This window comes from Vibrio sp. N418 (assembly GCF_000222565.1).
In the GTDB taxonomy this organism is placed as follows: domain Bacteria; phylum Pseudomonadota; class Gammaproteobacteria; order Enterobacterales; family Vibrionaceae; genus Vibrio; species Vibrio scophthalmi.
This window is the reverse complement of the sequence record NZ_AFWD01000056.1, coordinates 1-55,548: the sequence shown is the minus strand read 5'-3', so window position 1 is coordinate 55,548 and position 55,548 is coordinate 1. Positions and strand designations below refer to the sequence as shown.

General features: G+C 44.8%; 66 protein-coding genes (1 of these 66 only partly in view). 52 read left to right on the top strand and 14 right to left on the bottom strand.

Features of this window, described 5'->3' with window-relative positions; translation table 11 throughout:
• Positions 1–795: the 5' portion of an ABC transporter ATP-binding protein gene (locus RH86_RS12175; protein WP_009386387.1), read on the bottom strand. It extends 1,125 nt beyond the left edge of the window; the window shows 795 of its 1,920 coding nt (coding positions 1–795); its start codon is at positions 793–795; the stop codon falls past the left edge of the window.
• A gap of 135 nt (positions 796–930) precedes the next feature.
• Here RH86_RS12175 and kefG point away from each other — a divergent pair, with 135 nt between their 5' ends.
• From kefG to motX, 7 genes are all read left to right on the top strand, one after another.
• On the top strand, positions 931–1,539 hold the full coding sequence (kefG, locus tag RH86_RS12170; protein ID WP_009386386.1) for a glutathione-regulated potassium-efflux system ancillary protein KefG: 609 nt from the start codon (positions 931–933) through the stop codon (positions 1,537–1,539).
• Positions 1,523–3,319: a glutathione-regulated potassium-efflux system protein KefB gene (gene kefB / locus RH86_RS12165; RefSeq protein WP_009386385.1), complete on the top strand. Its 1,797-nt coding sequence runs from the start codon at positions 1,523–1,525 to the stop codon at positions 3,317–3,319. The genes kefG and kefB overlap by 17 nt, the downstream gene beginning before the upstream one ends.
• Positions 3,320–3,377: 58 nt before the next feature.
• Positions 3,378–3,572, top strand: coding sequence for a YheV family putative zinc ribbon protein (locus RH86_RS12160; protein WP_009386384.1), 195 nt, complete (start codon positions 3,378–3,380; stop codon positions 3,570–3,572).
• 87 nt (positions 3,573–3,659) lie between these two features.
• A complete protein-coding gene (slyD, locus tag RH86_RS12155) occupies positions 3,660–4,238 on the top strand; it encodes a peptidylprolyl isomerase (RefSeq protein ID WP_005597147.1) in 579 nt (192 codons plus the stop codon).
• Between the two features lie 132 nt (positions 4,239–4,370).
• Positions 4,371–5,312: an isoaspartyl peptidase/L-asparaginase family protein gene (locus tag RH86_RS12150; protein ID WP_009386383.1), complete on the top strand. Its 942-nt coding sequence runs from the start codon at positions 4,371–4,373 to the stop codon at positions 5,310–5,312.
• Positions 5,313–5,449: 137 nt separating this feature from the next.
• Positions 5,450–6,766, top strand: a complete 1,317-nt coding sequence (locus RH86_RS12145) for an adenylosuccinate synthase (RefSeq protein ID WP_005597143.1) — start codon at positions 5,450–5,452, stop codon at positions 6,764–6,766.
• A gap of 335 nt (positions 6,767–7,101) precedes the next feature.
• Positions 7,102–7,737, top strand: a complete 636-nt coding sequence (gene motX, locus RH86_RS12140) for a flagellar protein MotX (protein ID WP_005597141.1) — start codon at positions 7,102–7,104, stop codon at positions 7,735–7,737.
• A 95-nt stretch (positions 7,738–7,832) separates the two neighbouring features.
• Here motX and RH86_RS12135 read toward each other — a convergent pair whose 3' ends face one another.
• Positions 7,833–9,242 carry an amidohydrolase gene (locus RH86_RS12135; protein ID WP_038219653.1) on the bottom strand — a complete coding sequence of 470 codons (1,410 nt, stop codon included), beginning with the start codon at positions 9,240–9,242 and terminating at the stop codon, positions 7,833–7,835.
• A gap of 341 nt (positions 9,243–9,583) precedes the next feature.
• On the opposite strand from RH86_RS12135, the gene rnr reads away from it, so the two are divergent.
• The 30 genes from rnr to rplQ all read left to right on the top strand — a co-directional run bounded on the left by rnr (position 9,584) and on the right by rplQ (position 27,049).
• Positions 9,584–12,052 (top strand): ribonuclease R, encoded by a 2,469-nt coding sequence (gene rnr / locus RH86_RS12130; RefSeq protein ID WP_009386381.1) that lies wholly within the window; start codon positions 9,584–9,586, stop codon positions 12,050–12,052.
• Between the two features lie 24 nt (positions 12,053–12,076).
• Positions 12,077–12,814, top strand: a complete 738-nt coding sequence (rlmB, locus tag RH86_RS12125; protein ID WP_005597135.1) for a 23S rRNA (guanosine(2251)-2'-O)-methyltransferase RlmB — start codon at positions 12,077–12,079, stop codon at positions 12,812–12,814.
• A gap of 588 nt (positions 12,815–13,402) precedes the next feature.
• Positions 13,403–13,714, top strand: coding sequence for a 30S ribosomal protein S10 (gene rpsJ / locus RH86_RS12115; RefSeq protein WP_001181007.1), 312 nt, complete (start codon positions 13,403–13,405; stop codon positions 13,712–13,714).
• 14 nt (positions 13,715–13,728) lie between these two features.
• Positions 13,729–14,358 (top strand): 50S ribosomal protein L3, encoded by a 630-nt coding sequence (rplC, locus tag RH86_RS12110; protein WP_005597133.1) that lies wholly within the window; start codon positions 13,729–13,731, stop codon positions 14,356–14,358.
• A gap of 17 nt (positions 14,359–14,375) precedes the next feature.
• A complete protein-coding gene (rplD, locus tag RH86_RS12105; RefSeq protein WP_005597132.1) occupies positions 14,376–14,978 on the top strand; it encodes a 50S ribosomal protein L4 in 603 nt (200 codons plus the stop codon).
• Positions 14,975–15,277 carry a 50S ribosomal protein L23 gene (gene rplW, locus RH86_RS12100; RefSeq protein WP_005597130.1) on the top strand — a complete coding sequence of 101 codons (303 nt, stop codon included), beginning with the start codon at positions 14,975–14,977 and terminating at the stop codon, positions 15,275–15,277. The genes rplD and rplW overlap by 4 nt, the downstream gene beginning before the upstream one ends.
• A 16-nt stretch (positions 15,278–15,293) precedes the next feature.
• Positions 15,294–16,118 carry a 50S ribosomal protein L2 gene (gene rplB, locus RH86_RS12095; protein ID WP_009386380.1) on the top strand — a complete coding sequence of 275 codons (825 nt, stop codon included), beginning with the start codon at positions 15,294–15,296 and terminating at the stop codon, positions 16,116–16,118.
• Positions 16,119–16,137: 19 nt separating this feature from the next.
• Positions 16,138–16,416, top strand: coding sequence for a 30S ribosomal protein S19 (rpsS, locus tag RH86_RS12090; protein ID WP_005597126.1), 279 nt, complete (start codon positions 16,138–16,140; stop codon positions 16,414–16,416).
• Between the two features lie 10 nt (positions 16,417–16,426).
• Positions 16,427–16,759 carry a 50S ribosomal protein L22 gene (rplV, locus tag RH86_RS12085; protein WP_005597124.1) on the top strand — a complete coding sequence of 111 codons (333 nt, stop codon included), beginning with the start codon at positions 16,427–16,429 and terminating at the stop codon, positions 16,757–16,759.
• A 19-nt stretch (positions 16,760–16,778) separates the two neighbouring features.
• Positions 16,779–17,477 (top strand): 30S ribosomal protein S3, encoded by a 699-nt coding sequence (gene rpsC, locus RH86_RS12080; RefSeq protein WP_005597122.1) that lies wholly within the window; start codon positions 16,779–16,781, stop codon positions 17,475–17,477.
• A gap of 11 nt (positions 17,478–17,488) precedes the next feature.
• Complete coding sequence (gene rplP / locus RH86_RS12075) at positions 17,489–17,899, top strand: 50S ribosomal protein L16 (protein WP_005379577.1); 411 nt, start codon at positions 17,489–17,491, stop codon at positions 17,897–17,899.
• Complete coding sequence (rpmC, locus tag RH86_RS12070) at positions 17,899–18,090, top strand: 50S ribosomal protein L29 (protein WP_005597119.1); 192 nt, start codon at positions 17,899–17,901, stop codon at positions 18,088–18,090. Before rplP ends, rpmC begins: the two co-directional genes overlap by 1 nt.
• Positions 18,090–18,344 carry a 30S ribosomal protein S17 gene (rpsQ, locus tag RH86_RS12065; protein ID WP_005597117.1) on the top strand — a complete coding sequence of 85 codons (255 nt, stop codon included), beginning with the start codon at positions 18,090–18,092 and terminating at the stop codon, positions 18,342–18,344. Before rpmC ends, rpsQ begins: the two co-directional genes overlap by 1 nt.
• Positions 18,345–18,509: 165 nt before the next feature.
• Positions 18,510–18,881: a 50S ribosomal protein L14 gene (rplN, locus tag RH86_RS12060; protein ID WP_004745883.1), complete on the top strand. Its 372-nt coding sequence runs from the start codon at positions 18,510–18,512 to the stop codon at positions 18,879–18,881.
• Between the two features lie 11 nt (positions 18,882–18,892).
• The gene (gene rplX, locus RH86_RS12055) at positions 18,893–19,207 is read left to right on the top strand and encodes a 50S ribosomal protein L24 (RefSeq protein WP_005597114.1); all 315 of its coding nucleotides are present in this window, start codon (positions 18,893–18,895) and stop codon (positions 19,205–19,207) included.
• 14 nt (positions 19,208–19,221) lie between these two features.
• Positions 19,222–19,761, top strand: a complete 540-nt coding sequence (gene rplE, locus RH86_RS12050) for a 50S ribosomal protein L5 (RefSeq protein WP_005597112.1) — start codon at positions 19,222–19,224, stop codon at positions 19,759–19,761.
• Positions 19,762–19,778: 17 nt separating this feature from the next.
• Positions 19,779–20,084 carry a 30S ribosomal protein S14 gene (gene rpsN, locus RH86_RS12045; RefSeq protein WP_005597110.1) on the top strand — a complete coding sequence of 102 codons (306 nt, stop codon included), beginning with the start codon at positions 19,779–19,781 and terminating at the stop codon, positions 20,082–20,084.
• A 29-nt stretch (positions 20,085–20,113) separates the two neighbouring features.
• Positions 20,114–20,506, top strand: coding sequence for a 30S ribosomal protein S8 (rpsH, locus tag RH86_RS12040; RefSeq protein ID WP_005597108.1), 393 nt, complete (start codon positions 20,114–20,116; stop codon positions 20,504–20,506).
• Positions 20,507–20,516: 10 nt separating this feature from the next.
• Positions 20,517–21,050, top strand: a complete 534-nt coding sequence (gene rplF / locus RH86_RS12035; protein ID WP_009386379.1) for a 50S ribosomal protein L6 — start codon at positions 20,517–20,519, stop codon at positions 21,048–21,050.
• Between the two features lie 9 nt (positions 21,051–21,059).
• A complete protein-coding gene (gene rplR, locus RH86_RS12030) occupies positions 21,060–21,413 on the top strand; it encodes a 50S ribosomal protein L18 (protein WP_005597104.1) in 354 nt (117 codons plus the stop codon).
• A gap of 14 nt (positions 21,414–21,427) precedes the next feature.
• On the top strand, positions 21,428–21,931 hold the full coding sequence (rpsE, locus tag RH86_RS12025) for a 30S ribosomal protein S5 (protein ID WP_005597103.1): 504 nt from the start codon (positions 21,428–21,430) through the stop codon (positions 21,929–21,931).
• 7 nt (positions 21,932–21,938) lie between these two features.
• A complete protein-coding gene (gene rpmD / locus RH86_RS12020; protein WP_000201159.1) occupies positions 21,939–22,115 on the top strand; it encodes a 50S ribosomal protein L30 in 177 nt (58 codons plus the stop codon).
• A gap of 6 nt (positions 22,116–22,121) precedes the next feature.
• Positions 22,122–22,556: a 50S ribosomal protein L15 gene (gene rplO, locus RH86_RS12015; protein ID WP_005597101.1), complete on the top strand. Its 435-nt coding sequence runs from the start codon at positions 22,122–22,124 to the stop codon at positions 22,554–22,556.
• A 20-nt stretch (positions 22,557–22,576) separates the two neighbouring features.
• Positions 22,577–23,911, top strand: a complete 1,335-nt coding sequence (gene secY, locus RH86_RS12010) for a preprotein translocase subunit SecY (protein WP_005597099.1) — start codon at positions 22,577–22,579, stop codon at positions 23,909–23,911.
• Between the two features lie 39 nt (positions 23,912–23,950).
• Positions 23,951–24,064: a 50S ribosomal protein L36 gene (rpmJ, locus tag RH86_RS12005; RefSeq protein ID WP_000868186.1), complete on the top strand. Its 114-nt coding sequence runs from the start codon at positions 23,951–23,953 to the stop codon at positions 24,062–24,064.
• A gap of 148 nt (positions 24,065–24,212) precedes the next feature.
• Positions 24,213–24,569 carry a 30S ribosomal protein S13 gene (gene rpsM, locus RH86_RS12000; protein ID WP_005597097.1) on the top strand — a complete coding sequence of 119 codons (357 nt, stop codon included), beginning with the start codon at positions 24,213–24,215 and terminating at the stop codon, positions 24,567–24,569.
• A gap of 18 nt (positions 24,570–24,587) precedes the next feature.
• On the top strand, positions 24,588–24,977 hold the full coding sequence (rpsK, locus tag RH86_RS11995) for a 30S ribosomal protein S11 (protein ID WP_005597095.1): 390 nt from the start codon (positions 24,588–24,590) through the stop codon (positions 24,975–24,977).
• Between the two features lie 27 nt (positions 24,978–25,004).
• Positions 25,005–25,625: a 30S ribosomal protein S4 gene (gene rpsD, locus RH86_RS11990; protein WP_005597093.1), complete on the top strand. Its 621-nt coding sequence runs from the start codon at positions 25,005–25,007 to the stop codon at positions 25,623–25,625.
• 24 nt (positions 25,626–25,649) lie between these two features.
• Positions 25,650–26,642, top strand: a complete 993-nt coding sequence (locus RH86_RS11985; protein ID WP_005597091.1) for a DNA-directed RNA polymerase subunit alpha — start codon at positions 25,650–25,652, stop codon at positions 26,640–26,642.
• Between the two features lie 26 nt (positions 26,643–26,668).
• Positions 26,669–27,049, top strand: coding sequence for a 50S ribosomal protein L17 (gene rplQ, locus RH86_RS11980; RefSeq protein ID WP_005383141.1), 381 nt, complete (start codon positions 26,669–26,671; stop codon positions 27,047–27,049).
• Positions 27,050–27,148: 99 nt separating this feature from the next.
• On the opposite strand, the gene RH86_RS11975 is transcribed toward rplQ, so the two are convergent.
• Both RH86_RS11975 and RH86_RS11970 read right to left on the bottom strand, forming a co-directional pair.
• Positions 27,149–27,634: a DUF2780 domain-containing protein gene (locus RH86_RS11975; protein WP_005597089.1), complete on the bottom strand. Its 486-nt coding sequence runs from the start codon at positions 27,632–27,634 to the stop codon at positions 27,149–27,151.
• Between the two features lie 93 nt (positions 27,635–27,727).
• Positions 27,728–28,348: an FKBP-type peptidyl-prolyl cis-trans isomerase gene (locus tag RH86_RS11970; RefSeq protein ID WP_005597087.1), complete on the bottom strand. Its 621-nt coding sequence runs from the start codon at positions 28,346–28,348 to the stop codon at positions 27,728–27,730.
• 231 nt (positions 28,349–28,579) lie between these two features.
• Here RH86_RS11970 and RH86_RS11965 point away from each other — a divergent pair, with 231 nt between their 5' ends.
• The gene (locus RH86_RS11965) at positions 28,580–29,140 is read left to right on the top strand and encodes a LysM-like peptidoglycan-binding domain-containing protein (protein ID WP_009386378.1); all 561 of its coding nucleotides are present in this window, start codon (positions 28,580–28,582) and stop codon (positions 29,138–29,140) included.
• A gap of 26 nt (positions 29,141–29,166) precedes the next feature.
• On the opposite strand, the gene RH86_RS11960 is transcribed toward RH86_RS11965, so the two are convergent.
• The 4 genes from RH86_RS11960 to cpdB all read right to left on the bottom strand — a co-directional run bounded on the left by RH86_RS11960 (position 29,167) and on the right by cpdB (position 33,265).
• Entirely contained in the window at positions 29,167–30,027 is an 861-nt protein-coding gene (locus RH86_RS11960; RefSeq protein ID WP_009386377.1) for a DMT family transporter, read from the bottom strand.
• Complete coding sequence (locus RH86_RS11955; RefSeq protein ID WP_009386376.1) at positions 30,027–30,497, bottom strand: GNAT family N-acetyltransferase; 471 nt, start codon at positions 30,495–30,497, stop codon at positions 30,027–30,029. Before RH86_RS11955 ends, RH86_RS11960 begins: the two co-directional genes overlap by 1 nt.
• Before the next feature lie 134 nt (positions 30,498–30,631).
• Positions 30,632–31,195 carry a Crp/Fnr family transcriptional regulator gene (locus tag RH86_RS11950; protein WP_009386375.1) on the bottom strand — a complete coding sequence of 188 codons (564 nt, stop codon included), beginning with the start codon at positions 31,193–31,195 and terminating at the stop codon, positions 30,632–30,634.
• A gap of 108 nt (positions 31,196–31,303) precedes the next feature.
• Positions 31,304–33,265 carry a 2',3'-cyclic-nucleotide 2'-phosphodiesterase gene (cpdB, locus tag RH86_RS11945; RefSeq protein WP_009386374.1) on the bottom strand — a complete coding sequence of 654 codons (1,962 nt, stop codon included), beginning with the start codon at positions 33,263–33,265 and terminating at the stop codon, positions 31,304–31,306.
• A 261-nt stretch (positions 33,266–33,526) separates the two neighbouring features.
• On the opposite strand from cpdB, the gene cobA reads away from it, so the two are divergent.
• From cobA to cysC, 5 genes are all read left to right on the top strand, one after another.
• Complete coding sequence (gene cobA / locus RH86_RS11940) at positions 33,527–34,393, top strand: uroporphyrinogen-III C-methyltransferase (RefSeq protein WP_009386373.1); 867 nt, start codon at positions 33,527–33,529, stop codon at positions 34,391–34,393.
• Between the two features lie 47 nt (positions 34,394–34,440).
• Positions 34,441–35,349: a sulfate adenylyltransferase subunit CysD gene (gene cysD / locus RH86_RS11935; protein WP_005597074.1), complete on the top strand. Its 909-nt coding sequence runs from the start codon at positions 34,441–34,443 to the stop codon at positions 35,347–35,349.
• A gap of 20 nt (positions 35,350–35,369) precedes the next feature.
• Entirely contained in the window at positions 35,370–36,797 is a 1,428-nt protein-coding gene (cysN, locus tag RH86_RS11930; protein ID WP_009386372.1) for a sulfate adenylyltransferase subunit CysN, read from the top strand.
• A gap of 174 nt (positions 36,798–36,971) precedes the next feature.
• Positions 36,972–38,696, top strand: a complete 1,725-nt coding sequence (locus tag RH86_RS11925) for an SLC13 family permease (protein WP_009386371.1) — start codon at positions 36,972–36,974, stop codon at positions 38,694–38,696.
• A gap of 11 nt (positions 38,697–38,707) precedes the next feature.
• Positions 38,708–39,325, top strand: a complete 618-nt coding sequence (gene cysC / locus RH86_RS11920; RefSeq protein WP_009386370.1) for an adenylyl-sulfate kinase — start codon at positions 38,708–38,710, stop codon at positions 39,323–39,325.
• A 157-nt stretch (positions 39,326–39,482) separates the two neighbouring features.
• Here cysC and RH86_RS11915 read toward each other — a convergent pair whose 3' ends face one another.
• On the bottom strand, positions 39,483–39,944 hold the full coding sequence (locus tag RH86_RS11915; protein WP_005597067.1) for a chemotaxis protein CheX: 462 nt from the start codon (positions 39,942–39,944) through the stop codon (positions 39,483–39,485).
• 17 nt (positions 39,945–39,961) lie between these two features.
• The gene (gene zur / locus RH86_RS11910) at positions 39,962–40,420 is read right to left on the bottom strand and encodes a zinc uptake transcriptional repressor Zur (protein ID WP_190275912.1); all 459 of its coding nucleotides are present in this window, start codon (positions 40,418–40,420) and stop codon (positions 39,962–39,964) included.
• Between the two features lie 510 nt (positions 40,421–40,930).
• On the opposite strand from zur, the gene RH86_RS11905 reads away from it, so the two are divergent.
• Positions 40,931–41,173, top strand: a complete 243-nt coding sequence (locus RH86_RS11905; protein WP_009386367.1) for a pyocin activator PrtN family protein — start codon at positions 40,931–40,933, stop codon at positions 41,171–41,173.
• 200 nt (positions 41,174–41,373) lie between these two features.
• Here the strand turns inward: RH86_RS11905 and RH86_RS11900 are convergent, their stop codons facing one another.
• Both RH86_RS11900 and RH86_RS11890 read right to left on the bottom strand, forming a co-directional pair.
• Positions 41,374–42,339 (bottom strand): hypothetical protein, encoded by a 966-nt coding sequence (locus RH86_RS11900; protein ID WP_009386366.1) that lies wholly within the window; start codon positions 42,337–42,339, stop codon positions 41,374–41,376.
• Between the two features lie 543 nt (positions 42,340–42,882).
• On the bottom strand, positions 42,883–43,911 hold the full coding sequence (locus tag RH86_RS11890) for an integrase domain-containing protein (RefSeq protein ID WP_038219651.1): 1,029 nt from the start codon (positions 43,909–43,911) through the stop codon (positions 42,883–42,885).
• A gap of 1,026 nt (positions 43,912–44,937) precedes the next feature.
• On the opposite strand from RH86_RS11890, the gene RH86_RS11885 reads away from it, so the two are divergent.
• Entirely contained in the window at positions 44,938–45,969 is a 1,032-nt protein-coding gene (locus tag RH86_RS11885) for a macro domain-containing protein (RefSeq protein WP_009386363.1), read from the top strand.
• Between the two features lie 24 nt (positions 45,970–45,993).
• On the opposite strand, the gene RH86_RS11880 is transcribed toward RH86_RS11885, so the two are convergent.
• Both RH86_RS11880 and RH86_RS11875 read right to left on the bottom strand, forming a co-directional pair.
• Complete coding sequence (locus RH86_RS11880; protein ID WP_009386362.1) at positions 45,994–46,569, bottom strand: DarT ssDNA thymidine ADP-ribosyltransferase family protein; 576 nt, start codon at positions 46,567–46,569, stop codon at positions 45,994–45,996.
• Positions 46,570–46,706: 137 nt separating this feature from the next.
• A complete protein-coding gene (locus tag RH86_RS11875; protein WP_009386361.1) occupies positions 46,707–47,780 on the bottom strand; it encodes a site-specific integrase in 1,074 nt (357 codons plus the stop codon).
• Positions 47,781–48,035: 255 nt separating this feature from the next.
• Between RH86_RS11875 and dusA the strand changes: the two genes are divergently transcribed.
• From dusA to RH86_RS11840, 7 genes are all read left to right on the top strand, one after another.
• A complete protein-coding gene (dusA, locus tag RH86_RS11870; RefSeq protein WP_038219649.1) occupies positions 48,036–49,028 on the top strand; it encodes a tRNA dihydrouridine(20/20a) synthase DusA in 993 nt (330 codons plus the stop codon).
• Between the two features lie 160 nt (positions 49,029–49,188).
• Entirely contained in the window at positions 49,189–49,398 is a 210-nt protein-coding gene (pspG, locus tag RH86_RS11865; protein ID WP_005597063.1) for an envelope stress response protein PspG, read from the top strand.
• Between the two features lie 72 nt (positions 49,399–49,470).
• Complete coding sequence (locus tag RH86_RS11860; protein WP_009386359.1) at positions 49,471–50,133, top strand: TIGR04219 family outer membrane beta-barrel protein; 663 nt, start codon at positions 49,471–49,473, stop codon at positions 50,131–50,133.
• Between the two features lie 150 nt (positions 50,134–50,283).
• On the top strand, positions 50,284–50,511 hold the full coding sequence (locus tag RH86_RS11855) for a hypothetical protein (protein ID WP_009386358.1): 228 nt from the start codon (positions 50,284–50,286) through the stop codon (positions 50,509–50,511).
• 120 nt (positions 50,512–50,631) lie between these two features.
• Entirely contained in the window at positions 50,632–52,482 is a 1,851-nt protein-coding gene (locus tag RH86_RS11850; protein WP_009386357.1) for an assimilatory sulfite reductase (NADPH) flavoprotein subunit, read from the top strand.
• On the top strand, positions 52,482–54,206 hold the full coding sequence (cysI, locus tag RH86_RS11845; protein WP_009386356.1) for an assimilatory sulfite reductase (NADPH) hemoprotein subunit: 1,725 nt from the start codon (positions 52,482–52,484) through the stop codon (positions 54,204–54,206). The genes RH86_RS11850 and cysI overlap by 1 nt, the downstream gene beginning before the upstream one ends.
• A complete protein-coding gene (locus tag RH86_RS11840) occupies positions 54,199–54,975 on the top strand; it encodes a phosphoadenylyl-sulfate reductase (protein ID WP_009386355.1) in 777 nt (258 codons plus the stop codon). The genes cysI and RH86_RS11840 overlap by 8 nt, the downstream gene beginning before the upstream one ends.
• The last annotated feature ends 573 nt before the right edge of the window (positions 54,976–55,548 follow it).

The following is a 55,548-nucleotide window of genomic DNA, read 5'->3' as shown; positions in this document are numbered from 1 at the left end:
GCGATCGATATAGCTTTGCATATGCGCCATCTGCTTTTGCTGCTTCTGGAACATTGCTTGCTGCAAGATCAATTTCTGCGCACGTTGTGATTCAAATGAAGAGTAGTTACCGGTGTACTCATTCAATTGTTGGTTTTCAACGTGAATGATGCGGTTAACAATCGGGTCAAGGAAATCACGGTCATGCGAGATCAACGCGAGAGTACCCGGGTAGTTTTGCAACCAGCGTTCTAACCACATTACCGCATCAAGATCCAAGTGGTTGGTTGGTTCATCGAGCAGTAATAGGTCTGAACGGCAAAGTAGGGCTTGAGCGAGGTTCAAGCGCATACGCCAACCACCGGAGAACTGGGTTAAGTTCCAGCTCATTTGCTCTTGACGGAAGCCCAGACCATCGAGCAGTTCCGAGGCACGAGCGCGAATGCTGTAACCACCAATGGTTTCAATTTTACCGTGCAGTTCCGCCACCAAAGTGCCGTTATCGGCGAGATCGGCGTCCACCAATTGTTGCTCTAGAGAGCGGTACTCGCGATCTCCATCAATGACGTATTCTAGCGCGGTTCGGTCAAGCGCTGGGGTTTCTTGCGCCACCCATGCCAATTCCCAATGCGCCGGTTTGCTAAAGTTACCCGCATCAGTGGATAGCTCATCTTTGATCAGAGCGAATAAGGTTGATTTACCACAACCGTTTTTACCCACCAAACCGATCTTATCGCCGGGGTGAATGGTAGCCGAAGCGTTCTCAAGTAATGGCTTGCCACCACGTAAGAGTTGAATGTCAGAAAAGGTGATCATAGTACTTTGCTTTATCTTTAATCGTTTCGCCACGCATAGTAGGAGGATTAACCGGAAAAGTCGATCGTTGCGTTTTCAGCGTCAACCGCGTATAACAAATTGATAACGAAAATGATAAAGGCAGTTGTTCACGGAATGAATCGATCAGCCACTCCGAAGCCACAAGCAGCGAAAGCAAAAGTATTAGTCATTTACGCTCATCCGGAGTCCTCCACTTCTATCGCTAATCATGTGATGCTAAAAAAAATTGCCTCACTTGAGCACGTTACCGTGCACGATCTTTATGCTCGCTACCCAGACTTTTTTATTGATGTGAATGCCGAGCACGAATTGCTCTTGGCACACGATGTCATTGTCTTCCATCACCCAATGTATCTTTATTCTTGTCCGGCACTGATGAAAGAGTGGCTCGATAGAGTATTGGGCAAAGGTTTTGCCTACGGCAATGAAAGCGCCTTGCAAGGTAAGTATTGGCGTAGTGTCATTACTACTGGTGGCAAGGAAGAAGCCTTTGGGGAGCATGGCTACAACAAATACCCACTTGAACAAATCTTACAGCCTTTTGAATTAACCGCGGCATTGTGTCGCATGCATTGGATTGAACCCTTGGTGCTCTATTGGGCGCGCAATGTCTCCGACATGGAACGCTATCAGCATGCGGAGCATTATCGCCAGTGGTTGAATGATCCATTGCCACATGATTCATCCTTACCGCAAGGAGGTGAGCATGGCTCTGGAAAGTGATTTTTTACAAAGCAGTGCAATCTTTCTCACCGCAGCGGTGATTGCGGTACCACTCGCGCAACGATTAGGGCTAGGTTCTGTACTTGGTTATTTACTGGCGGGTGTTGCGATTGGACCGTGGGGGTTGGGTCTAATTCGCGATGTCGATGCCATCCTTCACTTTGCTGAATTTGGCGTGGTGTTACTGCTGTTTCTGATTGGCCTTGAGCTGAACCCGAAAAAACTGTGGCAAATGCGAGGACCTATCCTTGGTCTCGGTGGTGCGCAAGTACTGATTACTACGGCTTTAATTGCTGGCCTTGTGCATCTATTTGGTTTTGCTTGGCAGATGAGCCTCGTTATCGGTATGGGACTGGCGCTCTCTTCGACCGCGATTGCATTAAGAGTGATTGATGAGCAGGGGTTAGCAGGGACGGAAACTGGACAGTCCGGTTTTGCTGTGTTGCTCTTTCAAGATATTGCTGTGATTCCAATGTTAGCGTTATTGCCCGTATTGGCTGGTAACACCAGTGGTAATTGGTTAGATGGCTTATGGATGTTGGTTGGTGTGACCGCATTATTGATTGGCGGGCACTTTTTGCTGCGACCACTTTTTCGTTATGTGGTGATGAGTGGGGTGCGCGAGTTGTTTACCGTTGCTGCTCTACTGCTGGTGATTGGCATTGCATTGGTAATGAAACAACTAGGCCTATCGATGGCGCTGGGCGCATTTTTAGCGGGCGTGTTGTTGGCGGAGAGTGAATATCGCCATGAGCTTGAAATTGCCATTGAGCCGTTTAAAGGCCTATTACTCGGGTTGTTTTTTATCGCCGTTGGTATGGCGGTCAACCTTGGTTTGCTAGCGTTGCACCCTTTCAAGATCTTGGCTTGTGTGATCGCGTTGGTGATGCTGAAAGCCTATACGCTTTATTTTCTTGCACGACTTTACGGCAGTCGTGCCAAGTCGCGCAGTCGTATTGCGGCGATTCTCAGTCAAGGTGGTGAATTTGCTTTTGTTATTTTTACCGCCGCACTATCGCAAGGCATCTTAACCACAGAACAAACCGCCTTTTTGCTGGTGGTCGTGAGTTTATCGATGGTGACGACACCACTGCTGCTGATGGGGCAGAAGAAATGGTACGCCAAAAGACTTAATTTTGATGATGAAGAGCATATCAATACTGATGTGGTTGATAAGCAGTCGCGCGTTATTATTGCGGGTTTTGGCCGCTTTGGTCAGATCGTCGGGCGCTTGTTGTATGCCAACAAGATCAAGCTAACCATTTTAGAAAGTGATGCCAGCCAAATTCGACTGTTACGTAAGTATGGCTACAAGGTGTTTTATGGTGATGCGACGCAGCTTGATTTATTGCGTGCCGCAGGGGCAGATAAAGCGAAGGCGATTGTCCTTTGTACTGATTCGCCTGACGACATTATGAAAACTGTCGAGTTGTGCGAGCAACATTTCCCTCATTTGAAAATATTAGCTCGTGCTCGCAGTCGTGTTGAGGCGTACCAACTGCTCAGCCATGGCATTGATAAGTACTCGCGTGAAACGTTTCTTGGTGCGCTCGATCTTGGCAAACTCACCTTGATTGAGTTAGGCATGCACCCATATCAAGCGCAACGCTCTGAAGCGCACTTTCGTAAACTTGATAACGCAATGTTGAAGGAACTCCTTCCGCAGCACCATGAAGATAAGCAACTCGCACTGAGAGCCAAAGAAGCACGTAAAGAGCTGGAAGAGATCTTTGGCCGTGAGATGGAAAACGATAAGCAAGGTAAGCATTTCTGGGATTAAAGTGCCGTTCGCCTTTAAGCCATGAATCTCGATGTATTAATGATTTGATGAGAGTGACATGAAGAAACGATTTATCGCAGGCGCTAATTGCCCTAAGTGTCAGCAACAAGACACGTTACGTTGGTGGATAGAGAATAATATTGAGCTGGTGGAGTGCGTCGATTGCGGTCATCAAGATCAACGCAAGCCAGAGTCTGTAGACAAAAGTGAACACCAGAGTGAACAAATGATCGGCATTTTTAAACCGGACTGATTGAGTTTCTCGAATTCATCCCCATAATAGCAGGGTTATTGTTTTATTCTCCCTTTGATATGGGGAGCTAATCGCCTTGGAGCAATTATGAAAATTGAAAAGAACGTAGTCGTAAGCCTAGCGTACCAACTGAAAGTAGAAGATGCAGTCGTTGATCAATCAACTGTTGATGCGCCACTAGATTACCTACACGGTAACAACAACCTAATCACTGGCCTTGAGAATGAGCTAGAAGGTAAAGTTGCTGGCGACAAATTCGAAGTAACTATTGCCCCTGAAGATGCATACGGCGAGCACAACGATGATCTTGTTCAACGTGTTCCAGCAGACGTATTCCAAGGTGTGGATGAAATCGAAGTTGGCATGCGCTTCCTAGCGGATACTGACCAAGGTCCAATCCCAGTAGAAATTACTGAAGTAGATGGCGACGAAGTTGTGGTTGATGGTAACCACATGCTTGCTGGCCAAACACTAACTTTCGTTGTTGAAGTTGTCGCGGTTCGCGAAGCAACTGAAGAAGAGATTGCTCACGGCCATATCCACCAAGGTGGCGGTTGTTGTGGTGGTCACGACCACGATCACGACCATGAAGGTGGCTGTTGTGGCGGCGAAGAGAAAGGTGATGATCACGAATGCTGCGGTGGCGGCGGTTGTGGTTCACACTAATCGCGCGATGAGATCTTTATAGATCATCATAAATCGACGAAGAGGCGTTACTTGGAAACAAGCGACGCCTTTTTTATCGGATTAAGTAATTCAGCAAAACGACTCGGTTAAGTTGCTAAGAAGGATAGTGAGATGAGTTTTCCATTTGCCCTTGCCGTACATGGCGGAGCGGGCACCATTTTACCTGAGCAGATGAGTGCACAACTGGAAGCGGATATCCGCGCCGCGTTAGCGCAAGCTGTGAACGTGGGCCATAAAATATTAGCCGCGGGCGGTGATGCGCTTGATGCCGCAGTGGCTGCGGTTAAGGTGTTGGAAGATTCAGAGCATTTCAATGCAGGTAAAGGTTCGGTCCTCACCGCCAAAGAGATGGTTGAAATGGATGCCTCGGTTATGCATGGTTTACAAATGCAGGTCGGAGCGATCGCGGTGGTTCGTCATATTAAGAACCCGGTGGAGTTGGCGCGCGATGTGATGCATCACTCCGCCCACGCGTTCTTGATTAGTGAGGGTGCAGAAGAGTTTGCTTTCAAGCAAGGCCATCTTTTTACGGAACAAGATTATTTCTTTACCGATCGCCGTTACGACCAACTGATGGGGCTTAAAGAGTCAGGTGACAGTGCCTTATCGGAAGCAAGTTATCCTGATGACAATAAACATGGCACGGTTGGGGCGGTCGCGCTTGATCAGCAAGGCAACTTAGCAGCGGCGACAAGTACCGGAGGCATCGCCAATAAGCGTTTTGGACGAGTGGGGGACTCCGCAATAATTGGTGCGGGAACCTTAGCTGAAAATGGCAATGTGGCGATCTCTTCCACCGGTGTTGGTGAGCTGTTCATCCGTAAAATGGTCGCCAGTGATATTGCCGCACGCATGCGCTACCTAGGGGAAGATGTTAAAACCGCCAGTGAGACAGTCATTCATGGTGAGTTAAAAACGCTTGGTGGTGAAGGCGGAGTGATCGCGATCGATAAGCAAGGAGAGATACACTTTGCGCTCAATTGCGCTGGTATGTATCGCGCAAGTATCGATATTGAAGGCAAGCTTAGTATTAAAATCTTTGCCAACGAGTGATTGAGTTGTTATGTCACCGGATTCGTTGGCTGCTCAATCGTTTAATTCTGTGTGACACCGGTATGACCAAAAAATGACTGCAAGAGAGCGGATTCAGTGCTAGAATCCTTTTTTAACTAGCAATCAGACTTGGAAAGATGGGAAATAACGTAGTCGTTCTAGGCACCCAATGGGGTGACGAAGGTAAAGGTAAAATCGTAGACCTTTTAACTGAAGATGCAAAATACGTGGTTCGCTACCAAGGCGGTCACAATGCAGGTCACACACTTGTAATCGACGGTGAAAAAACCGTACTTCACTTAATTCCATCAGGTATCCTTCGCGATAATGTAAAATGCATTATCGGCAACGGTGTAGTTCTATCACCTGACGCATTAATTAAAGAAATGAAGCCTCTTGAAGAGCGCGGCATTGCAGTACGTGACAGTCTTTTCATTTCTGAAGCATGTCCTCTAATTCTTCCTTACCATGTTGCTTTAGACCAAGCGCGCGAAATCGCACGCGGTAAAAAAGCAATCGGTACGACTGGTCGTGGTATCGGTCCTGCTTACGAAGATAAAGTTGCTCGTCGCGGCCTACGCGTTGGCGACCTATTCGATATGGAAGCTTTTGCAGAAAAACTAAAAGAAGTAATGGAATACCATAACTTCGCACTAGTGAACTACTACAAAGCTGAAGCAGTAAGCTACGAAGAAGTACTTGAGCAAGCGAAAGGCTACGCTGAACTACTTACTTCAATGGTTATTGACGTAACTGACGAACTAGATGCAGCACGCAAGCGCGGCGACAAGATCATGTTCGAAGGTGCGCAAGGTACGCTACTTGATATCGACCACGGTACTTACCCATACGTAACTTCTTCTAACACGACTGCTGGTGGTGTTGCTGCAGGTTCTGGTTTTGGTCCTCGTCACCTAGGTTACATCCTAGGTATCGCGAAAGCATACTGTACTCGTGTTGGTTCAGGTCCATTCCCGACTGAACTTTACGATGGTCTAGACAAGCAAGATCCAGTGGGTAAACACTTGGGTACTGTTGGTCATGAGTTTGGTGCAACGACTGGTCGTCTACGTCGTACTGGTTGGTTCGATGCTGTTGCTATGCGTCGTGCAATCCAAATCAACTCTATCACTGGTTTCTGTCTAACTAAACTAGACGTACTAGATGGCCTAGAAGAGCTAAAAATCTGTACTGGTTACAAGATGGACGATGGCTCTGTACTAGAAGTTTCGCCAATGGCTGCTGAATCATTCGAAAAAGCGACGCCAATTTACGAAACAATGCCTGGTTGGTCTGAAAATACTTTCGGTGCTAAATCTATCGATGCGCTTCCACAAGCGGCTCTAGATTACATCAAGCGTATTGAAGAGCTAACTGGCGTTCCAGTAGACATCATCTCTACTGGCCCAGATCGTAACGAAACTATCATCAAGCTTCACCCATTTGAAGCTTAATCGATAAGCGTTATTGATTGAAAAGAAGTCGACACTCAGTGTCGGCTTTTTTTATATCTGCTATTTTCTGCTTTCTCTATCTTGCCATGTCACTTGCTCTTATCTTCACGAGTTAATGGTGGAAATAACAACGTGAACTTGATTCCTTTCTTTCCATGACGCTTGCCGTTGTGATGGATTTTTCATCACCCTATGGCAAACTATTGCCAACTTACGGCAATTTTTGTCTAAAGAGTTTTTTGTTTTTGCCGATACAAATATCGAACCTGCCTATAATGCTAATTACGTCTATGATTGGCGAAGGTAGGGTGTCGGATTCAACAAAGAGTGCAGGTATGAAGCTACGAACAGTAGCAGCTTCGTTGATGCTGGTATTGAGTTCATCATTCAGTTTTGCAAACGCAACTGACATTGGTGAGCCAGTGCCAATCTACTCCGAAGCTGAACTTATTAAACTGATCGAACAGAATAAACATTTAGAACGAGTGAAAGCAGACAACTGCCAATTGGTGGAAGATATTGTCGCGCGCGCAACCCGTATTAGCTTACCTTCGTATGAATTTCTTTACGGAGATATGTTGGCGTGGGGTGTGTGTGTTGATCAAGATGTCGAACTCGGTCTTTACTATATGGAAAATGCGGCCCATCAGGGCTTACCAACCGCATTGGAGCAGCTTGGTCGTTACTACTCACGCGGTACACTAGTACAGCAAGATAAAGAGCGAGCGATCCCATACCTACGTGAAGCAGCGGCAATGGGTAACCTAAATGCGCGTATCCATTTGGCTGAATTGCTACTGCGTGATTACGGCAGCCCGTTAGATTATGAAGATGCTTATCGTTGGTTGTATAACTCAGTGACCGCCGATCAGCGTCAATACAAACGTATTTCCCGTTTACGTACCGGCTTAGAGCAGCGCATGCCTGAGAACATCATTGCCCGCGCTAAGCGCCGTGAGACTTTCTGGTAACGTAGCGCAAAATCGAACACCACATAGACGTTAAACCTGCACCTACAAAAATGCCCAGCGATTGCTGGGCATTTTGCTATCTGAAAGCAGGGGGATTATTGAACGACTTCACCTGATTCGATAACCGTTTTACGCACCACATCGGTAAACTCAAGTGCTTCTTTACGGATTTGCTCTTCGTCTACCGTTAAGATTTGACGGTCTTTCATCAGCAGTTTGCCATCCACAATTGAGTGGCGTACGTTGGCTGAGTTTGCAGAGTAAACCAGCGCTGAGTATGGGTTGTAAACTGGAACCATGTTCGGTGCTTTGGTATCGATAACGATGATATCTGCCAGCTTGCCAACTTCGAGAGAACCAATTTTGTCTTCCATGTGCAGTGCTTTTGCTGCGCCCATGGTTGCCATATCAATGACTTTTAGTGGTGGCATCGCCGCACGGTCTTTGTTCACTAGCTTATGAACTTTGGCGACTTGGTTGAACTCGTCGATGGTGCTTAGCGTGTTGCCAGACATTGGGCCATCAGTACCTAGGCCGATACGCACATCTTCGTCATACATTTTCAGTGCAGGAGAAACGCCTTTGGCTGATTTGATGTTCGCACTCATATTGTGTGCAACACCCATATCTGATTTTTTCACCAACTCGATGTCATGCTCATCAACCAGAATCATGTGTGCGCCGACTAAGTTTTTGTTTAGTGCGCCAATGCTTTCCATGTAAGCCACTGGTGACAGGCCGTTTGAACGCTCCGCAATCACCTGTTGTTCACGGTCTGATTCTGCCAAGTGCATCATCACTGGGACGTCTTTCTCTAGAGAAAGCTTTGCTACCTTCTGCAGTGTTTCAGTGGTGTTGGTGTATGGGCCGTGCGGGGCAAAAGCGGGTGTAATGCGAGGGTGATCTTTGTACTGCTCAATAAAGTTCAGCGTGTAATCGATACCAGCATCAGCATTCTTCGCAGAAGCAACAGGGAACTTGATGATGGTTTCACCTAAGATCGCGCGCATACCAATTTTATCAACGGTTTTTGCCACTTCATCTTCAAAGTAGTACATGTCAGCGTAAGTGGTTACGCCACCTTTTAGCATTTCAACGTTACCAAGGTTGGCGCCGATACGCACCATGTCACGAGAAACCAGTTTCGCTTCTAGTGGGAAGATGTAGCGGTGTAGGCGATCTGGCACGTCATCCGCAAGTGAACGGAAGACGGTCATTGATACGTGGGTGTGCGTATTGATAAGGCCTGGCATAACGATATCGCCATCCACATCCAACACGTTATCCGCTTGGTATTTATTCTCTAACGACTCATCGCCGACTGCGATGATTTTGTTGTCTTTAATAACCACTGTACCGTTTTCGTAAACGGTTTTGTCTTGGTTCATGGTTAGAACCATGGCATCAGTGATGATCAGATCGGCTTGTTCTGCTGCTTGAGAAAAAGCAGAGAATAGACCTAAGCTTGCAATCGCAGTAGCTAATAGAGTGCGTTTCATAGAGATAATCAAACCTAAAAAGGGGGAATAGGAAGTTGGCGCAGAATATCGCAACAAGTCATGCTTATTGCAATCGTTTGCTTTATTGGTTACATCCAAGTGTGATCTAGATCATTATTTGGGTGTGAGGTGAATTTTGATAAATATGCCCCCCTTTTATCTGGGTGATTATTGGTCTGCAAAGGGCTGCGGAGTCGCAAGTTATTCGCCATGTGCGAGCTCTCATGGCACTGGTAAGTTATGAAAACTTCGAATCTATTTAGTCTTTTTGTAACCACTTCGCTGTAGCTTATGCCATGACTCGGATATACTAGCCGTATACCTTCCTTGCTAAGTTGGGCTTGCTTATGTCAGACCAAATCCAAAACGATCCCTTTGCTGATCGTGAATCACAAAATTACGACAATCCTATTCCAAGCCGTGAGTTTATTCTCGAGTTCTTGAAACAGGCCGGCGTTCCGATGAACCGCAATGACCTGTTTGAAGCACTTAAGCTTCAAGGTGAAGAGCAATATGAAGGCTTACGTCGTCGCCTACGAGCGATGGAGCGTGATGGTCAATTGGTCTTTACTCGTCGTCAGTGTTACGCATTGCCTGAAAAACTAGAGATGGTAAAAGGCTATGTGATTGGTCACAAAGACGGCCATGGCTGGGTTCGCCCAGAAGGCAGTACCGGCAAGGATAACGACATTGTGCTGCCGCACCACCAAATGAAAAACATCATTCACGGTGATTTTGTTTTGGTGCAACCGACGGACAACTCAAAACGTGGTCGCAAGGAAGGCCGCTTGGTTCGCGTACTTGAAGAACGTAAAACGCAAATTGTCGGTCGTTTCTTCTTAGAGTATGGCTACTCATACGTAGTGCCAGATGATTCTCGTATTTGCCAAGATATCTTGATCCCTAACGAGCACAAGTCTACGGCGCGCATGGGTAATGTGGTTGTGATTGAAATTACCGATCGCGGTACACGTTCACGCGGTATGATGGGTCAAGTGGTCGAAGTGTTAGGTGAGAAAATGGCGCCGGGCATGGAAACGCAAATTGCTATTCGCACCCACCAGATCCCACACGAGTGGCCAGAAGCGGTCGATAAACAAATTGAACACCTGGGCGAAGAAGTACCAGAAGAGGCGAAAGCTGGCCGTGTTGATTTGCGCCAATTGCCATTGATGACTATTGATGGTGAAGACGCACGAGACTTCGATGACGCAGTATTCTGTGAAGCGAAAAAAGGCGGCGGCTGGCGCTTATGGGTCGCTATTGCTGATGTGAGCTACTACGTTCGTCCAGAAACCGCATTAGATAAAGAAGCGATTAACCGTGGTAACTCGGTTTACTTCCCTTCGCAAGTTGTTCCTATGCTGCCAGAAGTGCTTTCAAATGGTCTGTGTTCTCTCAACCCGCAAGTTGATCGCTTGTGTATGGTGTGTGAGATGACGATTTCTGCGACGGGTAAGCTATCGAGCTATAAGCACTATGAAGGTGTGATGAACTCCCATGCTCGCCTGACCTACAACAAAGTGGGCGCAGTATTAGATGGCGATGAAGAGTTGCGTCAACGTTACGCACCTTTAGTACCGCATCTTGAAGAGCTACATAAGATGTACAAAGTGCTGAAAAGTGCTCGTGATAATCGTGGTGCGATTGAATTTGAAACGGTTGAAACTAAGTTCATCTTCAACGCAGAGCGTAAGATCGATCGTATTGAGCCGGTGATTCGTAACGATGCGCATAAGCTAATCGAAGAATGTATGATTCTGGCTAACATCGCTTCAGCATCATTGGTAGAGAAAGCTAAAGAAGCCGCGTTGTACCGTATTCATGAAACTCCGGGTGAACTGCGTCTGCAAGGTTTCCGTGACTTCCTGGGCGAGCTTGGTTTGAATCTTGGCGGCGGCTTAGAGCCATCACCAACCGATTACGCGGACTTGGTAAAACAGATTGCTGAGCGTCAAGATAAAGAGCTGATCCAAACTATGCTGCTACGCTCAATGAAGCAAGCGGTCTACAGTGCGGATAACTGTGGTCACTTTGGCTTAGCACTCAAACGCTACGCGCACTTTACTTCACCGATCCGTCGTTACCCAGACTTGCTACTGCACCGTGCAATCAAATACCTGATAGCTAAAGAAGAAGGGCGTAACCAAGATCGCTGGACACCAACCGGTGGTTACCACTATTCATTTGATGATATGGATTTCTACGGTGAGCAATGTTCGATGACCGAGCGTCGCGCGGATGATGCGACACGTGAAGTATCGGATTGGCTGAAATGTGAATACATGCAAGATCACGTCGGCGATGAGCTTGAAGGTGTGATTGCCAATGTGACCAGTTTTGGTTTCTTTGTCCGTCTAACAGAATTGCATATCGATGGTTTAGTGCATATTTCGTCACTGGCGAATGACTACTATCACTTTGACCCAGTAGGTCAAAGACTTATCGGTGAAAGCTTCGGTGCTATCTACCGTTTAGGTGATGCGGTTAAAGTAAAAGTTCAGGCCGTAAATCTGGATGACCGCCAAATTGACTTTGCATTAGTTGAAACAAGTCGTAAGCTACGCGGCGAAGGCAAGACGGCTAAAAAGCGTGCGGTCGAAGCTCAGCTTAAAGCAAAAGCGAAAAAACGTGCAGCAACGGGCGGCCGAGAGGATCGCAAAGCAAAACCTGCGATTGAGCCAACCAAGGCACCAGTGAAAGCTGAAGCCAAAGGTGAAGCGAAAAAGCCTAAGGTGAAAAAAGCGCGTAAGAAAAAACCGCATAGCAATTCCAAAAAGGGAAAGCGCAGTAGCACTAAGAGCAAGAGCGAATAGTCGTTTCAACAACAGGTTTAGAAAATGAGTAACGAATTTCTTTATGGCATCCATGCTGTAAAAGCAGTACTGGAACGCGAGCCGGAACGTTTTATTGAAGCGTACGTGCTAAAAGGTCGTCAAGACGATCGCTTAATGCCGATTTTGAATGAACTGCAACGCTGCGGTGTATCGATTCAACAGATGGGACGTAAAACACTGGATGACAAAGCACAAGGTGCGAATCACCAAGGTGTTATTGCCCGTGTTAAACCAGCTAAGCAGCTGAATGAAAATGATCTTGATGACATCATCGATCAGCATGAAGCGCCACTACTGTTGGTGCTTGATGGCGTGACTGATCCGCACAATCTGGGTGCGTGTCTACGTAATGCTGATGCTGCTGGTGTCGCTGCGATCATTGTACCTAAAGACCGTTCAGCACCAATGACCGCGACAGTAAGCAAAGTGGCCTGCGGCGCTGCGGAAATTGTGCCGCTTATCCGCGTGACTAACCTTGCTCGTACCATGCGTGCGCTGCAAGAGAAGGGCGTGTGGTTTGTTGGTACTGCCGGGGAAGCAACGCATGATATCTACCAAGCGAAGCTGACTGGCCCACTGGCTATTGTTATGGGTGCAGAAGGCGATGGTATGCGTCGCTTAACTCGCGAAACGTGCGATGATTTGATTAAGATCCCAATGGCGGGTACCGTATCGAGCCTTAACGTTTCAGTGGCATCTGGCATCTGCTTGTTTGAAGCGGTTCGTCAGCGTAGCTTATAAAACGAAGTTGCCGGAGTGATAGCACAAGTGTTTCACGTCGAAAGGCAAAATTGAGCAGCGCAAACTCACTATGAGTTTGACCAAAAGAGAAGGGGTGTGTCGCTATTTAAGCGTACATCCCTTTTTATTCTCCATTTCTCTCTTTTCTTTTTCTCGTCTCTCGCTTCCCATCTCTTGCTTTTCTCTTCTCTTTCTCGCCTCCCAATTCTTTTCTTCTCTCGCCTCTCAAATTCCCCAAGATTATTTTTCACTCGCCTCTTGAAGTTAAAACTGTGATCTGTATAATGCCTCGCACTGGTTAAGCCAGTTGTGAACCAATGAGCAGTGAGGAGCTGATAAATCTTCGATTTATTAGGTAATGTAGACTCAGCTTATGTTCGCGGTTAATACAATTAGGTATCTATTCTTCGGAATAACTGCTTTTAGAGGTGACTCTTTAAGCGGGGGTGGTTAATCGAAAATTAACTGACAATGCGTCCTAATCTTGGATGCTACGGTTTCACATAAATCAATCGGCATTCTCTCGCCTTATGCGAGTTTGAGTGGCGATATTGTTTGTGTAATATTTACTAATTGGAGCTCTGTCTCATGCAGAACCAACGTATCCGTATCCGCCTTAAAGCGTTCGATTACAAGCTAATCGATGCTTCAACAGCGGAAATCGTTGAAACAGCTAAGCGCACAGGCGCACAGGTTCGTGGTCCAATCCCACTACCTACTCGTAAAGAGCGTTTCACAGTTCTTATCTCTCCACACGTTAACAAAGATGCACGTGATCAGTACGAAATTCGTACTCACAAACGTCTAATCGACATCGTTGAGCCAACAGACAAAACTGTTGATGCTCTGATGCGTCTAGACCTAGCTGCAGGCGTTGACGTTCAAATTAGCCTAGGTTAAGGGAGATTAGAATAATGATTGGTCTAATCGGTCGTAAAGTGGGCATGACCCGCGTATTTACTGAAGACGGCGTTTCTATCCCAGTAACTGTTGTTGAAGTTGAAGCAAACCGTGTAACTCAAGTTAAATCTCTTGAGACTGACGGTTACGCAGCAATTCAAGTTACAGCTGGAACTAAGAAAGCTAACCGCGTTACTAAACCAGAAGCTGGTCACTTTGCTAAAGCAGGTGTTGAAGCTGGTCGTGGTCTTTGGGAATTCCGTTTGGAAAACGGTGAAGAGTTTGCAGTTGGCGCTGAGCTAACAGTTGAACTATTCAACGAAACTAAAAAAGTAGACGTTACTGGTACATCTAAAGGTAAGGGCTTCCAAGGCGCTGTTAAGCGTTGGAACTTCCGTACTCAAGATATGACTCACGGTAACTCATTGTCTCACCGTGCACCGGGTTCAATTGGCCAATGTCAAACTCCAGGTCGCGTGTTTAAAGGCAAGAAAATGGCAGGTCACATGGGTGCTGAGCGTGTAACGACTCAAAACCTAGAGATCGTACGTGTTGACGCTGAGCGCAATCTGCTTCTTATTAAAGGTGCAGTCCCAGGCGCAACTGGCGGCAACGTGATCGTTAAACCAGCTATTAAAGCATAACGTCTCAGGAGTAAGTAATGGAACTTATGGTTAAAGGTGCTGATGCACTGACTGTTTCTGAAACTACTTTCGGACGTGAGTTTAACGAAGCTCTGGTACACCAAGTAGTTGTTGCGTACGCAGCAGGTGCTCGTCAAGGTACTCGCGCTCAAAAAACACGTTCAGAAGTTTCTGGCGGTGGCGCTAAGCCATGGCGTCAAAAAGGTACTGGCCGTGCACGTGCTGGTACAATCCGTAGCCCAATCTGGCGTTCGGGTGGTGTTACTTTTGCTGCGAAACCTCAAGATCACAGCCAAAAAGTAAACAAGAAAATGTACCGCGGTGCTATGAAGAGCATTCTTTCTGAGCTAGTTCGTCAAGAGCGTCTAATCGTTGTTGATAACTTCTCTGTAGAAGCTCCAAAAACTAAAGAGCTAGTAGCTAAGCTTAAAGAACTTGAGCTTAACGATGTACTAATCGTAACTGGCGAAGTAGATGAGAATCTATTCTTAGCAGCTCGTAACCTATACAAAGTTGACGCACGTGATGTTGCTGGTATTGATCCAGTATCTCTAATTGCATTCAACAAGGTTCTAATGACTGCTGATGCAGTTAAGCAAGTTGAGGAGATGCTAGCATGATCACTGAAGAACGTATCCTAAAAGTTCTACGTGCTCCGCACATCTCTGAAAAAGCAACTATGGCTGCAGAGAAAGCGAACACTATCGTTTTCAAAGTAGCTAAAGATGCAACTAAGAAAGAGATCAAAGCAGCTGTAGAAAAGCTATTTGAAGTTGAAGTTAAGTCTGTAAATACTCTTATCACTAAGGGTAAGACCAAACGTCAAGGTCTACGCCAAGGTCGCCGCAGCGACGTTAAGAAAGCGTACGTTACTTTGAACGAAGGTCAAGATCTTGACTTTGTTGGCGGCGCGGAATAACAGGAGTAGTTGAGAAATGGCTATTGTTAAATGTAAGCCGACTTCCCCTGGTCGTCGTCACGTAGTTAAAGTTGTTAACGCTGACCTACACAAGGGTAAGCCTTACGCACCTCTTCTAGAGAAAAACTCTAAGAACGGCGGTCGTAACAACAACGGTCGTATTACAGTACGTCACATCGGTGGTGGTCATAAGCAACACTACCGTTTGATTGACTTCAAACGTACTAAAGACGGTATCCCAGCGAAAGTTGAACGTCTAGAATACGATCCAAACCGTAGCGCTAACATCGCTCTAGTTCTGTACGCAGACGGTGAGCGTCGTTACATCCTAGCACCTAAAGGTGTTAACGCAGGTGATGCAATCCAGTCTGGCCCAGATGCGCCAATCAAAGCTGGTAACGCTCTTCCAATGCGTAACATCCCAGTAGGTTCAACTGTACATAACGTTGAACTTAAACCTGGTAAAGGTGGTCAGCTAGCTCGTTCGGCTGGTGCATATGCTCAAATCGTTGCTCGCGACGGTTCATATGTAACTATCCGTCTACGTTCTGGCGAAATGCGCAAAGTATTGTCTGAAGGCCGTGCAACAATCGGTGAAGTAGGCAACTCTGAGCACATGCTACGTGAACTTGGTAAAGCTGGTGCTTCACGCTGGCGCGGCGTACGTCCAACCGTACGTGGTGTAGTAATGAACCCGGTTGATCACCCACACGGTGGTGGTGAAGGTCGCACATCTGGCGGTCGTCACCCTGTATCACCATGGGGTATGCCTACTAAAGGCTTCAAGACTCGTAAGAACAAACGCACTGACAAGTACATCGTACGTCGTCGTAACAAATAATCTATAAAGAGGAATCGCCATGCCACGTTCTCTCAAGAAAGGTCCTTTTATTGACCTACACTTGCTGAAGAAGGTAGAGAAAGCGGTGGAAAGCGGAGACAAAAAGCCTGTTAAGACTTGGTCCCGTCGCTCAATGATCATCCCTACGATGATCGGTTTGACCATCGCTGTCCATAATGGTCGTCAGCACGTACCAGTTTTCGTTACCGAAGAAATGATCGGTCACAAACTAGGTGAATTCGCACCAACTCGTACTTACCGTGGCCACGCTGCGGATAAGAAAGCTAAGAAGCGTTAAGGAGTAAATGATGGAAGCATTAGCTAAACATAACTTTGCTCGCATTTCTCCTCAGAAAGCTCGCTTAGTGGCAGACCAGATTCGTGGTAAATCAGTTGATCAAGCTCTAGAAATCTTGACGTTCAGCAACAAAAAAGCTGCTGAACTAATCAAGAAAGTTCTTGAATCAGCTATCGCGAACGCGGAGCACAACGAAGGTGCAGATATCGACGATCTAAATGTCGCTAAAATCTTCGTAGATGAAGGCCCAACCATGAAGCGTATTATGCCTCGTGCTAAAGGTCGTGCGGATCGTATCTTGAAGCGTTCAAGCCACATCACTATTGTTGTAGCAGATCGCTAAGAGACTAGGAGAGTAAGCAATGGGTCAAAAAGTACATCCAAATGGTATTCGTCTAGGCATCGTTAAGCCTTGGAATGCTACATGGTTTGCTAACACCAAAGATTTCGCTGACAACCTAGACGGCGACTTCAAGGTACGTCAGTTCCTTACAAGCGAACTGAAAAAAGCATCACTATCACGCATCGTTATCGAACGTCCTGCGAAAAGCATCCGTGTGACTATTCACACTGCTCGTCCAGGCGTAGTTATCGGTAAAAAAGGCGAAGACGTAGAGAAACTACGTGCAGCTGTAGCAAAAATCGCAGGTGTACCAGCGCAAATTAACATCGCTGAAGTACGTAAGCCTGAGCTTGATGCTCAACTTGTAGGTGATAGCATCGCGTCTCAACTAGAGCGTCGCGTTATGTTCCGTCGTGCTATGAAGCGCGCGGTACAAAATGCTATGCGTCTAGGCGCTAAAGGCATCAAAGTGCAAGTAAGCGGCCGTCTTGGCGGCGCTGAAATCGCACGTGCTGAGTGGTACCGTGAAGGCCGTGTGCCTCTACACACTCTACGTGCTGACATTGATTACGCAACTTCTTCGGCTCACACCCAATACGGTGTGATCGGCATTAAAGTTTGGATCTTCAAAGGTGAGATTCTAGGCGGTATGCCAGCAGCTAACGCTGTGGAGCCGAAAGGCGATAAGCCTAAGAAGCAGCGCAAAGGCCGTAAGTAAGGAGTCGACAGATGCTACAACCTAAACGTACTAAGTTCCGTAAGGTTCAGACAGGTCGTAACCGTGGTCTAGCTAAAGGTACTGATGTAAGCTTCGGCGAATTCGGTCTTAAAGCTGTTGGCCGTGGTCGTCTAACTGCTCGTCAAATTGAAGCGGCACGTCGTGCAATGACACGTCACGTTAAGCGTCAAGGTAAAATCTGGATCCGTGTGTTCCCAGACAAACCAATCACAGAAAAACCACTTGAAGTTCGTCAAGGTAAGGGTAAAGGTAACGTTGAGTACTGGGTAGCCCAAATCCAACCTGGAAAGGTAATGTACGAAATGGGTGGCGTTCCTGAAGAATTGGCACGTGAAGCGTTCCGCCTAGCGGCACGTAAACTGCCATTCAAGACGACATTTGTAACTAAGCAGGTGATGTGATGAAAGCACAAGATCTACGCGAAAAAAACGTTGAAGAGCTTAATGCTGAGCTTTTGACTTTGCTACGTGAACAGTTCAACTTGCGTATGCAAGCTGCGACTGGTCAACTACAGCAAACTCATACTCTAAAAGCTGTACGCCGTGATATCGCACGTGTGAAAACTGTTTTGACTGAAAAGGCAGGCGCATAATGAGCGAAGTAAAACGTACTCAACAAGGCCGTGTTGTTAGCGACAAGATGGACAAGTCTATCGTTGTTGCAATCGAACGTTTCGTAAAACACCCGATTTACGGTAAATTCGTTCGCCGCACGACTAAAGTACACGCACACGACGAGAACAACGAATGTGGCCTAGGCGACAAAGTTGAAATCGCTGAGTGTCGTCCACTGTCTAAGACTAAGTCTTGGACTTTGGTAAGCGTTCTAGAAAAAGCGAAAGGTTAATCCCTAGCTAATTCTATGAAACGAAACGGCTCCAAAAAATATTTTGGGGCCGTTTATTTTTTGACTACCCAATCACAAAAAAGGGTGGTACAATTCGCGTCCCTTTTAAAGAGGCAGCCCGACCCGTGATGGGTCTAGTTATTAATATTTAGCGGAGCACTAACAATGATCCAAATGCAAAGTACACTTGACGCTGCAGATAACTCTGGTGCGCGCAAGGTAATGTGTATTAAGGTCCTGGGTGGTTCTCACCGCCGTTATGCACATATCGGTGACGTCATCAAGGTTACAGTGAAAGAAGCAATTCCTCGCGGTAAAGTTAAAAAAGGTGATGTTCTGAAGGCGGTAGTAGTGCGCACCCGTAAAGGCGTTCGTCGCCCAGACGGTTCTGTCATTCGCTTCGACCGTAATGCTTGCGTATTGCTTAACGACAATACAGAGCAACCAATCGGTACACGTATCTTTGGCCCTGTGACACGCGAACTTCGTGGCGATAAATTCATGAAGATCGTTTCACTTGCTCCAGAAGTTCTGTAAGGAGCGCTATAATGGCAGCTAAAATCCGTCGTAATGACGAAGTAATCGTTCTTGCTGGTAAAGACAAAGGCAAGAAAGGTAAAGTAACTAAGGTTCTAGCAACTGGTAAAGTTGTTGTTGAAGGTATCAACCTAGTTAAGAAACACCAAAAACCTGTTCCTGCTCTAAATATCCAAGGTGGTATTGTTGAGCAAGAAGCAGCTATTGATGCTTCTAACGTTGCAATCTTTAACGCAGCAACTGGTAACGCGGACCGAGTAGGTTTCCGTTTTGAAGAAGGCAAAAAAGTGCGTTTCTTCAAGTCTAACGGTGAAACAATTAAGTAATTTGGAGTTCTACTATGGCGAAACTGCATGATTACTACAAGTCGTCTGTAGTCGCTGAACTGACCAAAGAGTTCAGCTACACAAGCGTCATGCAAGTCCCTAGAATCGAAAAGATCACCCTAAACATGGGTGTGGGTGAAGCAATCAACGATAAGAAACTGCTAGAAAACGCAGCAGCTGATATGGCAACGATCTCTGGTCAAAAGCCACTTATCACTAAAGCGCGTAAATCTGTTGCAGGTTTCAAAATCCGTGAAGGCTACCCAATCGGTTGTAAAGTAACCTTGCGTGGCGAACGTATGTGGGATTTTCTTGAGCGTTTGATTAACATCGCTCTACCACGTGTACGTGACTTCCGTGGTGTTAGCGCTAAGTCTTTTGACGGACGCGGTAACTACAGCATGGGCGTTCGCGAGCAAATCATCTTCCCGGAAATCGACTTTGATAAAGTTGATCGTGTACGCGGTCTTGATATTACTATCACGACGTCAGCTGGCACAGATGCGGAAGGCCGAGCTCTGCTGGCTGCCTTTAACTTCCCATTCCGTAAGTAAGGTGAAGGGTTACTGTTATGGCTAAAAATTCGATGAAAGCACGTGAAGCTAAACGTGCAAAACTAGTAGCTAAGTTCGCTGAAAAGCGTGCTGCGCTAAAAGTTATCATTAGCGATGTAAACGCATCTGAAGAAGCTCGTTGGGAAGCAGTTCTTAAACTGCAATCACTTCCACGTGATTCAAGTGCATCACGTCAGCGCAACCGTTGCAACCAAACTGGTCGCCCACACGGTTACCTGCGTAAGTTCGGTCTAAGCCGTATTAAAGTTCGCGAAGCTTGCATGAAAGGCGAGATTCCTGGACTTCGTAAGGCTAGCTGGTAATTGCCACTTAATCATTTGGAGTAAATCTTATGAGCATGCAAGATCCGATTTCGGATATGCTGACCCGCGTTCGCAACGGTCAGGCAGCAAACAAAGTTGCTGTAAAAATGCCTTCTTCAAAGCTTAAAGTTGCTATTGCTGCATTACTTAAAGCTGAAGGTTACATCGTAGACTTCGCTGTTAACAGCGAAGCTAAACCTGAGCTAGAAGTTACTCTTAAGTACTTCCAAGCTAAACCAGTTATCGAGCAACTTAAGCGTGTTTCTCGTCCAGGCCTACGCGTTTACAAGAAGAAAGATTCTCTTCCTTCTGTAATGGGTGGTCTAGGTGTTGCTATCGTTTCAACTTCCAAGGGTCTTATGTCAGACCGTGCTGCGCGTAAAGCAGGTCTTGGTGGTGAAATCATCTGTTACGTTGCCTAAGGAGTAGACTATGTCTCGTGTTGCTAAAGCACCTGTCGCTATTCCAGCTGGCGTAGAGGTGAAACTAAACGGCCAAGAAGTTACTGTAAAAGGTGCTAAAGGCGAACTAACTCGCGTTCTTAACAACGCAGTTGTTATCGCTCAGGAAGAAAACAACCTTACTTTCGGTCCACGTGAAGGTGTTGTAAACGCATGGGCACAAGCAGGTACTGCTCGTGCACTAGTTAACAACATGGTAATCGGTGTGACTGAAGGCTTTGTGAAGAAGCTAACGCTTAAAGGTGTAGGTTACCGTGCTGCTATCAAAGGCAACGCTGTAGGTCTAACACTAGGCTTCTCTCACCCTGTTGAGCATGAACTGCCAGCGGGTATTACAGCTGAATGTCCAAGCCAAACTGAAATCATTCTTACTGGTTGCGATAAGCAAGTAGTAGGTCAAGTTGCGGCTGATATTCGTTCTTACCGTGCTCCTGAACCTTACAAAGGTAAAGGTGTTCGTTACGCAGATGAAAATGTGCGTACCAAAGAAGCTAAGAAGAAGTAAGGTAACACTATGGATAAGAAAGCATCTCGCATCCGTCGTGCTACACGTGCACGTCGTAAGATTGCAGAACTTGGTGCAACTCGCCTGGTAGTACACCGTACTCCTCGCCATGTTTACGCTCAAGTTATCGCGGCAAACGGCTCTGAGGTTATCGCAGCTGCTTCTACTGTAGAAAAAGCGATCCGTGAGCAAGTGAAATACACTGGTAACATCGATGCAGCTAAAGCAGTTGGTAAAGCTGTTGCTGAGCGCGCTCTTGAAAAAGGCGTGACTTCAGTTGCATTCGATCGTTCTGGTTTCCAATACCACGGTCGAGTAGCGGCGCTAGCAGATTCTGCTCGCGAAGCTGGTCTGAAATTCTAAGGTAGGGTTGGAAGATGGCTAAAGAACAACAAGTTCAAGCGAATGATTTGCAAGAAAAGCTAATCGCAGTTAACCGCGTTTCTAAAACGGTTAAAGGCGGTCGAATCATGAGCTTTACTGCACTAACAGTAGTTGGTGACGGTAACGGTCGCGTAGGTTTCGGTTACGGCAAAGCACGTGAAGTACCTGCAGCGATTCAAAAAGCAATGGAAAAGGCACGTCGTAACATGACTACGATCGCGCTTAACGAAGGTACTCTTCACCACCCAGTGAAAGGTCGCCATTCGGGCTCTAAAGTTTACATGCAGCCTGCTGCTGAAGGTACTGGTGTTATCGCCGGCGGCGCAATGCGTGCAGTACTTGAAGTTGCTGGTGTACACAACGTACTATCTAAAGCATACGGTTCTACGAACCCTATCAACATCGTTCGTGCTACGATCGATGCACTAGGTAGCGTTAAGTCACCAGAAATGGTTGCTGCTAAACGTGGTCTAACTGTTGAATCTATTTCGGAGTAAGAACACGATGGCAACTATTAAAGTAACTCAAACTAAAAGCTCAATTGGTCGTCTGCCAAAGCACAAAGCTACTTTGCGCGGTCTAGGCCTTCGTAAAATCAACCACACAGTAGAACTTGAAGATACTCCGTGCGTGCGCGGCATGATCAACAAGGTTTACTACATGGTTAAAGTTGAGGAGTAATCACAAATGCGTTTGAATACTCTATCACCGGCTGCTGGCTCTAAACATGCTCCTAAGCGTGTAGGTCGCGGTATCGGTTCAGGCCTAGGCAAAACTGCTGGCCGTGGTCATAAAGGCCAAAAGTCGCGTTCTGGCGGTAAAGTTCGTCCAGGTTTTGAAGGCGGTCAAATGCCTCTGAAACAACGTCTACCTAAATTCGGTTTCACTTCTCGTAAGAGCCTAGTGTCTGCTGAAATTCGTCTAGCTGAGCTAGCGAAAGTTGAAGGTGACGTGGTAGATCTAAACAGCCTTAAAGCTGCTAACCTAATCACTAAGAACATCGAGTTCGTTAAGATCGTTCTTTCTGGTGAAGTTAACAAAGCGATGACTGTTAAAGGTCTACGCGTGACTAAAGGCGCTAAAGCTGCAATCGAAGCTGCAGGCGGTAAAATCGAAGAATAATCTTCGAAGGAAAGGTACAGATGGCTAAAAAACCAGGACAAGATTTTAGTAGTGCGAAAAATGGATTGGCGGAGCTTAAATCGCGCCTTTTGTTTGTATTAGGTGCTCTTTTAGTATTCCGCGCCGGTTCATTCGTACCAATCCCTGGTATTGACGCTGCTGTACTTGCCGATTTGTTCGAACAGCAAAAAGGTACCATCGTAGAAATGTTTAACATGTTCTCCGGTGGTGCTCTTGAGCGTGCGTCTATATTAGCGTTGGGCATCATGCCGTATATTTCGGCTTCAATTGTTGTCCAACTGCTAACCGTAGTTCATCCAGCGTTAGCTGAACTCAAGAAAGAGGGTGAAGCAGGCCGTCGTAAGATAAGCCAATATACACGCTACGGCACGCTTGTACTTGCAACATTCCAAGCTATTGGTATTGCAACTGGCCTACCAAACATGGTCGATAATCTGGTTGTTATCAACCAAACCATGTTTACGCTAATTGCTACCGTAAGTTTAGTAACCGGTACCATGTTCTTAATGTGGTTAGGTGAACAAATTACAGAGCGCGGAATTGGTAACGGTATTTCGGTACTGATCTTTGCAGGTATTGTTGCTGGATTGCCTTCGGCAATCGGTCAAACAATCGAGCAAGCGCGTCAAGGTGAACTGCATGTACTTCTTCTGCTGTTGATTGCGGTACTTGCTTTTGCGGTAATTTACTTTGTTGTTTTCATGGAGCGTGGTCAACGTCGTATCGTTGTAAACTACGCGAAGCGTCAACAAGGTCGTAAAGTATTTGCTGCGCAAAGCACTCACTTGCCACTTAAAATTAATATGGCAGGTGTTATTCCAGCAATCTTCGCATCAAGCATTATCCTGTTCCCAGGAACATTGGCGCAGTGGTTTGGTCAAAATGGTGAGAGCAGCGCGTTCGGTTGGTTAACTGACGTGTCTTTGGCTCTTAGCCCAGGTCAACCTCTGTATGTAATGCTTTATGCAGCAGCGATTATCTTCTTCTGCTTCTTCTACACGGCGTTGGTTTTCAACCCGCGTGAAACAGCAGATAACTTGAAGAAGTCTGGTGCATTCGTACCCGGTATCCGCCCAGGCGAGCAGACAGCGAAATACATTGATAAAGTGATGACACGTTTAACCCTAGCGGGTGCACTGTATATTACCTTTATCTGTCTGATCCCAGAGTTCATGATGGTCGCGTGGAACGTACGTTTCTACTTCGGCGGTACATCACTACTAATCGTAGTGGTTGTAATCATGGATTTCATGGCACAGGTACAGACTCATATGATGTCCCAACAGTATGATTCTGTGTTGAAAAAAGCGAATCTGAAAGGCTATGGCCGTTAATACGGCGGTAACCTCAGATTTCATTTACGGAGTTTAGCAATGAAAGTTCGTGCTTCCGTTAAAAAAATCTGCCGTAACTGTAAAGTAATCAAGCGTAACGGTGTCGTTCGCGTGATTTGCAGTGAGCCAAAGCATAAACAGCGCCAAGGCTAATCAGCAGAAATTTTTACTTGAAATGTAAGGTAGTGTCGAGTATATTCCTCGGCCTACCTTTTGCGTGCAAAAGAAGTAGTACTCCGCAGCGTATCCGAGACGGGCTTTGCTGCGGCTAATTCTTTTATGAAACACTATGGAGTGAATAATGGCCCGTATAGCAGGCATTAACATTCCTGATCAAAAACATGCTGTGATTGCACTAACGTCAATCTACGGCATCGGTAAGACTCGCTCAAAAGCTATCCTAGCTGAAGTGGGTATTGCTGAAGATGTTAAGATCAGTGAACTATCTGATGAACAGATCGATCAACTGCGTGATGGTGTAGCTAAATACACTGTAGAAGGTGATCTACGTCGTGAAGTATCTATGAACATCAAGCGTCTTATGGACCTTGGCTGTTACCGTGGTCTTCGTCATCGTCGCAGTCTACCACTACGTGGACAGCGTACTAAAACCAACGCTCGCACCCGCAAGGGTCCGCGTAAGCCGATCAAGAAATAGTCGGGAAGGTAGAGTACAATGGCTAAACAACCAACTCGCGCGCGTAAACGCGTTCGCAAACAAGTTGCAGACGGTGTTGCGCACATCCATGCTTCTTTCAACAACACAATCGTAACCATTACTGACCGTCAAGGTAACGCACTAGCTTGGGCTACTGCAGGTGGTTCAGGTTTCCGTGGTTCTCGTAAGTCTACTCCGTTCGCTGCACAGGTTGCTGCTGAGCGTTGTGCTGAAATGGCTAAAGAATACGGTCTAAAGAACTTGGAAGTTATGGTTAAGGGTCCAGGTCCAGGTCGCGAATCTACTGTTCGTGCACTGAACGCTGCTGGTTACCGCATCACGAACATCGTTGATGCTACACCAATCCCTCATAACGGTTGTCGTCCACCTAAGAAACGTCGCGTATAACGTTTCTAGGACAATTGGAGAAGAATCATGGCAAGATATTTGGGTCCTAAGCTTAAGCTTAGCCGTCGTGAAGGCACAGACTTATTCCTTAAGTCTGGTGTTCGTGCGATCGATACCAAGTGTAAAATTGATAACGCACCAGGTGTACACGGCGCTCGTCGCGGTCGTCTATCTGAGTATGGCGTTCAGCTTCGTGAGAAGCAAAAAGTTCGTCGTATGTACGGCGTTCTAGAAAAACAATTCCGTAACTACTACAAAGAAGCTGCGCGCCTTAAAGGCAACACAGGTGAAAACCTGCTTCAACTTCTTGAAGGTCGTCTTGATAACGTAGTTTACCGTATGGGTTTTGGTGCTACTCGCGCTGAAGCACGTCAGCTAGTTAGCCACAAAGCTATCGTAGTTAACGGTAAAGTTGTAAACGTTCCTTCTTTCAAAGTAGCGGCTAACGACGTTGTTGCAATTCGCGAGAAAGCTAAACAGCAATCTCGTATTAAAGCATCTCTAGAAGTTGCTGAACAACGCGAAAAACCAACTTGGATTGAAGTAGATGGCGGCAAGATGGAAGGTACATTCAAGCGTATGCCTGAACGTTCTGATCTGTCAGCTGACATCAACGAACAATTGATCGTCGAGCTTTACTCTAAGTAAGGTTTAAACTAAAGAGAGGACACAATGCAGGGTTCTGTAACAGAATTTCTTAAGCCACGTCTTGTTGACATCGAACAAATCAGCACGACACACGCAAAAGTAACTCTTGAGCCGTTAGAGCGTGGTTTCGGCCATACTCTTGGTAATGCACTTCGCCGAATTCTTCTATCTTCTATGCCGGGTTGTGCGGTTACTGAAGTTGAGATTGAAGGCGTTCTACACGAATACAGCACTAAAGAAGGCGTTCAAGAAGATATTCTTGAAATCCTACTGAACCTTAAAGGTTTGGCTGTACGCGTTGCCGAAGGCAAAGATGAAGTGTTTATTACGCTGAATAAATCAGGCTCGGGCCCTGTGGTTGCAGGTGACATCACCCATGATGGTGATGTAGAGATCACTAACCCTGAACACGTTATTTGTCACCTAACGGATGACAACGCTGAGATCGCTATGCGTATCAAAGTTGAACGTGGTCGTGGTTATGTTCCTGCTTCTGCTCGTATCCATACCGAAGAAGATGAGCGTCCTATTGGTCGCCTACTGGTTGACGCAACATACAGTCCAGTAGACAAGATTGCTTACTCTGTTGACGCGGCTCGTGTAGAGCAACGTACAGACTTAGACAAGCTTGTTATCGATATGGAAACGAACGGTACTCTAGACCCTGAGGAAGCAATCCGTCGTGCAGCTACTATCCTAGCTGAACAACTGGATGCGTTCGTAGATCTTCGTGATGTACGTGTACCTGAGGAGAAGGAAGAGAAGCCTGAATTTGATCCTATCCTACTGCGTCCTGTAGACGATCTTGAACTAACAGTTCGCTCTGCTAACTGTTTGAAAGCAGAAGCGATTCACTACATCGGTGATCTTGTACAGCGTACTGAGGTTGAGCTACTTAAAACGCCAAACCTTGGTAAAAAATCTCTTACTGAGATTAAAGACGTACTTGCATCACGTGGTCTGTCTCTGGGCATGCGCCTAGAAAACTGGCCACCAGCGTCTATCGCTGAAGATTAATCGATACTAGTTAGAAGGATTAGGTCATGCGCCATCGTAAGAGTGGTCGTCAACTCAACCGCAACAGCTCACATCGTAAAGCGATGTTCAGCAATATGGCTAGCTCTTTAGTACGTCATGAAGTTATCAAGACTACATTGCCTAAAGCAAAAGAGCTACGTCGCGTAGTTGAGCCTTTGATTACACTAGCTAAGACTGACAGTGTTGCTAACCGTCGTCTTGCATTTGCACGCACTCGTGATAACGAAGTTGTTGCAAAACTGTTTAACGAACTAGGTCCACGTTTTGCTGCTCGTCAGGGCGGTTACACTCGTATCCTAAAAGCTGGCTTCCGTGCTGGTGATAAAGCTCCAATGGCTTACATTGAGCTTGTAGATCGCCCAGCTGCTGAAGAAGCTGCTGAGTAATCAGGTTCGAAAGACAAAAAAAGCCGAGCATTAGCTCGGCTTTTTTATTGTCTGGAATTTAGGATTTAGACATTCTTGTCTATTTCACTTCTTAGCTGCTTAGTCAGCGCTTTTCCAAAGATCACCCAGTGAGCCTAGTAGGCCTTCACTTGCACCACTATCCCCTAGATATCCTAAAATGACAGGTACAAACTGATTGATCATCGATGGATCAAGACCTGCTTTTTCGAATACGCTTTTCACTGCATCCATGTTTTCAACTTTGCCTAGCAGGTTCTGTGCGTCAGGAATGTTCGATGACCAAGGGATCAGCGATTCCAGCTCAGAAAGGTCGCCTGAAGATAATTGATTTTCAGCGAGTGAAAACAACGCGTTGGTCCCTTTTAGCGCTTCTTCAGGAGACACATCAAGTTTTTGCGTTAGCAATTCAGTCATCGGTAGTGAATGACCAGCGACATCATATTTTTCTGAGACACTGCTGATCAAGTCGGTTGTATCTTTGCTGGTCACTGAGTCTAAGAATGAACTGGCATTCACGGTAGTGGCGAAGAGTAGCACTGCGAAACCGGCGGCACATTTTTTCATTGTTATATTCCTTTTACGTTGTTCGTCCCTATATTTTAGTTAAAAAAAAGCGACGCTGTGCGCCGCTTTTTCGATAACTAAGTTTTAACTCAATTATAGGATGTCTAGTAGTTCTACTTCGAACACAAGTGCTGCGAACGGAGGAATTGCAGCGCCAGCGCCACGCTCACCGTATGCAAGGTCTTGTGGGATGTATAGTTTCCACTTAGAGCCTACAGGCATTAGTTGAAGTGCTTCAACCCAGCCTTTGATTACGCCAGTTACTGGGAACTCAGCAGGTTGACCGCGAGATACAGAGCTGTCGAATACAGTGCCGTCAGTTAGCTCACCGTGGTAGTGTACGCGAACTTGCTTGTCAGATGTTGGGATCTCGCCAGTACCTTCAGTGATGATTTCGTACTGAAGACCAGATTCAAGCACAGTCACTTCTGGACGAAGAGCGTTGTCAGTTAGGAATACTTCACCGTCAGCCGCTGCCGCTTTTGCTGCTTCTTGACGAGCTGATTCAGCGCGAGTGTGAAGCTCTTGCAGTGCGTTGTTGATTTCGTCGATTTCGATCGCTGGCATGTCACCAGTTAGTGCAGTTGCAATGCCGGCAGCGATTGCATCAACATTAAGACCTTCAATACCAGAACCCGCTAGTTGCTGGCCCATTTGTAGACCAATACCGTAGCTTGCTTTTTGCTCTACAGTTTCAAATTTAACTTCAGACATGATGTCTCTCTTTCATCGCTATATAAAGTACCAAAGGATACCAGCATTAGTGCCTTGAGGAAACGTCAGCCCTGAGACTTTGTTGCAGAGCGATTATAGTGAGAGCTAGGTCTTAATTTTTGCCACAAACGGTCAGTTTTGACAGCAGCATTACTTTCAGAGGCGAAATTCCCTATACTCAAGAAGAGTAGGTTTTTATACTTGGTACTCAGTTGTTTGGAGACAGGTTCAATGAATCGCCGTAAGAAAAAACCACAGCAAGTCGATTATGTTCAGTTGATGAAAGACAAGTTTGCTGAATTTGATTGGGCAAAGATCAAAGATGGCACTCTTAGCCAGTGGGCACGCTTGCCTAAGTTGCACCAGCGCGGCTTAATGGTGTTAACGCCTTTGGTGTTGATTCTATTGGTGGTACCTTTCCCACAGTCGGCTGATGAGCCACAGCCAGAAGCCAGTCAACGAGTCGCGATTGATATCAATACTCAAAGTCTCAGTGAGCAAGGTGAAGTGCAATCGCCGGAAACGCTCAGTGATGAGTGGAAAGAGTATACGGTGAAAAATGGTGACACTTTGGCACAAGTTTTCCGTTCTAATGGTTTGCCGATGTCGGATCTCAATGCCTTGGTTAAAGTTGAAGGTAGCGATAAGCCACTGAGCCGAATCAAAGCCGGTCAATTAGTGCGTTTTAAACTTGCACAAGATGGCTCTTTAGATATTCTGCAATTGGAAAAGTCCGCCCAATCGGTGATGTTTTTCCGTGTATCTGATGGCGGTTTTGGCCGCAGTAAGTAATTACTTACTCGCCAATGATGGTCTCGTTATAAATCTCTCTTTCGTCGTTGAATCAACTCCTTCAACGGCAAGAGCGGAATAATGATCAGCAATATTCCTAGCGCTGTCATGCTATCTGGAATTTCATTAAAGCCCCACACGCCAAGCAACACTACAAATACCAAGCCAGAATACTCCGCCAAGGCGATTTGTCCGGCAGGGGCGGCCTTATAGGCTTTTACCGCCAAGCCATTGTAGAGCAAAATTAAGCCTGCACTACCAGCGACCAGCAGCAGTGCCTGCCAATCTAGCGGCTGCCAAGTTAAATACGCCAACAAAGCGGTTATTGGCAAGGAAATGAGTGAAGTCCAAAACAGAGCCGTAATCACGGTTTGTTGCGCCGGAAGTTTTCTTGCGAGTAAATTAAATAGCGCTAAGGTAATTGCAGTGCCGAGAGCAAAATAGCCCGCCCAGTGAAATTGTGAAGGCCGTAAGACAATCAGTACACCGATAAAGCCAATCATGGTTGATAGCGCTTTTCCCCATGGTGGTATCTCTTTCAATAACAATATCGACAGAGGTAGCATTAATAGCGGGGCGGCGTAAAAAATTGCGTTAGCGGTGGCTAAGGGTAAGTGAGTAACCGCTATCATCATACAACCACTGCCGATGATGATCAGCAATGCGCGAATAGTAATGATAGCTGGCGCCGTCAATGCCCGTTGTCGCTTGCTTTGTTTCAGCCACAGCGGCAATACGATGAGCACTGAAAATAACTGGCGCAGAAAAACATACTGAAAAGTTGAAATCCCCCCTTCGAGCATTTTGACCGCCACATCTGATAAAGAGGCGGCCAAATTACCAACGACTAATAACGTTATGGCGATCGTCGTGATCGACCAATTCATTATTGCGCCATTTCGCTTGTGACACTTCTCTTCATATCAACATGGGGAATACCATCTTCTAGGTACATTGTTGATGTTTGCACAAAGCCATGTTGCTGATAAAAAGCAGTAAGGTGTTGTTGAGCGCCTATTTCGATTGCTTGATTTGGCCAACGTTGCAGGCATTGTGCGATAGCTTGTTGTAATAACTGATGACCTAAGCCAGCGCCTCGCGCACTTTGTTTCGTGGCGACACGACCGATACTGACACTCGGATAGCTGGTGCCCTGTGGTAATAAGCGCGCACATGCCACCAACTGATTTTGCTGGTAACCAAGTAAATGCATCACACCATCGAGGGTGTCTTTGTCATCCAGTTCAGGATATGGGCAGGTTTGTTCAACCACAAATACATCCACACGTAACTTAAGTAATTGATACAACTCGTGGTTAGTAAGTTGTGCAAAGGGTATTGCTTTCCAAGTGATCATAGAAATCTTCGAATAATTAATCTTTACTCACCATAGCAAGCGAGGCATTTTTCAACATTAACATTTGTTAAGCTCAGCGCCAATTTTGCCAAATATCTCGAGATGGCGATGAGTAATATAGCGTGGGTTTACGACTAATCCTGAATGCGGTGTTTTATTCGACTCAGGCTAACCGAAGAAATACCAAGGTAGGCGGCAATCTGATAGTCAGTCAGACGCGGCTCAAGTTGTGGGAAATGGTGACAGAACAGTTGATAGCGTTCTTCAGGGCTATACAGCAACATAAAACGCTCTTTATTTTCTTTATGCATCAACTGCGCTTCGACCAATTTCAAATAGATAGGATGATGAGCCAAACGCCATTGTTGTAGTGTCTTGATAGGTAAACAAAGGATCAAACACGGTGTAAGAGTTTCAATCAAAAAAGGTGAGCCTTGTTGTTTGATTAGGCTTTCAAAACCAATGACCCAGTCTTGCTCCCAATAAAACTCTTTACTGAACTCTTTTCCTTGTTCAGTGAGATAACTGGCGTGGCAAAGCCCTTCTAAAACAAAATAAAAAGCATTGGCTCGCGCACCTTGTTCTACCAATATATGGCGTGTTGGCAACTCTAATGGGCTTGCGAGTTCAACCAGTTGTGCAATTTCATCATCTGAGAAATCATGCTGGCGAAGGTGGTCTGTAAAGCGTGAATCCATAAGGTGCTTCCTTCCTCATACGGGCAAAATAGCCATAAAAAAGCCGCTATATAATGATAGCGGCTTGAGTTTAACTGCTTGCCCTACAACAAGGTAGGTAACAAGTGATTATTTTTGTAGATCAATTTGGTAAATCGCAAAGCCAACATCATCGGTTGCGACTTGCTTCATTGGGTATTGACCTTTGTCTTTAATAAACTGAGTTGCTTTTTCGCTTGGCGAGGTTTCAAAACGAATATCAAGTTTCTTATCCGCCGTGATTGGTGCAAATGTCCAGTTGTTATCAGCACTTGGCGTTACTTCACCTTTCTCTTTGCTTACGCGAGAGATATAAGCGGCAACCACTGAGCGGTTTTCATCTGGTGAATCAAACGCAATGTGGTCGCTACCCGTACCGGCAAATTTGTTGCTGTATGCACGGTAGTTGTTGGTTGCCACGATGAACTCTTGGTCTGGGTTGATTGCTTTACCTTGGAACGTCAAACCGACGATACGTTTAGCGTCTGCGTTAACCAGTTTACAGTCACCGTCGTATTTTGCAGGTTGAGTGATATCAACTTGGTAGTTAACGCCATCCATTACATCAAAGTTGTAAGTACGGAAACCATCCCAGTTAATCAGAGATTGTGGTGCTGTTGTGTTAATGTCGATTTGATTAAATTGACCCGCAGAACATTCTAACCACTCTTGTACATCTTTACCGGTCATCTTCAACGCAACCAGTGTATTTGGGTATAGGTAAAGATCCGCTGCGTTACGGAAAGTAAGCTGACCAGATTCAACTTCGGTAAAGCCTGATGGGTCATCTTTACGGCCGCCCGCTTTAAAAGGCGCAGCAGCAGAAAGTACTGGAATGTCAGCTAGATCTGGGTCACCTTGAATAAAGCGTTCAACGTAATCTTGTTGTGCAAGGTTAACGATTTGTACCGTTGGGTCGTCTTGAACAAGAGACAGGAAGCTGTACATTACGTCATTCGCTTTACCGATTGGCTGGTTAACAAATTCACGTGTACCTTTGTGGTCAGCTTGTAGTGCTTGAACCATGCCTTCGTCGGCTTTAGCTAACGACTTTTTATTGATGCCATCGTAGATAGGGCGAGCTTCTGCTTTGCCTTCAACGACTTGCCACTTGCCATCTTTTTGTGCCAATTGCAGATCAATCACGCCAACATGGCTACCCCAACGGCCTGGCATCACTGATGCTACGCCATTAATGGTACCGTTTTCATTGTCAACGCCAGGAATGTTATCAAAACCTTTACCAGGGAAAACCGCGTGCGAGTGGCCAAAAGCAATCGCATCGATGCCTTCAACGTCCGCTAGGTAGTAAGTCGAGTTTTCTGCGCCTGATTTGTGCGGATCAGAGGCAACTCCTGAGTGCGGGATCGCCACGATAACGTCAGCACCTTCCGCTTTCATTTGTGGGATCAACTCTTCTGCTGATTCCTTGATATCTTTGGCGAAAACTTGGCCTTCTAAGTTTTTCTTATCCCAAATCATGATTTGAGGTGGCACGAAACCAATGTAACCCACTTTGATTTGATGCTCTGCGCCATCAACATCTTTAAATGTGTGTGTTTTGATGATGTAAGGCTTGAAGTAGTGTTTGCCGGTTTTCTTATCAAATACGTTAGCACTCACGTATGGGAAGTTCGCGTCATTGATGGTTTCTGCTAGAAACTCTAGACCGTAGTTAAACTCGTGGTTACCAATGTTGCCCACATCGTAGTTTAGTTGGTTCATTGCCTTGTAGACAGGGTGAACTTCACCCGCATCAATGCCTTTATCAGCCATGTAGTCGCCCATTGGGCTACCTTGGATCAAATCACCATTATCAACCAGTACGCTGTTTTCAACTTCAGCGCGAGCTTGTTTAACTAAAGTAGCAGTACGTGTAAGACCGATTTTCTCAGAGGCTGAGTCTTTGTAGTAATCGTAATCCATCACGTTAGTGTGAATATCAGTTGTTTCAATAATACGAAGTTTGATCGTATCTGCCATTGCAGGACCTGCCATGGTCAACATGCCACCAAGCACTGCTAGGGTTAAAGGTTTCACTGCTACTTTCATTTTTTTCGCTCCGATAGCGTTATTTTCACTGCGGCTAATGTAACAAAATGTCATGTAACTAGATTCTAGATGCATTTCAAAATGTGACGTCAAGCGCCTGTTTAATGCGGTTCTGTCGTTACATTCTCAGATTTTTTGGCGTTTATTTCACCGTTCCATTTTTTCTCTTATCAGTTATTGATATAAAAAATGAAATTTTAGAATTTCAGGTAATATGCCTAGAAGTCCATAATGTAGTTATTCACATGGAAGGATGGCAATATGGCGAACAAGGAAACAGTGTCTCAGTTCCCCCTGAACCACTTAAGAGCAAAACAAGAAACACCTCTTCGCCCAGTCTTGAGCGCGGTAAGTCAGTTGCGTCACGGAGAAGTTGCACTGGTTGGCGCAGGCCCTGGTGATGCTGAGCTATTGACGGTCAAGGCATTGAATTTTATTCAACAAGCGGATGTGGTGCTCTACGACTACCTTGTCTCTGATGACATTTTAGCACTGATCCCAGACGACACTATTTTAGTCTGTGTTGGTAAGCGAGCTGGCCACCACAGTGTACCGCAAGAAAAGACCAATCAATTGTTAGTGGATTTTGCCAAGCAAGGTCATCGCGTTGTACGTATTAAAGGCGGCGATCCGTTTGTCTTTGGTCGTGGTGCTGAAGAGCTCGAAGTGCTTGCCGATGCGGGTATCCGTTTTCAAGTTATCCCTGGAATTACCGCTGCCGCTGGCGCAACCGCTTATGCAGGGATCCCTCTTACTCACCGTGATCACGCGCAATCTGCCATGTTTATTACCGGTCATTTGAAAGCAGAAAGCGATGAAATGGATTGGTCAACATTAGCGCGTGGTAATCAGACGCTTGTGATTTATATGGGATTGATGAAATCCGATTACATCCAAGAGCAATTAATTCGTCATGGGCGCCAATCAAGTACGCCAATTGCGATCATCGAACGCGGTACTCAATCGTGCCAAAAAATCTTTAAAGGTCAGCTGTCACAGCTTACCGAATTAGCGCAAGACGCTCAATCCCCATCCTTAATCGTGGTGGGAGAAGTGGTCGCACTATCAGACAAATTACAGTGGTTTAATCAAGAAGATCAATCACTCCAGCAACGTCAATACGCATAACGAAAGACTAGCCGAAACGCTCATAGAGCTGCAAAGGAAGCACCAACATGGACCAAGAACGTTTAACTCACCTTAAACAGTTAGAAGCCGAGAGTATTCACATCATCCGTGAAGTCGCGGCAGAGTTTGATAATCCGGTAATGATGTACTCAATCGGTAAAGACTCATCGGTAATGTTGCATTTGGCAAGGAAAGCCTTTTATCCAGGCAAGATTCCTTTTCCACTACTGCACGTAGATACCGATTGGAAATTCAAAGAGATGATCGATTTTCGCGATAAAGCTGCAGAAAAGTATGGCTTTGAGCTTTTGGTTCATAAGAACCCAGAAGGTATCGCGATGGGATGTAGCCCATTTGAGCACGGTTCATCAAAGCACACGGACATCATGAAAACCCAAGGGTTAAAACAAGCATTGAATAAATATGGCTTTGATGCTGCTTTTGGTGGTGCGCGTCGTGATGAAGAAAAATCTCGAGCCAAAGAGCGTGTTTATTCGTTCCGCGATAAAAACCATACCTGGGATCCAAAAAATCAGCGTCCTGAATTGTGGAAGACCTACAACGGTCAAATCAACAAAGGCGAGAGTATCCGAGTCTTCCCGTTGTCAAACTGGACGGAGTTGGATATCTGGCAATACATCTACCTAGAAAATATCGACATTGTGCCGCTCTATCTTGCCGATAAGCGCCCTGTGGTTGAGCGTGATGGCATGTTGATCATGGTTGATGATGACCGAATGAAGCTTGAACCGGGTGAAGTGGTAGAAGAAAAGAACGTGCGTTTCCGTACGCTTGGCTGTTATCCACTGACAGGGGCTGTTGAATCAGACGCGAACACGCTGACCGGTATTATTGAAGAGATGTTGGTGGCGACATCGAGTGAGCGCCAAGGGCGCGCGATCGACCACGATCAGTCAGGATCGATGGAGCTGAAAAAACGCCAAGGCTACTTCTAATTAGGATCTAAGGAAAGAACATGAACAGTGCAGTAGAAGCGCAATTAGCGGAGCTGGGTATTGAAGGATACCTAACCCAACACCAATACAAGTCATTACTTAGATTTCTAACGTGTGGCTCAGTCGATGATGGCAAGAGTACTTTGATCGGTCGCTTGCTGCATGACTCAAAGCAAATTTATGAAGATCAATTGGCCGCCGTTCACAATGATAGCCAACGTGTAGGAACCACGGGCGAACGCCCAGACCTTGCGCTATTGGTTGATGGCTTACAAGCCGAGCGTGAACAAGGCATCACCATTGATGTTGCTTACCGTTATTTCTCTACCCAAAAGCGTAAGTTCATTATCTCAGATACACCGGGGCACGAGCAGTACACGCGTAATATGGCCACGGGTGCATCAACGTGTGATCTCGCGGTGATCTTGATTGATGCGCGTAAAGGCGTATTGGATCAAACCCGTCGTCATTCGTTCATTGCCAACTTGCTGGGTTTGAAACATTTTGTCGTCGCCGTGAACAAGATGGATCTGGTGGATTACTCACAAGATCGATTTGAACAAATTCGCGATGAATACTTAGAGTTCTCGAAGAACCTGCGTGGTGAAACCAACATTCAGATCTTGCCACTCTCAGCGCTTGAAGGTGATAACGTGGTTGAACCGAGTTCAAAAATGAGCTGGTTTGATGGACAACCTTTACTGGAAATCTTGGAAAATGTCGATATTGACCAAGACAAAGGTGCGGGTGATTTCCGTTTCCCGATTCAATATGTGAACCGACCTAACCTCGATTTCCGCGGTTTCGCTGGCACGATAGCGTCTGGCACCATCAATGTGGGTGATAGCGTGCAAGCCTTACCATCGGGCAAAAGCTCGAAAGTCGCGCGTATTGTTACCTTCGACGGGGATTTACCTACCGCGTATGCAGGGCAGGCGGTCACACTTACCCTAGAAGATGAAATTGATATTAGCCGTGGTGATTTATTGGTATTGGACAATGCCCAAATTGAATCGAGTAATCACCTGTTAGCTGATGTGGTATGGATGACTGAGCAAGCTCTACAGCCAGGCCGCGAATACGATATCAAAATTGCTGGTAAGAAAACTGTCGGTCGAGTTGAGTCGATTCGTCATCAATATGATATCAACAATCTATCCACCCACAGTGCAGTCGAACTGCCACTTAATGGTATTGGTTTGTGCGAGTGGACACTGACTGAATCGGTAGCACTAGATCGCTATACCGATTGCCAAGATACCGGTGGCTTTGTCGTGATTGACCGTTTAACTAACGTGACGGTGGGGGCTGGCTTGGTACGTGAAAGCTTGAACCAAGTGGAATTGCAAACCGGTGATATCTCTGCCTTCGAAGTAGAATTTAACGCTTTGGTTCGCAAGCATTTCCCTCACTGGGAAGCAAAAGACATTAGTCAATTACTTAAATAAGCACATATTTAGTGGCTATTTAAGGCATCGACATCTCGCGCAGGATCAGGATGTGAAGCGCGAGTTTCGATGCATGATGGATGTTCGTATCAGTTCTTTATTCGGTTGGTTTAGTGATGTTTTGAGTCGCACATCGCCGATAAAGATAATGAATGGGTGAAGTAGGGAAGCGGTATGTGGCAACAAGGATTTGTGTTAGCTATCTTGCTCGGTATCGTGATATGCCTTGTCGTGACACGCGCTAAACCAAGCTATATTTTTGCTGGCGCGGCATTTATCGCTTTTATGGCGGGCTTAATTGAACTTAATGAAGTCGCGACCAATTTCACCAATTCATCTTTATTAACTCTAGTGCTATTGATTTTAGCCTCCAGCGCACTAGAAAAAACATTACTTATCAGCTGGGTTAGCCGCAGCCTGTCTACGGGAAGACTAGCCTCGGTTGTCGCCAAAATGGGTATTTCGACTGCGCTACTGTCGTCATTTACCAATAATACAGCAGTGGTAGTGTCTCTTATTGGGGCGATTAAGCGCAATCAGCAACATGCGCCATCAAAACTACTTATTCCTCTCTCTTATGCAGCTATTTTAGGCGGTACGCTGACCTTGATCGGCACTTCAACCAACTTGATCATTAATAGCTTTGTCGAAGATGCCGGGCTACCCAGTTTGGGCTTTTTTACTCCAACCTTGATCGGTTTGTCTGTTCTGTTTGGCGGCATGTTGATCTTGATCCCGTTGAGCTACTTGCTGCCCAATTACGATGATCAATCACAAGATGATTTACCTTATTTTCTTGAAGCGCGAGTTGAGCCTGGATCGCCACTCGTAGGACGCAGTATCGCGGAAAATAACTTACGTGCATTACGTAAGCTGTTTCTTGCCGAAGTGATCCGCGGTGGTAAAACCATGCCATCGGTTGATCCGGAATTTGTGCTGGAAGCCAAAGACCGATTACTGTTTTGTGGTGATATAGAGAGTGTGGCTACTCTCCAAGAGATACAGGGCTTAACCCTATTTGGTCAGCACCACTTAAATGGGCAAAGCTTTATTGAAGTGGTGGTCAGTTCTTCGGCCAGTTTTTGTAATAAGACGCTAAAAACCAGTCACTTTCGTGATCGTTTTGATGCGGTAGTCGTCGCTATTCGCCGTGGTCATGAACGTTTAGAAGGTGGCTTAGGTAATGTCACGCTCAACGCGGGTGATACTTTAGTTTTGGTACCCGGCAAACGTTTTGAAGCGGAGCGCCGAGCACACCGTAAAGAGTTCGTCTTGGTCAATGACCTTGATTCGAGTGCACGCCTTGATTTCCAAAAATCGAGCTTAGTGCTACTGGGGTTTAGCTCGGTGATCGCATTAGCTCTATTAGAGTGGGTGCCATTGATCAAAGGGCTACTGGTTTACCTATTAGCCTGCTTGGTATTTGGGATTGTTCAGCTTGGCGAAGTGCGCCGTCGCTTTCCAATTGATATTGTGGTGATTGTCGGCTCGGCACTTTCTATTGCCCAACTGATGCTCTCATCTGGGTTGTCGGTGAAACTTGGCCAAGTGTTTATTGAAACTTTTAATGGCTGGGGAGTTTTTGGGGCGCTGGTGGCGACATACTTACTCACGCTCATCTTAACTGAGCTTGTCACCAATAATGCGGCAGCTGCTCTGGCTTTTCCTATTGGCTATAGTATGGCGCTCGGTTATGGCGTAGACCCAATGCCCTTTATTATGGCAGTGCTATTTGGCGCCAGTGCGAGTTTTATCTCTCCCTATGGCTATCAAACCAACTTACTGGTTTACAGTGTTGGGAATTACAAATTAACGGATTATGTGCGAGTTGGGATCCCATTATCGATTGTCTATTCGGTACTGGTGCTGACATTGATCCCACTCTTCTTCCCTTATTAAGGATGTAAATAATGACAACGGATACAGCAGTGAAAGATGAAAACATTGTTTGGCATCAGCACAGTGTTGATAAAGCCCAGCGCGCCAAACTCAAACAACAAAAACCGGTGCTACTGTGGTTTACCGGCTTATCGGGCGCAGGTAAGTCGACCATTGCTGGTGCGTTAGAAAATAAACTGGCAGAGCAAGGTTTTCATACCTATCTACTGGATGGCGATAACGTTCGGCATGGCTTGTGCAGTGATCTGGGTTTTTCTGATCAAGATCGCCGCGAAAATATTCGCCGTATTGGTGAGTTAGCCAAGTTGATGGTGGATGCCGGACTTATTGTCTTGTCAGCGTTTATCTCACCACACCGAGCTGAGCGTCAGTTAGTGCGTGACTTGTTCCCTGATGGTGAGTTTTTAGAAGTCTTCGTCAATGCTTCTTTAGATGTCTGTGAACAGCGCGATCCTAAAGGCTTGTATAAAAAAGCCCGTGCAGGTGAGATCGCTAATTTCACCGGGATTGATTCTGACTACGAAGCGCCATTAAAAGCTGAGATTGATTTACCGGCAGGAGAGTTGCCGATTGAAGCATTGGTTGAGCAATGTATCAAGGTGCTAAAACAACAAGGCGTCATTCAGTAATGGGATTAGGTTAAATAGCTTTTGGTTAGCTATGTGCTAATTGTTGTTTAACCTGCTCTTGGGTTGCCATGATCCAAAAGCTATCTAGGTTGTACGACAAGCCCGAAAACAAAAAAGCTTCCATGAGGAAGCTTTTTTATCATTGGTGGCCTAATGCTTATTCAAAACAGATTTCAATAAAAGCATTACCCCATTGAGAGGTAAAAGGCATGATAATGATCGCCCCTTCGCATTTATGGCGAATGGTGTGGCCTTTACCTGATACAACGATCGGGGTTGCCATATCAAAATCAAAACCACTTTCGGCAAGGATACGTTTTGCACCGCCGGTAACCATATTGGTGATTTCACCCACCATATCGGTTACTTCATCATTAAGACCATTAGGACGTTCACCCAACATGTTCTCCATGATTTCTAGCGCTAAACTTTCATCAAAAGTAATCGACATAGAACCGCGAGTTTGCGGACCAACCATCCCGATTAGGCCTGATACATCACCACGTGCAATCTCGTCTTTTTTTACACGAGGCTTTTGCGGCTTCAGCTCTAGCGAAGCCATCGTTTTTAGGACGTTCATCAGTGAAGCCAAAAACGGGTTTACAAATTCAGCGCGCATAATACTCTTCTATATCTTTATTCTTTGTTATCAGAGGAACATGACTGACAAATTCCATGTGATTCAATCACATGATTTGTAATCTCAAAGCCATACTTCTCTGCGTTACTCGCCAACAAGGCTACCAAATTATCATCTTGTAGTTCAATCACGTTACTACATTTGTCGCAAATTAGCAGATGCGAATAATGTTTATGTGCGTTACACGAGCAACATTGAATAAAACTGTTGGTTGACTCGACTCGATGGATAAAGCCTTGCTCTAATAAAAAGTCCAGCGCTCGATAAACCGTAGGTGGCTTTGCTTGTGGTTCACTGACTTTTAGTTGCTCTAATAGCTCATAAGCACTGGAAGCTTTTGGGCTCGCACAAATCAGTTCAAACACTCTTTTTCTTTGAGGTGTCAGCCGAACACCTCTCGCGGCACAAATCTCTTCGATTTGTTTTGCTAGCTCTTGATCCAAATCCATCACCATAACCATTGGATTTTATTAATAATATACCACTTAACACTTAATAGTATGCATTGTTAACGTATAAATGAGTTAACCATCGAGACTTTGATAATTCATCGTGGTGAATCAGCTTGCTGTACCGTCGAACGTTCTAACTTATCAAAATTGCTCGAAAAACGATACATTGGAAGATAAATTGGCGCACATCTTGGGAAGTGATTACAATATTCGGCCTATTTTAATCGCAAAACTAACGCCAATAGACTGGAATTCAGATTTATGACTCATTCGTGCAAGTTCTCCATCGCTCCAATGCTTGATTGGACGAACGCGGACTTATTGTCATGTATTTGAAGGGTTTATAATTTTGAAGGGCCCAATTTGTGCCCAGTTTTTGCCGTATAGGTGCTTTTTGGGCCTAAACACTGCTAAAAGTTGTTCCGCTTAACTTGCCAAAAAAGCCTGACTAATGCAAACAGGCTAACGAATCCTCTTCCATAGTATAGACTCCTCACAACGGAGATTGATGCTATGAGACCAATTAAATCCTCTTTGACTTTCCAATTGCTATTAGAGCTGCACGACGGCCAAGTCCTCATCCCTTTATCTGTCATTTGCCAAGATTACCTTGGTGTGTGTTATCGAGTCGCTCGACGTCATTACCTTGAAGGAAAACTGAGAGTTCCGGTGATCGCGATGGGGCATGGGCAAAAAGCACCGTTGATGGTGCACATAGAAGATCTGGCGATGTATGTGGATGGAGAGAGGAGATAGATCCCATATCAAGACCAAAAGGGGTAGGGTACAAATAAGTTGCCGGACAATATAGTTTGAGTGGTAGTGTGCCTCTTTTCGGTCTTTTTACGATACGAGAGCAAAAGCACTATCGTAGTCGGTTGTGTTAGCTCTATGGTACCAACACAACGATATTCGATTTGGATATCGTTGTGTTGAAACCTTAAATACTTGTTAGCTTAAATTTTGATAATATGCGTATGATCGTAACTACAGGCAATACTTTGAGTTCCAAACTTCCAAAATACACCTGGGTCAAAGATGAGTTCTACACATATATGTGTAAACTTGCCTAATAAAACATTATTAATAACTTCTATATTCGAGAGATCATCACCAATGTAGTGAACGTTTAGTTGTGGTTTGAAGTAGTTAATCAGGCCGATTTCTACGATTGAACGCCTATCATCACTGGTTATATCATCAATGTCTTCACGTCGAAGAAAGTTCACACCATTGATGCATTCCTTGATGATTTTTTCACAATCAAACTGGAACGCATAAAGATATATATCAGAGTCATCATCACAACAAGCCAGCGCTTGTTGTATCTTCTCATGCTTGTATATCCTGTCTTCCAAGTTACTGGATTTCCCTATATATACGATCTTAGGGAAATCAAACGTTTCAAGTTCAAACTCTGATATTATGCTATGGAGTTGGAATTCCATATCATTGACTTGCCCATCAGGTGTATAGAGTTTGATAATAAAGTTTTTTTTGTTCTGTTTCTCTGGCACCAAACTCACGCCAATTTTCGGGAGAGAGCTCCCCTGTCGTTGAAGAAGCTCATATTCAGACTTGCTTTCAACTTTCACCACATATTTTTGGAGTGTATTCCAAGTACCATATATCTCCTTAAACTTCTTGCCTAGGTCGATAAACAGCCGAGAAGACTCAATGGTAGGGGTAGCTATATGGCCAGAATCACCAACCAAGTCGAACGTGATATAACCATCTCTGGTCATTGACATAGATTTTGGAGAAATCCTAACCCTGCTTCTCTCGACAATGAAATACAATTCGCCTTTTTCTATGTGGGATAAGTCTTTTAAAATTTCCCGTTTTTCATCGTACAATTGTGAAGGTTTGAAAAAGAAAGATTCCGTTATGTGCCCTTTAAAATATACTTCATTTATGTTCAATTTTATCTCCTTTAAGCTAACAGCTATTAGACAGAAATTTTCTATATTTAAATGTGGAACTTTTATATCTAGTTCTATTGTTTTTTGATTTTACGTACTACACCAGTTGAACAACAACAACTTGCTTTCAAGTTTGAGATAGTTGAACCAGAAAAACAGAATTATTTGGTATAACCTAGCTATGGTTGTACGTAATAGATCCACATACGGTGGCTCTTGTCGTTTTTACTGTTTGTGGAGTGACTTTAATTTTTACTCCTTGGCGGTAACGATGCCCTCCTTAGTATGTTTTGCCAGATGTAATTAATCGCATAGTAGTAAGCCAGTTTGGTTGACGGGGCTAGGTGAGTATTGCGTCGCCAGAACTGATTCACTTGCTTGCGGCCAATTTGCCCAAGCGATCTTATCCTTGGATCTTGCTTTTGGATTTCTCGACAAAAGCTCCTCATTTTCTCTGCCTGATTTCTACGATTCTTTTTCCCGCCTGTACGAAGAAAAAGGTGCAGTGCTTGGTTAAGTTCAAATTCCATCTTTGTCATAGCATTACCCCAGATAAGCATTGGTGATATCAATTCGATGATGGCCTAGTTCTTTCGCCACCATTTCTCTGACTTGATGATCGAGTTGCTTTGCTTTTTCAGGCGAGCAATTCACTTTATCAGCAATATATTGGTGGTGTGCTTGGCCATGTTTGTAACCCGACTCAATAGGGGAGCGCACATCAGAGACGCCAGTAATCGTTCGAATATGTTCTCGATAACTGTGTTGTGCATAGGCATGGCGTTCACTGTGAGTTTGATAACCCAATTGGTGGTAGGTTTTGTAGGATTGAGATTGGAACTGAGCATAAGTTTGATGGGCAGGGATCATCGAATGATGATTGCCTTGTACGGCACATGCGTTTCTAAGCGCATCTAACTGATTAGGGTTAATGATAGGAACCGTTCTGCTTTGACCTCCTTTCGTTCCTTCGCTGATGGTGACCGTTCGAGAATCAACAGCCTCTTTATACATTGAGGTAGGATTGTTTTTACACGCCTCTTCAAATCGCATCCCTAATGATCTTTGCATCGATGAAATTGCTTTGAGGCGATCATCTAACTGGCTTTGAACCTTATGATGCTGAGGTTCTGAAATAGCCTTGTTGACCGTGGTTATCCCAGAACGGTCAGGGAGCCCAACTTCGGATGCGGTGACACGAAGATCGCTATGTCCTGAGGCTTGACCGAGAACTGAGTTTACCGCTGCAAGATAGTCATGAGCCGACTTTGCATTAAGTGAACCACCTGAAATTCGTGAATCAAGTTCCTGCGCATATTGCCTAACGTGATCTTGTGTTATCGACCTCATGTCTCGTACATTAAATGAATCACGGATGTACGAGGTAAATTGTCCAAAGCGCTGGCCTTGAACGGCTACGCTCTTAAATCCAATCTGAGACGCTGCAAATTTTTCTTTGAGTGCATTGAACCCTGCTTGCTTCATATCTCGGCTACCCAAACCAAAATTTCGTGCATTTGGGTTCGCTCGTTGACCTCTAGATGTAGTGATATTTTTCGCTTTCTTACTCATAACTAATTTCCATTTGAATTGATAAATGGTTTGTTTTGATAAGTGGTTCTCTACACGCAGCATCAATTGATAAGTGTTAATGCGCATTTGAAATGTGCGCGACATCTGTAGAGATGAGAGGAAGATAAGAAGCGCTCCAACGCTTGGGTGGTGAAGTGTTTTGAGTTATAGCGGGAGACCTGTTCGTTAGTGCTTGTTTTCATTAGCCGACAATCGAAAGCGCCACGAATAGTGGAATGAAAATGTCGGGGTCATGTTATGAAGCAATGACGTTGGGTCTTTTTTGCAGAAAGTTAGCTCAGTACTCCACATTGCTTGGTGGCTGCTTTCACATACCAATGATCCAAATGGTCATCAGTTCCGGCAATGGCTGGGACGAGCTTGATTAGCCATCAAAATTTGATAGCGGTGAGAGGGAAGTACTTAAGCTTTTATAAGTCATCATGCTTTTTCATGGCTGCGAATGAGTGAACTAAAGGCTGAATATTTGTTTAATATTAGTCGTTAAAGTTCAAGCCGAAGCCCCCGTCTATTTTCTACTGTCTTCGCCGTCAAAAATAGACGGGGGAAGCTCAGATAGATCTAGAGTTAAGAGTTTTGGGTTGAAACAATGAAACCATTAGGCTTCAGGGTGTTTCATAGTAGTTAGCGTCTATTTAGACAATATAAGGCGTCCAACAGGACGAGCACGTTGCGACGGCGTACTAACCGTTTTAGAACTGGCCACATTCTCTGTGACGTACGTTCTGGGTAAAATCAATGTCATTAAAGCAGGTAAGTAGCAGGGGCGTTTGCAATAAGCAGGCTAATTTTGCGAGTTAAAGAGTTTGTTACTATCGATTTATGTAGTCATGGCTATGACAGGTTGAGATGTTCGAGGCTATTTTTCATTGTGAAAGTATGATGAAACTACTAATTACTTCATGCCCTTATAGCGTCGTTGATGCATATGTCGTATTCTACTAACCTAAACATCCCTATCTTTAGTCCCTCATTTTTGGGTACTTTTATAACTGACGAACTAACATGATTACATACTTAAAAGGTGACTTGTTCGCTGATGATGCAGAAGCACTTATCAATACTGTTAATACTGTTGGTGTTATGGGGAAAGGTCTTGCTTATCAATTTAAGGAACGCTTTCCTGACAATTTTAGAATTTATCGAGATGCTTGCAGTAATGACGAGTTCTCTGTGGGGCAAGTATTATTAGTTCGTAATGTTCATGGGTCATCTCCTCGATTCATCATAAATTTTCCTACTAAGGCTCATTGGCGCGGTAAATCCAAAATAGAATACATAGAAAGTGGGCTAGATGATTTAGTTAAAGTTATAAAAGATAAAGGAATAAAATCTGTTGCAATACCTGCTCTAGGAAGTGGTCTTGGTGGTTTGCCTTGGAGCCAAGTTGAGAGGGTAATTTATGAAAAATTGAGTGATGCAACGGAAGTTGAATGGAGAGTTTATGCTCCTAATGACACTCCTCCTTGTGCAAGATCTTTGAACCTCACTGTAGGACGAGCATTGTTGATTACTGCTTTGAATCAATATTTGACTCATACACGCAAAAAACAGATGTCAGAGCTAGAAGCTCAATGCCTTTTGTATATTTTGGATTGTGTAGGTATCGCATTAAATAAGATTGAGTTTAGTAAGTTTATGCAAGCTCCTTACTCGGATGTCTTGCATAAGGCCCTTGGAAAAATGGATGGTGATTTTCTGTATCTTTCAGGAATTAATAAGCCAGTGGACCTAACGCTGATTACCTTAGAGCCAAAAGTTGTTTCTAAAGCAAAAAGTATCCTTGATAAGCAAGATATGAGTAATGTGATGATTTCGAAAGTAATGGATTTTTTATCTGGTTATGAATCGAAAGATGGTATGAGTATTGTGGCAACTACACTGTGGGTGTCAAAGCAAATGAAACAAGATTTTGGGCAAATAGATGAGTCAGAGTTGATTCAAAGAGTATCAGAGTTAATTTCGAAATATAGACGTATATCAGATGCTTTAATCCGTTGTGCGTATGAGCGGCTTATCGAAGAAGAGCTACTATAAGTAGCTCTTTTGATTTACTTCGATTTATCTTGCAAACATCCACTCATTTACATCGACGTTGCATCTGACTCTTACATCTCTGAGGATAGACTCAACAGTTTCTTTATCTTTAGGTGTTTTAACGTAAATTCGTTGAAAATCAGATACAGGAACAGTTTGAGGAGCAAGACATTCAGCCATGCATACACTTTTTCCTTCTGGTGAAGTGTACTCTCTTTTGTTCATTAGATCCCAGTCTATAGCGTCCATACCTGCAGCATAATCAAGTAGTTTAAATTCACCATTTAATGGATGCTTGGCTGATATTTTCCAGCCTTGTTGCTCTGCAACATTCCGCGCTACAGCAATAAACACAAATGTTTCAGTCGGATGATCTTTTTGAACTCGGCCATCAAAAGGGTTGTCAGCAAAAAAATGGAAAGGAACCATTTTATCAAGACCGTGCAGCTCCCTACCATTTAATATTTCATGGTTGGCTACATCAACCATCGGTTTTCTCTGATTTCTTGTCTGCAGACCACTAGTTAAGATGCTCTGTAGATTATGAATAGACGTAATATGATAGATAAGTTTTTTAGATTTATAGTCTCGATCAGCCATGCTTATTCCTTACCGATTATATGGTTTATGCATCATACCATTAAGAGCGTGGTTGAAGTGCGCTTAATTTCACATTGGTGATATAGGTTTAGTAATAAATACGGAGTAGATGAAAATTCATATTACTAATAGCTAAGCTATATAACTGCACGAACTTTTTTTCCATGTAGTCGATTGGGGTAGAGCTCGGTATAAACTTGCCAGAGTGTATTCAAAGAACGATGCCCAGTCACTTGCGCGACCTCTTCGATGGAAAAGCCTGCTTCAAAAAGTCGGCTTGCCCCTTCTCTTCTTAAGTCATGATAGCGAAGATCAGAAATCCCCAGCTCGTTCCTTACTTGTTGAAATCCTGCCGTGACAGAGCGAGGGTTGTAAGGAAATATGCGGTCGTCTTTGTTTTGCTGTCTTTGAATGATATCCCAAGAATCCCCGAGTAAAGGCACCCATTGATGGTTGCCTTCTTTTTTACGTGGGTCTTTTCGGTTGCGCACTAAGACGGCTTTTTGCACTTCATTGAGATCGCTCCACTGGATAGAACAGATTTCACCAATGCGCATACAAGTGAGAATGGAGAAGATAAAAATATCAACGAAAGGGATCTGCGTATAAATGTGGTTTTCTCTTTGCTGCAATCCTTTGACCAACGCCGCGATTTCTTTCTCGCTAGGGCGGCGACTACGTCGGGCACTTTTGGCGACTAATCCCATAAAGCTTAATGTGGGATAGGCCGATTGAAACACTCGACAATCGATGGCGATTTGCCAGAGAGGTTTGGCTTGTTTGAATATGGCCCTTAAATTAGAAACCTCAACAGCGATAGTTTGCGGTTTCGCCTTATCTTGCTCATTACGTAGTAAACAATGCTGGATCAGATCGTTGTCGTTAAAATCTTTGAGAGACAACGAAGCGATGGGGTATCGCAGTAACATTTTGAGGTTGTAACTTGCCGTTCTTTTGGTTGTGTAGTGAGGGCTATTTAGTGCAAGCGTTATCAAATCCCCAACCGTTTCACTCGATGGGATCAACCCACCATGGAGTAAGCTCTCTATTTTTATGACTTCTTGTTCACCCCAAGCCACAGCAGACGTTTTCGTCCTAAAGGTTTTAGACTGGTCGACGTTGTTGTTACTGACTCTGCGCTCTCTTACTCGGCATTTGAATTTGGTAGCACCTGAAAGTGTTTTGATTTTTTGAACATGGTAAGACGCCATACATTGCCTCCGGACTTGGGTGCAGAATGAACTTGATGTAGAATCTGCGCTCTTTTTTATGAAACCACGATTCGGAAGAGCTTGCGTGCAATAAGGCGGCTTTTTTGGCGTATTAAATTTTCGGTCTAAACTCTGTCATTTTTGGGTCCAATACGTGCCCACACTACGTAAAAAATGCTTAAAATTGGACACAAATTGGGGTGAACCATGCAAAATCATGAAAGTCAAATAATTGACAAAGACGAGAAAAATCAAATGAATAAGTTGGTTTTTCCTAGTTCTCGTTTTTCCGTGGCGCCCATGCTTGATTGGACCGATCGCCACTGTCGTTACTTTCATCGCTTGTTGTCTAGCGAGACGCAACTGTACACAGAAATGGTGACAACGGGTGCCATCATCCACGGTAAGGGAGACTTCCTCGCATACAATGAGCAAGAGCATCCACTTGTACTGCAATTGGGTGGTTCAAATACCTCCGATCTTGCTACGTGTGCAAAACTTGCCGCTGAGCGTGGTTACGATGAGATTAATCTCAACGTCGGTTGCCCATCGGATCGTGTACAGAACGGCCGTTTTGGTGCTTGCTTAATGGCTGAGCCTCAATTGGTGGCAGATTGCGTGGCAGCAATGAAAGATGTTGTCGATATTCCAGTAACAGTCAAAACCCGCATTGGTATTGATGATCACGATTCGTATGAGTTCCTAACGGATTTTGTATCAATAGTATCGGAAAAAGGTGGTTGTGAGCAATTTACTATCCATGCACGTAAAGCATGGTTATCAGGTTTAAGCCCGAAAGAAAACCGTGAAATTCCACCATTGGATTATCCACGAGCTTACCAACTGAAAAAAGATTTCGCTCATTTGGTGATTGCGGTGAACGGTGGTGTCAAAACACTGCAAGAGGTACAAGAGCATCTTAAGCATTTAGACGGTGTCATGGTGGGTCGCGAAGCGTATCAAAACCCATATATCTTGGCGGAAGTTGACCAACTTATCTTTGGCCTTGATAAGCCGGTGAAGAAGCGCACCCAAGTGGTTGAAGAAATGTACCCGTACATTGAGCAACAGCTATCTAATGGTGCTTATCTTGGTCATATGACTCGTCATATGTTGGGCTTGTTCCAAAACATGCCTGGTGCGCGTCAATGGCGTCGTCACATTAGTGAAAATGCGCATAAACCGGGTTCAGGTATTGAAGTGGTTGAAGCGGCACTGGCTAAAATTCCCAAAGAATTGAATGTGTAAAAATTGCCACAATTGAGTGGCGAAAAATACCTCTCTCTTAATGAAAGCGCTCTGGATAATAGAGCGCTTTTTTATTTGTCTATATATATTAGTCGGTTAGGGTTCTTCTGAAATTGGCATGCTTCCTGCGATAGGTTGTGTAAAGAAGAGGGGAAACGGTATGTTTGAATTAATCTTTATATTAGTGTTTATCGCAACTTTATTAGTTACGGGATTAACCATGGTGACGGTTTTTGCCGCCGCGGGTTTTGCTCTATTGGTGATGGTGTTGCTTGGTATGCTTGGCGCCGTGTTTAAAATCTTGCCGTGGTTGATTGTGATCGCGCTAGGCTTTTGGTTCTTTAAGCATTACGTTTATTGCTCAAGATAGCGAAGTACAGAGGATGTGATAATATTCTGGGTAAGAACTTACAGCGTTGTCTTGCTTAGGAGCAAATATTCGATGAACAGATCCGCATTCACACTTATAGCAACACTATCGATGGCATCAACATCGGTAATGGCCCAATCTTTCACTGGTGATATTGGCGCTGATGTGTGGTTTGGTGATAGTAAAATCGATGAGACTCGTCGAGATGATGCCTCTGTGCCAACCCTTTATTTTTCGCTAGAGCATGATATGGCCTACGTGCCGAACGTAGGTTTTCGCTACACGAGTGTTGATACGGACTACGCAGGGTTTGATAAATACGACTTTACGTTTTACTACAAAATTCTTGAACGTGAGTTAATGACATTTGATGCGGGTGCAACATTAACGCAGTACAGCAATAGTCATTACCGAACCAAAGAGTCTGCAACGCCTAAGTATGACTTTGATGAGTTAACCTTTAATTGGTATGCCTACGCAGAGCTTTATATTCCTAATACCAATTTTGACATCATCGGTCAGTTTGATTTTGGTAACAGTAAAGGCATTAAGAGTGCTGATGTATTAGCTGGGCTACAATATAAAATCAAAACCAATTCAGGCGATGTTGTTTTACGCGGTGGTTATCGCGTTATCGACTTAGAGTTTGAAGATCTTGCCAAGCAATCTCCGGCGACAGCGGAGTCTTATGTTTTTGTAAATGGTTTCTTCCTCGGAGCGGAGTACAATTTCTAGCCTTTTTGAGAAGATTTTTTAAAACGTCGCTTTTTAACGCGGCGTTTTTTTTATATCTTTTTTTTATAATCAAGGGGGATTTGTTAGCAGTTCTAGCGCTATGCGCCATGCTTATACGATGAAAGGGAGTTTTAACTAGGGCTAGTGAACATGACAATTAATGAGCTTAGAAATCTTTATCGTGAGAACAAGTTGGTTGAGGCCATCATTGAACCTTCCGCGGAAGAGGGCTTTTGGGTGGTGGAGTTTCGCCATGCGCATGGTGAATTTTTACTTTTAACCGATGTTCATGGTGAAGAGTGCCATTACGGTGATTTAAATTTAGCCTCGAAATCGGCCATGGCGGTGGGTTTCAATCAGGTACGTGTTGAGAACTGATTTAGCCCTCTTTCCCAATGCTTTAATTCCAAAAGTTATAAAACATTCACTTCTATTCTTTCTTGTTATTAAAAAGAGTGGTTAATCTATAATCACGCAATGAACAGGGATGTCGAGACCATGTCTTTAAACAAGAATGTGTCCTCTCAAGGAAACACACAAGAATTACCATCAGTCGCTAGCCCACTGAATGATCAACAATTAAATCAACTACAACAAACAGTGACCGATTTATCGTCACAGCAGTTAGCTTGGGTGAGCGGGTATTTTTGGGGTTTAGCCCAGCACCAACAACCTGCAGCCGCTGCTGCGCCGATTAATCAAGCCGCTGCCGCCGTTGCTGCCAAACCTGCGGGCAAGTTAGCGATTATCTATGCGTCGCAAACCGGTAATGCAAAGGGGGTTGCAGAAGCTCTGGAACAAGAAGCCAAGGCACAAGGTATTGCCACACAGCTTTTTGATGCCAGTGACTATAAAGGTAAGAATTTAGCTAAAGAGACGCACGTTATCATCGTGGCTTCAACCAACGGTGAAGGTGAGGCGCCAGATAATGCCATTGAATTGTACGAGTTTCTGCAATCAAAGAAGGCGCCTAAATTACCTAACCTACAATATGGTGTCATTGGCCTTGGCGACTCTAGCTACGAATTTTTCTGTCAAACCGGTAAAGACTTTGATCAGTATCTAGCAAAACAGGGAGCGACAGCTTTCATCGATCGTATTGACTGTGATGTTGATTACGAAGCGCCAGCTGGAGAATGGCGAGCTAAAGCACTGGAAGTGGTTAAAGAAGCGCTTTCTTCTGGCGAAGAAGCGGAAGTTGTACAACTACCTGTCGGCCAAGCGGCAGGGCATTCTCAATACACCAAACAAAATCCTTACACCGCAACGCTGTTAACCAGCCAAAAAATCACAGGCCGTGATTCAGGTAAAGATGTTCGTCATATTGAGATTGATCTCGATGACTCAGGTATTACTTATCAGCCAGGCGATGCATTAGGTGTTTGGTATGAAAACAGTGTAGAACTTGCTAATGCTATTTTGGCTAAAGTTGGATTGTCAGGCGTGGAGAGTATCGATGTCGATGGTGAAAGCCTATCTATCCACAGTGCACTGGTTGCCAAATATGAAATTACGACTGCTAATCCGCAATTTGTGACTAAGTTTGCTGAGCTATCAGCGAGCAAAAAATTGCAAAAGCTGGTGGAAGATAAAAATAAGCTGCGTGAATACGCGGGTAATACTCAGATTGTTGATGTATTAGCAGAGAAGAAAACCAAACTTAACGCAGAGCAATTGGTTGGTTTACTGCGACGCTTAACGCCACGTCTTTATTCAATTGCTTCAGCTCAATCGGAAGTTGATGAAGAAGTGCATTTAACAGTTGGCGTGGTCGAGTATCAGCAAGGTGAAGAAACTCGCTTTGGTGGCGCATCCAGTTATCTTTCTCATCGCCTTGAAGAAGGTGGTGAAGTGAAAGTCTTCATCGAGAACAACAATAACTTCAAGTTACCTCAAGATGATAATACGCCAGTGATCATGATTGGTCCTGGAACGGGTATTGCGCCATTCCGCAGCTTTATTCAAGAGCGTGATAATCGTGATGCGGAAGGAAAAAACTGGTTGTTCTTTGGCGATCGCACCTTTACTCAAGATTTCCTTTACCAAGTTGAATGGCAAAAGTATTTAAAATCAGGTGCTTTATCCCAGCTTGATGTGGCCTTTAGCCGTGATCAGCAAGACAAAGTTTATGTACAACATCGTCTTTTAGAGAATGGTCAGCAGTTATGGCAATGGATAGAAGAGGGTGCTTATCTCTACGTGTGTGGTGATGCGACTCGCATGGCGAAAGATGTTCATGAAGCATTGATTGAAGTAGTGCAAGAACATGGCAAGTTAAGCAAAGAAAAAGCAGAGGAATTTATTACCACTCTGCGTAAGGAAAAACGTTACCAAAGGGATGTGTACTAATGAGCAAAGAACAACAAGAAGTACTCGGTGAAGTATTGGGCCCTTTGGCTGACAACGAACGATTAAAGCGTGAAAGTAACTATCTACGTGGAACGATTGAGCAAGATTTACAAGATAAAATCACGGGTGGTTTTACGGCAGACAATTTCCAGTTGATTCGCTTTCATGGCATGTATCAACAAGATGACCGTGATATTCGTAATGAGCGTGCAAAACAAAAACTTGAGCCGTTGCACAATGTCATGCTGCGTGCACGTATGCCAGGTGGCATTATTACGCCAACTCAATGGCTAGCGATTGATAAGTTTGCCACTGACCATTCACTTTATGGCAGCATCCGTCTGACTACGCGCCAAACGTTCCAGTTTCATGGGGTATTAAAGCCAAACGTAAAACTGATGCACCAAACGCTCAACAGTATTGGTATTGATTCGATTGCGACAGCGGGTGATGTAAACCGTAATGTTCTATGTACCACTAACCCAGTTGAATCAGAGCTTCATCAAGAAGCTTATGAGTGGGCGAAAAAAATCAGTGAGCACTTATTGCCGAAAACCCAAGCCTATGCCGAAATTTGGCTTGATGGTGAAAAAGTAGAAACCACTGAGAATGATGAACCGATTCTCGGAAAGCATTACCTACCACGTAAATTCAAAACGACGGTTGTGATCCCTCCGCAAAATGATGTTGATGTTCATGCCAACGATTTGAACTTTGTGGCGATTGCGGAAAACGGCAAACTGATCGGTTTCAACGTGTTGGTGGGCGGTGGTCTTGCCATGACTCATGGTGATATTTCAACTTATGCTCGCCGAGCGGATGATTTTGGTTACATTCCTTTAGATAAAACATTGGATGTTGCCGCGGCAGTCGTGACAACTCAACGTGATTGGGGTAACCGTTCTAACCGTAAAAATGCCAAAACCAAATACACCTTAGATCGTGTTGGGATTGATGTGTTTAAAGCGGAAGTCGAAAAGCGTGCAGAAGTTAAGTTCTCCGATAGTCGTCCTTACGAGTTCACTGAACGTGGTGACCGAATCGGCTGGGTGGAGGGTATTGATGGCAAGCATCATCTTGCGCTCTTCATAGAGAACGGTCGTCTACTCGATTTTCCAGGCAAACCACTAAAAACGGGAATGGCTGAGATTGCCAAGATTCACAAAGGTGATTTCCGTATGACCGCCAATCAAAACTTAATTGTGGCTGGGGTCTCTAAAGCAAATAAAGCCAAGATTGAGAAGATAGCGATTGCACATGGTCTGATGGATGACACCGTGAGTGAGCAGCGTAAAAACTCAATGGCGTGTGTTGCATTCCCTACCTGTCCTTTGGCGATGGCAGAAGCAGAACGTTTTCTACCGCAATTTGTAACGGATGTAGAGGGTATTTTGGCGAAGCATGGCCTACCCAAAGAGGACAACATCATCTTACGTGTGACCGGTTGCCCTAATGGCTGTGGTCGCGCGATGTTGGCGGAGATTGGATTGGTCGGAAAAGCCCCAGGACGTTACAACTTACATTTAGGTGGTAACCGTGGCGGTACCCGTATACCGAAAATGTACAAAGAGAACATTACTGATAAACAGATCTTAGAAGAGATTGATCAGCTGGTGGATCGTTGGGCTAAAGAGCGTAATGACGGTGAGGGTTTTGGTGATTTCACCATTCGCGCTGGCATTATAGAAGAAGTCTTCGTATCTAAGAGGGATTTACATGCTTGAGTCGACAACACAAAAGGTAGAGCTTCAGCAATTACTGACACTGACAAAAACAGAGCAAATATTGCAACTCTCTTCTATTAACCACCAACTAGAGCAAATGACAGCACAGCAGCGTGTTGCTTGGGCAATTGAAAACTTGGGCGGAGAGCATGTCGTTTCGTCGAGCTTTGGTATTCAAGCGGCGCTAATGCTACATCTTGTGACGCAAGCAAAACCGGATATCCCAGTTATTCTGACTGATACCGGTTATCTCTTTGGAGAGACCTACCAATTTATTGAGCAATTGACCAAGCAGTTAAATCTGAACCTTAAAGTTTATCGGGCAAAGCAAAGTCCAGTGTGGCAAGAAGCTGTGTACGGTAAGTTGTGGGAGCAGGGGATTGAAGGTATAGAGAAGTATAACAAGCTAAATAAGGTTGAACCGATGCGCCGAGCGTTGGATGAACTGCAAGTTGGTACTTGGTTTTCGGGGTTGCGTAGAGAGCAATCCCAATCCAGAGCAAATTTGCCAATACTCTCAATCCAAAATGGTGTGTTTAAATTCCTCCCAGTGATCGACTGGAGTAATAAAGATGTGCATTACTATTTAGAAGAGCATGGTTTGGCTTACCACCCACTGAGAGAAGAAGGTTATCTTTCTGTCGGGGATACTCATACCACAAAGAAGTGGGAACCTGGAATGAAAGAAGAAGAAACACGGTTCTTTGGCCTAAAACGTGAGTGTGGGCTACATGAAGATGATGGAGAGCAGTACGGATCCGGTATTTAGCTCTATATAGAAGTAAAAAAGGCTGCATTGTGCAGCCTTTTTTGATCACGGAAAATACCCAATGTGGATAACTCTGTGAGTAATTTGTTGGTGTCTTATGGGTAAAGTTGAATAAATAAGCCGTTGCCGATAAAAACTGCGTCTAGTCGTTATTTTTGCAACTTTTGCAAATTAACGCTTGCCAATGTGACGATGATCTCTATAATGCCCACCTGTCGACGAGGCGAGGCTCTATAAGGGTTTAAGGCCAAAACGACAAGGTCAGAAAGAAAGGCGAAGTAGTTAGAGTGGTTTACTTTTTAAAAGTAAAATAAAACACAAAAGTGTTTGACACTGAGAATTATCTCGCTAGAATGGCCGCCTCTTCCAGAGTGATGTAAGTCACAAAGAAGAACGCTCTTTAAAAATATAAACCTATCAATCTGTGTGGGCACTCGTTGATGATAATCCAATAAGTTGTTCTGTTTCTTTTTATAAAGAGCGGTAACGACTGTTTCTTCGGAAACACATTGGGTTCAATGAACTGAGTGACCAATTTGATAACACTTTCTTTTATAAGGAATGGTTATCGAG

Bases quoted from the DNA above. Each gene is read 5' to 3' on its own strand.
- RH86_RS11890 (WP_038219651.1), bottom strand. From the start codon at position 43,911: ATGAGTAAGAAAGCGAAAAATATCACTACATCTAGAGGTCAACGAGCG.
- secY (WP_005597099.1), top strand. From the start codon at position 22,577: ATGGCTAAAAAACCAGGACAAGATTTTAGTAGTGCGAAAAATGGATTG.
- rpsN (WP_005597110.1), top strand. From the start codon at position 19,779: ATGGCTAAAAATTCGATGAAAGCACGTGAAGCTAAACGTGCAAAACTA.
- RH86_RS11850 (WP_009386357.1), top strand. From the start codon at position 50,632: ATGTCTTTAAACAAGAATGTGTCCTCTCAAGGAAACACACAAGAATTA.
- cysC (WP_009386370.1), top strand. From the start codon at position 38,708: ATGACAACGGATACAGCAGTGAAAGATGAAAACATTGTTTGGCATCAG.
- rplX (WP_005597114.1), top strand. From the start codon at position 18,893: ATGGCAGCTAAAATCCGTCGTAATGACGAAGTAATCGTTCTTGCTGGT.
- rplC (WP_005597133.1), top strand. From the start codon at position 13,729: ATGATTGGTCTAATCGGTCGTAAAGTGGGCATGACCCGCGTATTTACT.
- RH86_RS11860 (WP_009386359.1), top strand. From the start codon at position 49,471: ATGAACAGATCCGCATTCACACTTATAGCAACACTATCGATGGCATCA.
- RH86_RS12160 (WP_009386384.1), top strand. From the start codon at position 3,378: ATGAAGAAACGATTTATCGCAGGCGCTAATTGCCCTAAGTGTCAGCAA.
- rpmJ (WP_000868186.1), top strand. From the start codon at position 23,951: ATGAAAGTTCGTGCTTCCGTTAAAAAAATCTGCCGTAACTGTAAAGTA.
- rpsQ (WP_005597117.1), top strand. From the start codon at position 18,090: ATGAGCGAAGTAAAACGTACTCAACAAGGCCGTGTTGTTAGCGACAAG.
- RH86_RS11960 (WP_009386377.1), bottom strand. From the start codon at position 30,027: ATGAATTGGTCGATCACGACGATCGCCATAACGTTATTAGTCGTTGGT.
- RH86_RS11925 (WP_009386371.1), top strand. From the start codon at position 36,972: ATGTGGCAACAAGGATTTGTGTTAGCTATCTTGCTCGGTATCGTGATA.
- RH86_RS12145 (WP_005597143.1), top strand. From the start codon at position 5,450: ATGGGAAATAACGTAGTCGTTCTAGGCACCCAATGGGGTGACGAAGGT.
- rplB (WP_009386380.1), top strand. From the start codon at position 15,294: ATGGCTATTGTTAAATGTAAGCCGACTTCCCCTGGTCGTCGTCACGTA.
- rpsE (WP_005597103.1), top strand. From the start codon at position 21,428: ATGGCTAAAGAACAACAAGTTCAAGCGAATGATTTGCAAGAAAAGCTA.
- RH86_RS11885 (WP_009386363.1), top strand. From the start codon at position 44,938: ATGATTACATACTTAAAAGGTGACTTGTTCGCTGATGATGCAGAAGCA.
- rpsJ (WP_001181007.1), top strand. From the start codon at position 13,403: ATGCAGAACCAACGTATCCGTATCCGCCTTAAAGCGTTCGATTACAAG.
- rlmB (WP_005597135.1), top strand. From the start codon at position 12,077: ATGAGTAACGAATTTCTTTATGGCATCCATGCTGTAAAAGCAGTACTG.
- rpsM (WP_005597097.1), top strand. From the start codon at position 24,213: ATGGCCCGTATAGCAGGCATTAACATTCCTGATCAAAAACATGCTGTG.
- rplO (WP_005597101.1), top strand. From the start codon at position 22,122: ATGCGTTTGAATACTCTATCACCGGCTGCTGGCTCTAAACATGCTCCT.
- RH86_RS11975 (WP_005597089.1), bottom strand. From the start codon at position 27,634: ATGAAAAAATGTGCCGCCGGTTTCGCAGTGCTACTCTTCGCCACTACC.
- rplE (WP_005597112.1), top strand. From the start codon at position 19,222: ATGGCGAAACTGCATGATTACTACAAGTCGTCTGTAGTCGCTGAACTG.
- rpsH (WP_005597108.1), top strand. From the start codon at position 20,114: ATGAGCATGCAAGATCCGATTTCGGATATGCTGACCCGCGTTCGCAAC.
- RH86_RS12150 (WP_009386383.1), top strand. From the start codon at position 4,371: ATGAGTTTTCCATTTGCCCTTGCCGTACATGGCGGAGCGGGCACCATT.
- kefG (WP_009386386.1), top strand. From the start codon at position 931: ATGAATCGATCAGCCACTCCGAAGCCACAAGCAGCGAAAGCAAAAGTA.
- RH86_RS11855 (WP_009386358.1), top strand. From the start codon at position 50,284: ATGACAATTAATGAGCTTAGAAATCTTTATCGTGAGAACAAGTTGGTT.
- RH86_RS11965 (WP_009386378.1), top strand. From the start codon at position 28,580: ATGAATCGCCGTAAGAAAAAACCACAGCAAGTCGATTATGTTCAGTTG.
- cysI (WP_009386356.1), top strand. From the start codon at position 52,482: ATGAGCAAAGAACAACAAGAAGTACTCGGTGAAGTATTGGGCCCTTTG.
- RH86_RS11970 (WP_005597087.1), bottom strand. From the start codon at position 28,348: ATGTCTGAAGTTAAATTTGAAACTGTAGAGCAAAAAGCAAGCTACGGT.
- RH86_RS11875 (WP_009386361.1), bottom strand. From the start codon at position 47,780: ATGGCGTCTTACCATGTTCAAAAAATCAAAACACTTTCAGGTGCTACC.
- rpsS (WP_005597126.1), top strand. From the start codon at position 16,138: ATGCCACGTTCTCTCAAGAAAGGTCCTTTTATTGACCTACACTTGCTG.
- RH86_RS11880 (WP_009386362.1), bottom strand. From the start codon at position 46,569: ATGGCTGATCGAGACTATAAATCTAAAAAACTTATCTATCATATTACG.
- rplR (WP_005597104.1), top strand. From the start codon at position 21,060: ATGGATAAGAAAGCATCTCGCATCCGTCGTGCTACACGTGCACGTCGT.
- rpsD (WP_005597093.1), top strand. From the start codon at position 25,005: ATGGCAAGATATTTGGGTCCTAAGCTTAAGCTTAGCCGTCGTGAAGGC.
- pspG (WP_005597063.1), top strand. From the start codon at position 49,189: ATGTTTGAATTAATCTTTATATTAGTGTTTATCGCAACTTTATTAGTT.
- motX (WP_005597141.1), top strand. From the start codon at position 7,102: ATGAAGCTACGAACAGTAGCAGCTTCGTTGATGCTGGTATTGAGTTCA.
- rpmD (WP_000201159.1), top strand. From the start codon at position 21,939: ATGGCAACTATTAAAGTAACTCAAACTAAAAGCTCAATTGGTCGTCTG.
- rnr (WP_009386381.1), top strand. From the start codon at position 9,584: ATGTCAGACCAAATCCAAAACGATCCCTTTGCTGATCGTGAATCACAA.
- dusA (WP_038219649.1), top strand. From the start codon at position 48,036: ATGAATAAGTTGGTTTTTCCTAGTTCTCGTTTTTCCGTGGCGCCCATG.
- rpmC (WP_005597119.1), top strand. From the start codon at position 17,899: ATGAAAGCACAAGATCTACGCGAAAAAAACGTTGAAGAGCTTAATGCT.
- RH86_RS11985 (WP_005597091.1), top strand. From the start codon at position 25,650: ATGCAGGGTTCTGTAACAGAATTTCTTAAGCCACGTCTTGTTGACATC.
- rplQ (WP_005383141.1), top strand. From the start codon at position 26,669: ATGCGCCATCGTAAGAGTGGTCGTCAACTCAACCGCAACAGCTCACAT.
- RH86_RS11950 (WP_009386375.1), bottom strand. From the start codon at position 31,195: ATGGATTCACGCTTTACAGACCACCTTCGCCAGCATGATTTCTCAGAT.
- slyD (WP_005597147.1), top strand. From the start codon at position 3,660: ATGAAAATTGAAAAGAACGTAGTCGTAAGCCTAGCGTACCAACTGAAA.
- cobA (WP_009386373.1), top strand. From the start codon at position 33,527: ATGGCGAACAAGGAAACAGTGTCTCAGTTCCCCCTGAACCACTTAAGA.
- RH86_RS11955 (WP_009386376.1), bottom strand. From the start codon at position 30,497: ATGATCACTTGGAAAGCAATACCCTTTGCACAACTTACTAACCACGAG.
- rpsK (WP_005597095.1), top strand. From the start codon at position 24,588: ATGGCTAAACAACCAACTCGCGCGCGTAAACGCGTTCGCAAACAAGTT.
- kefB (WP_009386385.1), top strand. From the start codon at position 1,523: ATGGCTCTGGAAAGTGATTTTTTACAAAGCAGTGCAATCTTTCTCACC.
- rplP (WP_005379577.1), top strand. From the start codon at position 17,489: ATGCTACAACCTAAACGTACTAAGTTCCGTAAGGTTCAGACAGGTCGT.
- cpdB (WP_009386374.1), bottom strand. From the start codon at position 33,265: ATGAAAGTAGCAGTGAAACCTTTAACCCTAGCAGTGCTTGGTGGCATG.
- cysN (WP_009386372.1), top strand. From the start codon at position 35,370: ATGAACAGTGCAGTAGAAGCGCAATTAGCGGAGCTGGGTATTGAAGGA.
- RH86_RS11840 (WP_009386355.1), top strand. From the start codon at position 54,199: ATGCTTGAGTCGACAACACAAAAGGTAGAGCTTCAGCAATTACTGACA.
- rplN (WP_004745883.1), top strand. From the start codon at position 18,510: ATGATCCAAATGCAAAGTACACTTGACGCTGCAGATAACTCTGGTGCG.
- rplW (WP_005597130.1), top strand. From the start codon at position 14,975: ATGATCACTGAAGAACGTATCCTAAAAGTTCTACGTGCTCCGCACATC.
- rplF (WP_009386379.1), top strand. From the start codon at position 20,517: ATGTCTCGTGTTGCTAAAGCACCTGTCGCTATTCCAGCTGGCGTAGAG.
- cysD (WP_005597074.1), top strand. From the start codon at position 34,441: ATGGACCAAGAACGTTTAACTCACCTTAAACAGTTAGAAGCCGAGAGT.
- rplV (WP_005597124.1), top strand. From the start codon at position 16,427: ATGGAAGCATTAGCTAAACATAACTTTGCTCGCATTTCTCCTCAGAAA.
- RH86_RS11905 (WP_009386367.1), top strand. From the start codon at position 40,931: ATGAGACCAATTAAATCCTCTTTGACTTTCCAATTGCTATTAGAGCTG.
- rpsC (WP_005597122.1), top strand. From the start codon at position 16,779: ATGGGTCAAAAAGTACATCCAAATGGTATTCGTCTAGGCATCGTTAAG.
- zur (WP_190275912.1), bottom strand. From the start codon at position 40,420: ATGGTGATGGATTTGGATCAAGAGCTAGCAAAACAAATCGAAGAGATT.
- RH86_RS11915 (WP_005597067.1), bottom strand. From the start codon at position 39,944: ATGCGCGCTGAATTTGTAAACCCGTTTTTGGCTTCACTGATGAACGTC.
- rplD (WP_005597132.1), top strand. From the start codon at position 14,376: ATGGAACTTATGGTTAAAGGTGCTGATGCACTGACTGTTTCTGAAACT.